The 57,671-nt window shown below is 60.5% G+C and carries 48 protein-coding genes and 1 pseudogene (2 of these 49 cut by a window edge); 33 read left to right on the forward strand and 16 right to left on the reverse strand.

Going from position 1 to position 57,671, the window contains the following annotated elements:
- The 5 genes in view from paaE to paaA are tightly spaced (at most 34 nt apart) and all read right to left on the reverse strand, a layout consistent with a single transcriptional unit that may run on beyond the window.
- Nucleotides 1–215: the 5' end (the start) of a 1,2-phenylacetyl-CoA epoxidase subunit PaaE gene (gene paaE, locus CAG47_RS20660; RefSeq protein ID WP_085726835.1), read on the reverse strand. The gene continues 862 nt to the left of window position 1, outside the view; only the first 215 of its 1,077 coding nucleotides appear in the window; its start codon is at nucleotides 213–215; its stop codon lies beyond the left edge, outside the window.
- A gap of 34 nt (nucleotides 216–249) precedes the next feature.
- A complete protein-coding gene (paaD, locus tag CAG47_RS20665; protein ID WP_085726837.1) occupies nucleotides 250–783 on the reverse strand; it encodes a 1,2-phenylacetyl-CoA epoxidase subunit PaaD in 534 nt (177 codons plus the stop codon).
- Complete coding sequence (gene paaC, locus CAG47_RS20670; protein WP_085726839.1) at nucleotides 770–1,531, reverse strand: 1,2-phenylacetyl-CoA epoxidase subunit PaaC; 762 nt, start codon at nucleotides 1,529–1,531, stop codon at nucleotides 770–772. Before paaC ends, paaD begins: the two co-directional genes overlap by 14 nt.
- Nucleotides 1,532–1,539: 8 nt before the next feature.
- Nucleotides 1,540–1,821, reverse strand: a complete 282-nt coding sequence (paaB, locus tag CAG47_RS20675) for a 1,2-phenylacetyl-CoA epoxidase subunit PaaB (protein ID WP_007943393.1) — start codon at nucleotides 1,819–1,821, stop codon at nucleotides 1,540–1,542.
- Between the two features lie 28 nt (nucleotides 1,822–1,849).
- Nucleotides 1,850–2,839 (reverse strand): 1,2-phenylacetyl-CoA epoxidase subunit PaaA, encoded by a 990-nt coding sequence (gene paaA / locus CAG47_RS20680; protein ID WP_085726841.1) that lies wholly within the window; start codon nucleotides 2,837–2,839, stop codon nucleotides 1,850–1,852.
- Between the two features lie 586 nt (nucleotides 2,840–3,425).
- Here paaA and CAG47_RS20690 point away from each other — a divergent pair.
- The 23 genes and pseudogenes from CAG47_RS20690 (at nucleotide 3,426) to CAG47_RS20800 (ending at nucleotide 33,889) form a co-directional block, all read left to right on the forward strand.
- Nucleotides 3,426–3,944: an Hcp family type VI secretion system effector gene (locus CAG47_RS20690; RefSeq protein WP_085726845.1), complete on the forward strand. Its 519-nt coding sequence runs from the start codon at nucleotides 3,426–3,428 to the stop codon at nucleotides 3,942–3,944.
- Between the two features lie 77 nt (nucleotides 3,945–4,021).
- Complete coding sequence (locus tag CAG47_RS20695; RefSeq protein WP_085726847.1) at nucleotides 4,022–6,040, forward strand: type VI secretion system tip protein VgrG; 2,019 nt, start codon at nucleotides 4,022–4,024, stop codon at nucleotides 6,038–6,040.
- Nucleotides 6,033–6,905, forward strand: coding sequence for a DUF4123 domain-containing protein (locus CAG47_RS20700; protein WP_085726849.1), 873 nt, complete (start codon nucleotides 6,033–6,035; stop codon nucleotides 6,903–6,905). Before CAG47_RS20695 ends, CAG47_RS20700 begins: the two co-directional genes overlap by 8 nt.
- Before the next feature lie 92 nt (nucleotides 6,906–6,997).
- Nucleotides 6,998–7,339, forward strand: a pseudogene (locus CAG47_RS29430) (toxin VasX); the annotation flags it as partial.
- A 30-nt stretch (nucleotides 7,340–7,369) separates the two neighbouring features.
- The gene (locus tag CAG47_RS20705) at nucleotides 7,370–10,354 is read left to right on the forward strand and encodes a hypothetical protein (protein ID WP_143515901.1); all 2,985 of its coding nucleotides are present in this window, start codon (nucleotides 7,370–7,372) and stop codon (nucleotides 10,352–10,354) included.
- On the forward strand, nucleotides 10,347–11,537 hold the full coding sequence (locus CAG47_RS20710; protein ID WP_256577493.1) for a DUF6708 domain-containing protein: 1,191 nt from the start codon (nucleotides 10,347–10,349) through the stop codon (nucleotides 11,535–11,537). Before CAG47_RS20705 ends, CAG47_RS20710 begins: the two co-directional genes overlap by 8 nt.
- A 123-nt stretch (nucleotides 11,538–11,660) precedes the next feature.
- Nucleotides 11,661–12,851, forward strand: coding sequence for a DUF6708 domain-containing protein (locus CAG47_RS20715; RefSeq protein WP_256577494.1), 1,191 nt, complete (start codon nucleotides 11,661–11,663; stop codon nucleotides 12,849–12,851).
- A gap of 551 nt (nucleotides 12,852–13,402) precedes the next feature.
- Complete coding sequence (gene tssA / locus CAG47_RS20725; protein ID WP_085726857.1) at nucleotides 13,403–14,959, forward strand: type VI secretion system protein TssA; 1,557 nt, start codon at nucleotides 13,403–13,405, stop codon at nucleotides 14,957–14,959.
- Nucleotides 14,960–14,992: 33 nt separating this feature from the next.
- Nucleotides 14,993–15,496 carry a type VI secretion system contractile sheath small subunit gene (gene tssB / locus CAG47_RS20730; protein WP_085726859.1) on the forward strand — a complete coding sequence of 168 codons (504 nt, stop codon included), beginning with the start codon at nucleotides 14,993–14,995 and terminating at the stop codon, nucleotides 15,494–15,496.
- A gap of 28 nt (nucleotides 15,497–15,524) precedes the next feature.
- Entirely contained in the window at nucleotides 15,525–17,000 is a 1,476-nt protein-coding gene (gene tssC / locus CAG47_RS20735; protein ID WP_085726862.1) for a type VI secretion system contractile sheath large subunit, read from the forward strand.
- Between the two features lie 14 nt (nucleotides 17,001–17,014).
- Nucleotides 17,015–17,425, forward strand: coding sequence for a type VI secretion system baseplate subunit TssE (gene tssE, locus CAG47_RS20740; RefSeq protein WP_085726864.1), 411 nt, complete (start codon nucleotides 17,015–17,017; stop codon nucleotides 17,423–17,425).
- An 18-nt stretch (nucleotides 17,426–17,443) separates the two neighbouring features.
- Nucleotides 17,444–19,231, forward strand: a complete 1,788-nt coding sequence (gene tssF / locus CAG47_RS20745) for a type VI secretion system baseplate subunit TssF (protein ID WP_085726866.1) — start codon at nucleotides 17,444–17,446, stop codon at nucleotides 19,229–19,231.
- Nucleotides 19,195–20,202, forward strand: coding sequence for a type VI secretion system baseplate subunit TssG (gene tssG, locus CAG47_RS20750; RefSeq protein ID WP_085726868.1), 1,008 nt, complete (start codon nucleotides 19,195–19,197; stop codon nucleotides 20,200–20,202). The genes tssF and tssG overlap by 37 nt, the downstream gene beginning before the upstream one ends.
- 13 nt (nucleotides 20,203–20,215) lie before the next feature.
- Complete coding sequence (tssH, locus tag CAG47_RS20755) at nucleotides 20,216–22,864, forward strand: type VI secretion system ATPase TssH (RefSeq protein WP_085726870.1); 2,649 nt, start codon at nucleotides 20,216–20,218, stop codon at nucleotides 22,862–22,864.
- A 10-nt stretch (nucleotides 22,865–22,874) separates the two neighbouring features.
- Nucleotides 22,875–24,392 (forward strand): sigma-54-dependent Fis family transcriptional regulator, encoded by a 1,518-nt coding sequence (locus CAG47_RS20760; RefSeq protein ID WP_085727014.1) that lies wholly within the window; start codon nucleotides 22,875–22,877, stop codon nucleotides 24,390–24,392.
- Between the two features lie 141 nt (nucleotides 24,393–24,533).
- On the forward strand, nucleotides 24,534–24,674 hold the full coding sequence (locus tag CAG47_RS20765) for a type VI secretion protein (protein WP_085726872.1): 141 nt from the start codon (nucleotides 24,534–24,536) through the stop codon (nucleotides 24,672–24,674).
- Nucleotides 24,675–24,691: 17 nt separating this feature from the next.
- The gene (tagH, locus tag CAG47_RS20770; protein ID WP_085726874.1) at nucleotides 24,692–25,885 is read left to right on the forward strand and encodes a type VI secretion system-associated FHA domain protein TagH; all 1,194 of its coding nucleotides are present in this window, start codon (nucleotides 24,692–24,694) and stop codon (nucleotides 25,883–25,885) included.
- 5 nt (nucleotides 25,886–25,890) lie between these two features.
- Nucleotides 25,891–26,391, forward strand: a complete 501-nt coding sequence (gene tssJ / locus CAG47_RS20775; RefSeq protein ID WP_085726876.1) for a type VI secretion system lipoprotein TssJ — start codon at nucleotides 25,891–25,893, stop codon at nucleotides 26,389–26,391.
- Nucleotides 26,392–26,393: 2 nt separating this feature from the next.
- Nucleotides 26,394–27,725 (forward strand): type VI secretion system baseplate subunit TssK, encoded by a 1,332-nt coding sequence (tssK, locus tag CAG47_RS20780; protein ID WP_085726877.1) that lies wholly within the window; start codon nucleotides 26,394–26,396, stop codon nucleotides 27,723–27,725.
- A gap of 17 nt (nucleotides 27,726–27,742) precedes the next feature.
- The gene (gene icmH / locus CAG47_RS20785) at nucleotides 27,743–28,609 is read left to right on the forward strand and encodes a type IVB secretion system protein IcmH/DotU (protein WP_085726879.1); all 867 of its coding nucleotides are present in this window, start codon (nucleotides 27,743–27,745) and stop codon (nucleotides 28,607–28,609) included.
- Nucleotides 28,609–32,127: a type VI secretion system membrane subunit TssM gene (tssM, locus tag CAG47_RS20790; RefSeq protein WP_085726883.1), complete on the forward strand. Its 3,519-nt coding sequence runs from the start codon at nucleotides 28,609–28,611 to the stop codon at nucleotides 32,125–32,127. Before icmH ends, tssM begins: the two co-directional genes overlap by 1 nt.
- Entirely contained in the window at nucleotides 32,127–32,855 is a 729-nt protein-coding gene (locus CAG47_RS20795) for a PP2C family serine/threonine-protein phosphatase (protein WP_085726885.1), read from the forward strand. The genes tssM and CAG47_RS20795 overlap by 1 nt, the downstream gene beginning before the upstream one ends.
- Entirely contained in the window at nucleotides 32,852–33,889 is a 1,038-nt protein-coding gene (locus tag CAG47_RS20800; RefSeq protein ID WP_085726887.1) for a serine/threonine-protein kinase, read from the forward strand. Before CAG47_RS20795 ends, CAG47_RS20800 begins: the two co-directional genes overlap by 4 nt.
- An 88-nt stretch (nucleotides 33,890–33,977) precedes the next feature.
- Here the strand turns inward: CAG47_RS20800 and paaK are convergent, their stop codons facing one another.
- The 6 genes from paaK to paaF all read right to left on the reverse strand — a co-directional run bounded on the left by paaK (nucleotide 33,978) and on the right by paaF (nucleotide 40,186).
- Entirely contained in the window at nucleotides 33,978–35,303 is a 1,326-nt protein-coding gene (paaK, locus tag CAG47_RS20805) for a phenylacetate--CoA ligase PaaK (RefSeq protein WP_085726889.1), read from the reverse strand.
- 99 nt (nucleotides 35,304–35,402) lie between these two features.
- Nucleotides 35,403–36,614 carry a 3-oxoadipyl-CoA thiolase gene (gene pcaF / locus CAG47_RS20810; RefSeq protein ID WP_085726891.1) on the reverse strand — a complete coding sequence of 404 codons (1,212 nt, stop codon included), beginning with the start codon at nucleotides 36,612–36,614 and terminating at the stop codon, nucleotides 35,403–35,405.
- Nucleotides 36,607–37,056, reverse strand: coding sequence for a hydroxyphenylacetyl-CoA thioesterase PaaI (gene paaI, locus CAG47_RS20815; RefSeq protein WP_085726893.1), 450 nt, complete (start codon nucleotides 37,054–37,056; stop codon nucleotides 36,607–36,609). Before paaI ends, pcaF begins: the two co-directional genes overlap by 8 nt.
- Nucleotides 37,043–38,566 carry a 3-hydroxyacyl-CoA dehydrogenase PaaH gene (gene paaH / locus CAG47_RS20820; RefSeq protein WP_085726894.1) on the reverse strand — a complete coding sequence of 508 codons (1,524 nt, stop codon included), beginning with the start codon at nucleotides 38,564–38,566 and terminating at the stop codon, nucleotides 37,043–37,045. Before paaH ends, paaI begins: the two co-directional genes overlap by 14 nt.
- A gap of 3 nt (nucleotides 38,567–38,569) precedes the next feature.
- A complete protein-coding gene (paaG, locus tag CAG47_RS20825; RefSeq protein ID WP_007972022.1) occupies nucleotides 38,570–39,361 on the reverse strand; it encodes a 2-(1,2-epoxy-1,2-dihydrophenyl)acetyl-CoA isomerase PaaG in 792 nt (263 codons plus the stop codon).
- Nucleotides 39,362–39,412: 51 nt separating this feature from the next.
- A complete protein-coding gene (gene paaF / locus CAG47_RS20830) occupies nucleotides 39,413–40,186 on the reverse strand; it encodes a 2,3-dehydroadipyl-CoA hydratase PaaF (protein ID WP_085726897.1) in 774 nt (257 codons plus the stop codon).
- Between the two features lie 348 nt (nucleotides 40,187–40,534).
- Here paaF and paaY point away from each other — a divergent pair, with 348 nt between their 5' ends.
- The 3 genes from paaY to feaR all read left to right on the forward strand — a co-directional run bounded on the left by paaY (nucleotide 40,535) and on the right by feaR (nucleotide 43,236).
- Nucleotides 40,535–41,131, forward strand: a complete 597-nt coding sequence (gene paaY, locus CAG47_RS20835; protein WP_085726899.1) for a phenylacetic acid degradation protein PaaY — start codon at nucleotides 40,535–40,537, stop codon at nucleotides 41,129–41,131.
- A 166-nt stretch (nucleotides 41,132–41,297) separates the two neighbouring features.
- The gene (gene paaX, locus CAG47_RS20840; protein WP_085726901.1) at nucleotides 41,298–42,221 is read left to right on the forward strand and encodes a phenylacetic acid degradation operon negative regulatory protein PaaX; all 924 of its coding nucleotides are present in this window, start codon (nucleotides 41,298–41,300) and stop codon (nucleotides 42,219–42,221) included.
- A 100-nt stretch (nucleotides 42,222–42,321) separates the two neighbouring features.
- Nucleotides 42,322–43,236 (forward strand): transcriptional regulator FeaR, encoded by a 915-nt coding sequence (feaR, locus tag CAG47_RS20845; protein ID WP_085726903.1) that lies wholly within the window; start codon nucleotides 42,322–42,324, stop codon nucleotides 43,234–43,236.
- A gap of 82 nt (nucleotides 43,237–43,318) precedes the next feature.
- Here the strand turns inward: feaR and tynA are convergent, their stop codons facing one another.
- On the reverse strand, nucleotides 43,319–45,607 hold the full coding sequence (gene tynA, locus CAG47_RS20850) for a primary-amine oxidase (RefSeq protein WP_085726905.1): 2,289 nt from the start codon (nucleotides 45,605–45,607) through the stop codon (nucleotides 43,319–43,321).
- Between the two features lie 162 nt (nucleotides 45,608–45,769).
- Entirely contained in the window at nucleotides 45,770–47,116 is a 1,347-nt protein-coding gene (locus tag CAG47_RS20855) for a PLP-dependent aminotransferase family protein (protein ID WP_085726907.1), read from the reverse strand.
- 138 nt (nucleotides 47,117–47,254) lie between these two features.
- Between CAG47_RS20855 and CAG47_RS20860 the strand changes: the two genes are divergently transcribed.
- The 6 genes from CAG47_RS20860 (at nucleotide 47,255) to CAG47_RS20885 (ending at nucleotide 53,332) form a co-directional block, all read left to right on the forward strand.
- Nucleotides 47,255–47,659 (forward strand): VOC family protein, encoded by a 405-nt coding sequence (locus CAG47_RS20860; RefSeq protein WP_085727016.1) that lies wholly within the window; start codon nucleotides 47,255–47,257, stop codon nucleotides 47,657–47,659.
- A 25-nt stretch (nucleotides 47,660–47,684) separates the two neighbouring features.
- The gene (locus tag CAG47_RS20865; protein ID WP_085726908.1) at nucleotides 47,685–48,314 is read left to right on the forward strand and encodes a LysE family translocator; all 630 of its coding nucleotides are present in this window, start codon (nucleotides 47,685–47,687) and stop codon (nucleotides 48,312–48,314) included.
- Between the two features lie 43 nt (nucleotides 48,315–48,357).
- Entirely contained in the window at nucleotides 48,358–49,203 is an 846-nt protein-coding gene (locus tag CAG47_RS20870) for a PhzF family phenazine biosynthesis protein (RefSeq protein WP_085727019.1), read from the forward strand.
- Between the two features lie 82 nt (nucleotides 49,204–49,285).
- Complete coding sequence (locus tag CAG47_RS20875; protein WP_085726911.1) at nucleotides 49,286–49,786, forward strand: sigma-70 family RNA polymerase sigma factor; 501 nt, start codon at nucleotides 49,286–49,288, stop codon at nucleotides 49,784–49,786.
- Nucleotides 49,787–49,826: 40 nt separating this feature from the next.
- Complete coding sequence (locus CAG47_RS20880) at nucleotides 49,827–50,810, forward strand: FecR family protein (protein WP_085726913.1); 984 nt, start codon at nucleotides 49,827–49,829, stop codon at nucleotides 50,808–50,810.
- A 98-nt stretch (nucleotides 50,811–50,908) separates the two neighbouring features.
- Nucleotides 50,909–53,332, forward strand: a complete 2,424-nt coding sequence (locus CAG47_RS20885) for a TonB-dependent receptor (protein ID WP_085726915.1) — start codon at nucleotides 50,909–50,911, stop codon at nucleotides 53,330–53,332.
- Nucleotides 53,333–53,472: 140 nt separating this feature from the next.
- On the opposite strand, the gene CAG47_RS20890 is transcribed toward CAG47_RS20885, so the two are convergent.
- Nucleotides 53,473–54,624: an MFS transporter gene (locus tag CAG47_RS20890; RefSeq protein ID WP_085726917.1), complete on the reverse strand. Its 1,152-nt coding sequence runs from the start codon at nucleotides 54,622–54,624 to the stop codon at nucleotides 53,473–53,475.
- A 165-nt stretch (nucleotides 54,625–54,789) separates the two neighbouring features.
- Here CAG47_RS20890 and CAG47_RS20895 point away from each other — a divergent pair, with 165 nt between their 5' ends.
- A complete protein-coding gene (locus CAG47_RS20895; protein ID WP_085726919.1) occupies nucleotides 54,790–55,782 on the forward strand; it encodes a hypothetical protein in 993 nt (330 codons plus the stop codon).
- A gap of 111 nt (nucleotides 55,783–55,893) precedes the next feature.
- Here the strand turns inward: CAG47_RS20895 and codA are convergent, their stop codons facing one another.
- The gene (gene codA, locus CAG47_RS20900; RefSeq protein ID WP_085726921.1) at nucleotides 55,894–57,138 is read right to left on the reverse strand and encodes a cytosine deaminase; all 1,245 of its coding nucleotides are present in this window, start codon (nucleotides 57,136–57,138) and stop codon (nucleotides 55,894–55,896) included.
- A gap of 183 nt (nucleotides 57,139–57,321) precedes the next feature.
- Nucleotides 57,322–57,671 carry the 3' portion of a 6-carboxytetrahydropterin synthase QueD gene (gene queD, locus CAG47_RS20905; RefSeq protein WP_046042818.1) on the reverse strand. 7 nt of this gene lie beyond the right edge of the window, so only the last 350 of its 357 coding nucleotides appear in the window; its start codon lies beyond the right edge, outside the window; the stop codon is at nucleotides 57,322–57,324.

Here is a 57,671-nt window from a genome sequence, read left to right on the forward strand (position 1 = left end):
ATGGCCACGCGCAGTTCGCCATCGTTGATGCCGGTGCAGATCGAGTAAGAGCGGCGCACTTCTTCGCCGTCCATTTGGGTACGCATCACCAGGTGCTGGCCCTGGGTGAAATGAAAGCTGTCTTGCAGGTCCTGCGGAATCTCGAAGGCGATGGACACCGCGTCACGGGTCTCGGCGCGCACGTCCTTGATGGTCAGGCTGTGAAATTTGCTCATTGTTGTTCTCCAGCTGGGACGGCCGATGCGCCGCTCAGATGCACTTGAAATAGTCGAACGGTTCCCGGCAATCGACGCAGCGATACAGGGCCTTGCACGCGGTGGAGCCGAACTCGCTGAGCACCTCGGTGTGGGCGCTGCCGCATTGCGGGCACAACACCTGCGGGCTTTCACCGAGCAGGCTGCGCTTGCTGGTGCTGCCCTCGGGCGGCGCAATGCCGTAGGCATGCAAGCGTTCGCGGCCGCTGTCGCTGATCCAGTCGGTGGTCCAGGCCGGGGTCAATTTGCGCTCAAGCTGCGGCGCCTTGAATCCGGCCAGTTCCAGGGCCTGGCGGATGTCGCTTTCGATCACTTCGGTGGCCGGGCAGCCGGAGTAGGTCGGCGTGACCACCACGTGAAGGTGCCCGGCCTGCCAGTCGAGGTCGCGGACGATACCGAGGTCGACCACGCTGACCACCGGCACTTCCGGGTCCATGACCTCTGCCAGAATCGCCCACGCGGCGGCCAGGTCGGTCGGTTGAGCCGGCCGGGCGCCGAGGTCGCTGGCGATCAGCTCACCAGGTTGCATCGGGGTATGCTCGTGGCAGGAACTGCATTTCGGCCAGCAGGATGCCCAGGTGTTCGGTGTGCAGGCCCTTGCGTGCATTGAGGTAGAAATAGCTCGGTGCGGCGGGCACGGGCAGGGTGGCGCTGGTGAAGATCTGCTCGACCCTGGCCTGCCACTGCGCGGCGACGCTGGCGATGTCCGGCGTGATGCCGGCTGCGCACAGACGCTGTTCGCTGTCGTCGGCAGCGATCAGCTCGACGGTGAAGCGCCAGACCTCGGGAATCGCCGCCAGCATGCGCCGATGGCTTTCCTCGGTGCCGTCGCCCAGGCGTTCGATCCACTCGCCGGAGCGGCGCAGGTGGTAGGTCACTTCCTTCACCGCCTTGGCGGCGATCCCGGCAATGCGTTCGTCGCTGGACTGGCTCAGGCCCTGCAGCACCGGCAAATGCCAGGCGTCATAGAGGAACTGCTTGAGCATGGTCACCGCGAAGTCGCCGTTGGGTTGCTCGACCAACAGCAGGTTGCGGTAGGCGCGCTCGTCGCGACGGAACGCCAGGTGGTCGGCATCGCGGCCGTCGTCCAGCAGTTCGGCGGCGTATTCCAGCCAGTTGCGTGCCTGGCCTACCAGGTCGAGGCCGACGTTCATCAGCGCCAGCTCTTCTTCCAGTGCCGGGGCCTTGCCGCACCACTGACACAGGCGCTGGCCCTGGATCAGGGCGCTGTCGCCGAGGCGCAACAGGTATTCGATCAGATCAGTCTTGTTGTCCATGGTCGACCTCACATGTGCCCGACTTCGGCCGGCAGCTCGTAGAAGCTGGCGTGGCGGTAAACCTTGTCGTCCGATGGATCGAACAGCGGGTCCTTTTCATCCGGCGACGAAGCGGTGATCAGCGCCGAAGGCACGACCCACAGGCTGACGCCTTCGCTGCGACGGGTGTAGAGCTCGCGGGCGTTCTCGATGGCCATGGTGGTATCAGCGGCATGCACGCTGCCGACATGCTTGTGGTTCAGACCGTGCTTGCTGCGCACGAAGACTTCGAAGAGGGTCCACTCGGACATTTCAATTACTCCACATCAGGTGGCCGGATCAGGCGGCGTTCTTGTTTTGTTTTTTGCGGGCGTGGGCGACGGCGGCTTCACGAACCCAGGCACCGTCTTCAATCGCCTTGCGGCGGGTGGCGACGCGTTCGGTGTTGCACGGGCCGTTGCCCTTGAGCACTTCGTAGAATTCGTTCCACTGGATTTCGCCGAAGTCGTAGTGGCCGCGCTCGGCGTTCCACTTCAGGTCCGGGTCGGGGCAGGTGCAGCCCAACAGCTCCAGTTGCGGGATGGTCTGGTCGATGAAGCGCTGGCGCAGTTCGTCGTTGCTCTGGCGCTTGATTTTCCAGGCCATGGATTGCGCACTGTTCGGCGAGTGTTCGTCGCTCGGGCCGAACATCATCAGCGACGGCCACCACAGGCGATTGATAGCGTCCTGGACCATGTCCTTTTGCGCCTGAGTACCGTGACGCATCATGGTCAGGAGGATTTCGTAGCCCTGGCGCTGGTGGAAACTCTCTTCCTTGCAGATGCGGATCATCGCCCGGGAGTAAGGGCCGTAGGAGGTGCGCTGCAGCACCACCTGATTGACGATCGCCGCGCCATCCACCAGCCAGCCCACCGCGCCCATGTCGGCCCAGTTCAGGGTCGGGTAGTTGAAGATGCTCGAATACTTGGCCTTGCCGCTGTGCAACCTGGCGATCTCTTCATCGCGGTCGGCGCCCAGGGTTTCCATGGCGCTGTACAGGTACAGACCGTGACCGGCCTCGTCCTGGATCTTGGCCATCAATTGCAGTTTGCGTTTGAGCGACGGCGCACGGGTGACCCAGTTGCCTTCGGGCAGCATGCCGACGATTTCGGAGTGGGCGTGCTGGGAAATCTGCCGGATCAGGGTTTGCCGATAAGCATCTGGCATCCAATTCTTGGCTTCTATCTTGATTTCTGAATCGATTTTTTCCTGGAAAGCGCGTTCCTGATCGGACATCTCCGACAGGTCCTTGATGCGCTTGACGCCTGTTTCTACTAGCTGTGCGTACATGTTGGGTCTCCCGCCTTGAATCTGTTCTGAGGCATGGAGAACTTTATAAGCGATACAGAAATTAATATCAAACATAAAATGACGTGTCGTATTTGTTTTTTGTATCGCTTTGGATGACGGGGCGCTGCGTTCCAATCTCCGGCCGGATAAACGTCTGCACCGAATCTTCGCCGGCAAGCCGGCGCCTGCAGGATGGGAGTCGCTGCGGGTGCCGTCTTCCCGGGTATCGGTAACGAGTCAGTTAAAGGCGACTTGATCGCCATGCAGGTTTGGGTGAAGGCCGATGGTCGGTATGTGCAAGAAGTTGCGCAGTTGTTTTCTGAAAAAACACCCTATGACGTCGCGCCAGGCCTCGGGGTTCAGGGGTTGCAGCCAAGTGCGCAAGAAGTTGCGCAGTGCTGCGCAAGAAGTTGCGCACTGCAGGCCTGTTTTCTGCGCAAAAAATGAAGCTCTGTTGCGTTGTCGATGCTAAGTAATTGTTATTTAAAGACATTTAATGTCTGGCACGAACCTTGACTGATGCCGGCTCAGGCTTGGCTGGCCGTTCAGCCTTACCAGTCCTCACGTTTCAGCAAGGAGAGCATCAATGGCTACACCCGCTTACATGTCCATCACCGGTACCAAACAGGGCCTGATCACCGCCGGTGCCTTCACCACGGATTCGGTGGGCAATACCTACCAGGAAGGTCATGAAGACCAGGTCATGGTTCAAGGTTTCCAGCACGAAGTGATCATCCCGCGTGACCCGCAATCGGGTCAGCCTACTGGTCAACGTGTGCATAAACCCGTGGTCATCACCAAGGTGTTCGACAAGGCTTCACCCCTGCTGCAGGCAGCTTTGACTACCGGTGAGACCCTCACAGAGGTCAAGATCCAGTGGTACCGCACCTCGTCCACCGGCACTCAGGAGCACTACTACACCACCACCCTGGAAGACGCGATCATCGTCGACATGAAGGATTACATGCACAACTGTCAGGACCCATCGAACGCGCATTTCACTCATCTGGAGGACGTGCACTTCAGCTATCGAAAAATCACCTGGACCCATGAAGTGTGCGGCACTTCGGGTTCCGATGACTGGCGTAAACCGGTCGCCGGCTAAACCTCACTGCATGGGACGGCATTGTGCCGCCCATGCGCTTGTTTGCTCCTTCTGATACCCGACACAAGGACAAGCCCATGTTCGCACCGGCCAATGTTGCGCATTTCGCCTTACTGATCCCCACGGTACGCAACGATTTCAAGGTACTGGCCTTCGAGGGCAGCGAGGCCATCAACCAGCTGTACGCAATAAAGGTCGAGCTGGTCAGCGAGTCTCCTGATTTCGAGCTGGAAAGCCTGCTCAGCCAACCTGCGTATCTTCAGTTTGGCTTCAACGGCGAAGGCATCCATGGCCGCATCGAGGACGTTGGCGTGGGTGAAGCGGGTAAACGCCTGACTCGTTACCATCTCACCCTGGTGCCGGCGCTGCACTATCTGCAGTTCAGCCATAACCGGCGGATTTTCCAGAACCTGACCGTGCCGCAGATCGTGGCTCAAGTGCTCAAGGGGCATGGCATTCTGGCGGATGCCTTCACCTTCAATGTCGGCACCAGTGCGGAGCGTGAATACTGCACTCAATACGATGAGAGCGATTATCAACTGATCCAGAGGTTGTGCAGCGAAGATGGGATTGCATGGCACTTTCAACATGGCCCTGATGGTCACCATCTGGTGTTCACCGAAGATCAGACCTGGTTTCCCATACTGGGTGAAACACCGTACTTGCAGGGCTCCGGCATGGTGGCGGAACACCCGGTCGTCAGCCAGTTCTCCGTGCGGTGCAGTACCCGGACCAGCACGACCACGCGTCGTGACCATGACTTCAAGCGACCAAACCGCTTGCTGGAACATCAGTCCACCGCCGATTTCCACCCCGAGCTCGAAGACTACGGCTATCCGGGGCGGTTCAGGACAGAAGAACTCGGCAAACAGCTGGCCTGCCAGGCATTGGAGCGCCACCGCAGCGACTACCGGTTGGCGGCGGGCAATAGTGACCAGCCCACCCTGCGCAGCGGCCATTTTCTCAAACTGACCGAGCATTCGCGTCAACCCTACAACGATTTGTGGCTGCTGCTTCGCGTGACACATGAGGGCAAGCAGCCAGGGATGCTTGAAGAGACGGTCAACAACGACGTCAAGCCCGAGGACGGGTTTACCCAGGGTTATCGCAACCGCTTCAGCGCGATACCCTGGGACGTGATCTACCGTCCTCCGCTGGTCACCCGCAACTGCGTGCTGGTCAGTCAGACCGCCCGTGTCACCGGCCCGTCCGCGGAAGAAATCCACTGCGATGAGCATGGGCGGGTCAGGGTCGCCTTCCATTGGGATCGCGCCGAACAAAACGGCGACAAGACCAGTTGTTGGCTGCGGGTCTCGTCGAGCTGGGCCGGAGAAGGGTTCGGCGCGGTGACCATTCCGCGCATCGGCATGGAAGTGGTGGTGACCTTTCTGGAGGGCAATCCCGACGATCCACTGATCACCGGGTGCGTTCCCAACACGGTCAATTCCGTGCCGTACCCGCTGCCGGCGAATAAAACCAGAACCGTGCTGCGCAGCCACAGTTCGCCCGCCAATGGCGGCTACAACGAACTGTCGATCGAAGACCGGGCAGGGCGGGAGCTGATCTACCTGCGCGCCCAGCGTGACATGGAGCAGAAGGTCGAAAACGACAGTCGGCTGGAGGTGGGTAACGTACGTCGGGAACTCATCAAGGGTAATAGCGTCGCGGTGCTCGAGGCGGAAGATCAGCGCACCGTCACCGCTGACCGCAAGGTCGAGCTAAAGGCCAATGATTACTTGCAGGTCGCCAACAGCAGCCACACCCATATCGGTCAAGCGCTGGTGGTCGAAGCGGGCCAGCAGGTGCACCTCAAGGCCGGGGCCAACCTGATTCTCGATGCAGGGGTCAGCATCACCTTGAAAGCTGCGGGGCAGCACATTGTGATCGGGCCGGGCGGCATCTTCAGTAGCACCGAGATTCAAATCGGTGGCGCGCCCGTGACCGGCATCGAGGCCTTATGGGCGCGACCTGCCGGGGTGACGGCGCTTCTGGCGCCCTTGATGCCCGAGGCGCAGCGCAACGCCTTGATGGCCAAAAAGCCGATCTGTGCCATTTGTGAAGCGTCCGAACAGCAGGGTGGACCCGCCAATGCTTGAGTTGCCGCCATTACCGGCTGATTTGCCCTGGGCGGTGCCCGCCTACCTGCTGCTGGACGGAGTCAGCGTACCGGACCTGCTGCCACAGCTGCGCCGCTGGGGGCGTCCGATCTATTGCCTGTATCTGAATACGCGCTGGCATGAACTGTCCGACATTTCACCTTGTCTGGTTGCGCTCGAGGGCAGCGGTGATCCGTTGCTGACCTGGTTTGGCGAACACGCAGCCCTCGAATGGGGCTACCTGCTGTTCAGCGCGGCCAATGTGCAAACGCTGCTGGAGCATTGGCGCCGCCTGCTCAGTGTCGAGCAGGCCGACGGTGTGGCCATCATGCCGCGCATTGCGGATCCAGCCGTCATGCATCAGCTGTTGCGTCTCGCAGAACAAGGCAACAGCGCACGCTGGTTCGGACCTGTCGCGCACGTCTGTCTGCCGGATGGGGTAGAGGGCGCATGGCACCAACACAGGCGCCTCGATCAGGCCCGCGCTGAACCCCAGAGCTACCGATTGACCGATCAGGAGCTTACAGCGTTGGGGGAGGTCGAGTTTCGCAATGTCGTCTCGGGCCTGAGTGAACACTTGCAAGAATGTTTCCCCAAGTTCATGGCCAATTTTTCAGTGTCCGAGTGTCGCCAGCATGCACAGGAACTGGCGAGTGAGGCCTACCGACAAGGCTTTTCTTCAGAATGGGAAATTACCGCTTACGCGAATGTTTTTGCTTTTCTGGCCGGGCAACCGGTCACCGAACATCCTGACATAGCTCAACTGTTGGCAGGGGAGGTCACGGGCACCCCATTAGCGCGCGTGGAACGTGCCGCCGAGCTGGCTGAAAGCCGTGCTGTTGATTCAGAAGGAGGTCTGCTGTGACTGCTCGACAACGACCCAAAGTCAGCCCCAACATCATTGCCAAGACAAAAAGCGCCAAGGACGCCCGCTCGCCCCTGGGCCTGTGTCCGCTGATGAACAAGAAGGTGCAATTGCTGCCACTGCGCTACGGGCTGGTCGAGCACCTCGATCCTGCTGGCGAACTGTCAATGCCGCTCAAGCTGAACAGCCAGCCCCTGGGTATTCGCTTGTTGCGCGATGGTTATCTGTACATCATCGACGACAAGACCGCTTATCTGCACGAATACCGTATTGAACAAGGGCAGATCACCCAGTTGCTCTGGAACAGCCAGGAGGTGTCTGGCGACAAACGAACCGAAGCAGTGGGCGCACCGCATCTGATCTTTGACCGCCAGCACACCTTGTATGCCAGCTACTCGGAAATACAGTGGACGGCGTACAAGTGTTCACAGGTGCTCAAGGACAAGGGTGAGCGCGAACGCCTGATGCAGCGCATCGATCTGGCAAATGTTTGCCCCACCCATGGGGGGACTCACCTGCTGAGCAAGTCACAGGCACAGAAGTGGCTGGCGGAGGTGGCGGAAAGCATGCCGAAAACCGATGCCCGGGGCGCTACCGGCCAGGCGCCGGCCAACCCGCTGCCTGAAGGCGCCAACCCGGAGGAAAGCCAACCCTATCACTGGGAGAATCCCGTGCTGTTTCAGGACACGGGGCTTGAAATACTCACCAGCAAAGTGCTCGGTCTCTATCAGGATGATTATCTGTTTCTGGTGTTGCGTGATGATTTTGGCGTCATGCGCGACCTCGCCAACGCCCAACTGAAGGTGTCCGACTGGATCGAGCACTGGAGTGCCGACGATCAGCGCCAGGTGCAGTACCTCACCGGCACTTACATCCAGTCCCTGTATGAGGTGAACGCGACTCGCCTGCAAGCCGAAAGCACAACGGATCCGGCGGTCAAAGCGCTGATGGACGACACCACCGGGCAGCAACAGTCGAAAATTTATGAGTACCTGAAGCTTCGTCGCGACCAGCCGGATCCGGGTGTCTATGGCAACGAGGCACACTGGCGCAAGGCCGCGCAAATCAATCCGCTTGCCCAGGCAATCGTCGACATGAAAGAGGCCATGGGGCAAGCGCTTTATCAACGGCATCAGGGCACCATCGGCAAGCTCAGTGCGCAAACCTGGGAAGCGCTGTTCGGTGAGGCGTTTGGTCAGCGTGGCATCGATCATCTGGTCGACAGGGCATCGATGGAGGCTTTTGTCAGCCAGCAACAAACATTGCTGAGCCATTGGCATAAACGGCTCTCGCACATCCGCGAGGATCGTTTGGGCATGATCATCGGTGGCCACTTCCACCGTGCCGCCTGGTATTACGACTTCCACCTCGACAAGCAGATCCAGCACCGCCTGGAAACCGAATTCGTCTGCGTTGCAGCCCTGTGCCCGGACAGGTCATCCGCCGAAAAACTGGCCGCCTACAGGAATGCCAATCTGCTGGTGGTGGTGCCAGGCCTTGAGACCCTGGATTTGACCGCGCAAATGGACGTGGCGAAAAAGCTCGCGGATTTGAGCAGCTTTACAATCAACGTGCTGGAAATCCAGAAAAGCTACGCCGAGATCAATCTGCTGACCAATCAGTTTCGTAGCCTGATGAACGAGCGGTTGCCTAACTACGCGTTGTTGAATACCCAGTTCAAGGGGATGCAGAGTTTGTTGGAGGGGGCCTATGTCCCAGCGAATCAATTGGAGGCTGCCGATCAGCTGGACAAGGCATACAAAGCTTTCACACAGGCACAGCATATTGATCCAAATGATTACATCCGTAACATCGGGCCGGCAGCGCGACTGCAGGTACTGCGTGAGTTCTCCAGGCAAGGCCTGACGTTACGCGGGGCCTCCGCGACGGAAATTGCAGAATTTAACCAGGCGCGCACGCAGTCGATGAACTTGCGCAGCCAATTGAAGGAAACCTACAAGCTGCGCAATCGCGAACTGTCGTTGCAATCCACCGGTTTTGCGCTGCCGGGCAGCGAAGCAGTGTACAACCAGCACATCGAACAATTGAAAAGCGCATTGATCCCGTGGGAAGAGAGGCTCAGCGGCGCCCTGACCGTCGGGAGTGACAGTCCGGCGCGAATCGGCACGGTGATCGATGGCCTGGATCCACAACTGCGCGCTGAAATGGGCAGGACAGCGCGTGACTTCAGGGCGACAGGGACGTTTAACAAACCACTGACGGGCGTCCTGCAATCGAAGGCCGACGGGATTGCGTTTGCGCTGTTTGTGATTCAGGGGCAGAAGTTTGTTGAGGCGCTTACGAGCGTTCTGACAAAAGATAATCGGTCTTTGAATGAAGGGTTAGCTTTCATTGAGTCATTCATTGGAATGTCGGCAGCGGGTTTCGCGACAGTACAAGGTCTTTCAATAACTATCTTACAGCCACATATCGAGCAAATGAGAAGTGCTTCAGGCAAGCTCAACACGATGAGTCGTCTGGGGTATTGGACCGGCGTTGCTGGACTTGGGGCGTTCGCTTTTGCCGGCATCGCTGCATTGTTCGACTTGGTCAAACACACCCATCAATGGGGCAAAGCCTTCGCTGAAGGCGACTACAAAAAGTTAAGTGCCACAACGATGCAGATGACCGGCGATGGCGTAGTGCTCGGCACCAGTGTCTGGGCGACGAAGCACATCGGCGCCATTGTCAGGAATATCGTCAAGTTGCCGACCGAGCTGCGTGCCCTGGCGTGGGCCGAGGCCAGCCCGAGGCTGTTGAGCATCGGTGCCAGGGCCAACCTGATAGGTCTGATCGGCACGGCGCTGCAGTTGATGGGGCAAGGCCTGTACAACTACTTCAACCTGGACGACTTGCAAAAATGGATGATGACCAGTGCCTGGGGCAACGCAACCACGCAGCGCGCACTGCAGGAGGAGTGGAGTGAACTTGCGAGGGTTGTGCAGAAGCCGACCTGTGAACTGATTCGCGACGACAGGCAAACCTACCTGAGGCTGACGCTGCCCGGCGTCAGTACCCAGGAAATGGACCGTCGTCAGTTGCAGCTTCAGGCCTGGCAGCGCGGCCGCGACAATTCCATCTACCGCCCTTACAGCGCTCAATTGCCGCCGGTGCGCTGGATGGAGTGCTCCGCTATCTGGGCCACAAGGTTCATGGTCGCCAGTGAAGGCCCTCAGGCATTGACCCTGCACTGGCCGATCGGCGATCTCCTGCAAACCACCGATTTTGCCCTGGCCTTCACCATCGCCTATCAACTGGAGGCTGAGCGCGAACCGCTCCATCAAACCTGTTTTGTTCTGCGTGACCTGCGCATCAGTTACATACGTGGCGTGCGTGTCATGACAAAAGGCACCTTCACGCTCGAGTCGGTTGAGGCCATGCCGGCGGGGACCGGCAAGGCTCCATTTTTTTTGTTCACAAGAGAAGATTTGGCGGCGATCGATGTTTAAGAAACTGTTCAAGCGTAAGGATAAAGCGCCTGCCACCGAGCCCGCCCCGGACATCCGCAGCCAACGACCCCGAGCCGGTGAGATTCGGGCCAGGGGGCTGAACGAAACGCTGTTTTTGTCACCCTTGCCGGTATACACGGGCCAGGCCCAAACATCTCGGCGTAACTTTTCGGAGATGAATGATACCTATCTGGAGTTGGGCGGAAATAATTTGGGAATGGTTGAGCAAGGGAAAATATTGGCTGCAGGAATATGGATGGCGTTGTTTACGGCTTTTGTACCTTCGAGTCTTTTAATTCTTTGCGGTGTGATTTTTTATCCGGAAAATTTCAAAACTCCGTTAAAGGATCTCTCTACTTTCTTACAAGCTTCTATTAGTGCGGCTGGGTTATTCATTGTTCCGCTGGGGGCCTACGTCTACGGCATGCTATCCAGCGTTTACGAATCCGCAAAAACCTACCCGATACGCTTTAACCGCCAACGCCGCGAAGTCTGCTTCGTCGATGCCAAAACCCATCGTATCCTGATCGTGCCCTGGGAAAGTGTGGTGGCCTGGGTTTCCAACACCCAGGGTGTCACCAGCTACGGCGCGACACGCCAGTACACCTTTGGCATGGGCCTGGAGGATGAGGAGCAGGACAAGGTGCAGTTTCTGCTCATGCCGCAAGCCAGTGACGCCCATGCCCTGGGGATGTGGGCGTCGATCCGCAACTACATGGAAGAAGGGCAACTGGTGGATACGCCCAACCCGCTGCTCGCCATCCTGGGCCTGACGCCCACTGGCGATCAACTCAAGCCGTACGAGGGGCTGCACACCTTTGAAATCGAGCGGGAAAATGCACGCCGTAGATGCCATATGAATGACCGAGGAGCCGACCTTTCTCCCGAAGAGCGTGAGGCGTGTGGTTTCCCCAAGCGCAGCCCCTGGCCCCTGCGGTTCTGGTACATGCGCCGCGTGCTGGTGTTCTGGAAAATGCCTTACCTGATCGCCGAGTGGGGCCATCGCAAGGGCCGCCCGACGTTGCCGCAACAAGTCCAGGACTGGTCACAGCCGCTGCCGCCCGAGCAGTGGGCAAAACCTAGCCCTGCATTGGTCAAGGCCAACCAGATCGTCCAGAACGCCATGGATAAACAGGGCGCGACCTTTGTCGAAGCCTGCAAGGCGGCGGGGCTGCATGGATGATCGGCGACCTTCCGCGTGTCATGACCAAGCGCACCTTAAAGCTCGAGTCGGTTGAGGCTATGCCAGCGGGGACCGGCAAGGCTCCATTTTTTTCGTTCACAAGAGAAGATTTGGCGGCGGACGATGTTTAACAAACTGTTCAAGCGCAAGAATGAAACAGCAGCCCCTGAGCACAGACCAGACATTCGCAGCCAAACCCCCCGAGCTGGTGAGATTCGAGTCAGGGGGCTGAACGAAACGCTGTTTTTGTCACCCTTGCCGGTATACACGGGCCAGGCTCAATCCTCTCGGCGTAACTTTTCCGAGATGAATGATACGTATCTGGAGTTGGGCGGAAATAATTGGGGGATGGTTGAGCAGGGAAAGATATTTGCAGCAGGAATTTGGATGCCAATTTTTTTGGCATTCATTATGCCGAGCTTGGTAATCATGAGCGGGGCGATATTTTACCCAGAAAATTTTAGCGATCCTTGGCATAGTTTGTTTGAGTTTTTAAAAGTCAGCACTAGCATTTCGCTTCTCTTTATCTTTCCTCTCGGCGCCTACTTCTACGGCATGGTGTCCAGCGTTTACGAATCCGCAAAATCCTACCCGATACGCTTCAACCGCCAACGCCGCGAAGTCTGCTTCGTCGATGCCAAAACCCATCGTATCCTGATCGTGCCCTGGGAAAGTGTGGTGGCCTGGGTTTCCAACACCCAGGGTGTCACCAGCTACGGCGCGACACGCCAGTACACCTTTGGCATGGGCCTGGAGGATGAGGAGCAGGACAAGGTGCAGTTTCTGCTCATGCCGCAAGCCAGTGACGCCCATGCCCTGGGGATGTGGGCGTCGATCCGCAACTACATGGAAGAAGGGCAACTGGTGGATACGCCCAACCCGCTGCTGGCGATCCTGGGCCTGACTCCCACTGGTGATCAACTCAAGCCGTATGAGGGGCTGCACACCTTTGAAATCGAGCGGGAAAATGCGCGCGGTAGATGCCATATGAATGACCGAGGAGCCGACCTTTCTCCCGAAGAGCGTGAGGAGTATGGCTACCCCAAGCGCAGTCCCTGGCCCCTGCGGTTCTGGTACATGCGCCGCGTGCTGGTGTTCTGGAAAATGCCTTACCTGATCGCCGAGTGGGGCCATCGCAAGGGCCGCCCGACGTTGCCGCAACAAGTCCAGGACTGGTCACAGCCGCTGCCGCCCGAGCAGTGGGCAAAACCTAGCCCTGCATTGGTCAAGGCCAACCAGATCGTCCAGAACGCCATGGATAAACAGGGCGCGACCTTTGTCGAGGCCTGCAAGGCGGCGGGCCTGCATGGATGAGTGCATCGCTGGTTCTGATAGGCAAAGACAATTCTTGATGGTTCCGGGCTGGCTGCTACCTGCGCAAAGCCCCTCTATCGCCTGACGGTAGTCTCGTCAGTCCGGATTCTAGATACGCTGGCCCTGTTGAGTCGTTGCGCCTTCATGGCTCGGGTCGCGGCTCCGGGAATGTTAACTCGAGGGGTAACGCAATACTCGCGATAGGCTTTTAGGGCGTTTCCTTCGTCGCCTGTTGACTCTTCCTACATCAATCCATGTCACAAACGCCAATACTTGGCGTCCTCTTTCTGGGCCATCGGCTCAGTCCCGGTGGCTGCGTATTCAGTGCCATTTTTGGACCGCAGAAGCCAAACGAAAACTTCATGGATGGAATCAACTTGCAGGGAGTTCACCTTGGTATGAAGCCTGTCCGGCAGATCCTGATCAACGGGGCAGATCATCTCTGCGCCACTCAGGGCAGGGCGCTGGCGCGATCACTCTGCAGCGACTGTCTGCGTACGCCGCCCGGTGGTTTTTCTGCACCTGAATTCAGGTTAATGGAACAGCCATAGATGTCCTACTCAAGCAAGTTATCGGCTCACTATCTTGAACTCGCGAAGTTGCCCGTTGGCGAGCAGCATTTCGCGGGTGAGGACGTTCGTTTTTCGAGCGAGTTCGAGACACTGGAACACGAGCTGTCCAAAGCCCGGTCAATGCATGAAAGCGGGCAGATCGACTGGCTGAAAGTACAAGAGGTTGGTGAGGCTCTGCTGCGCAATCAATCCAAGGATCTACGGGTTGCGAGCTGGGTGACGTGGGCGTTGTATCAGCGTGAGTCCTTTGCCGGCCTGCTGGCTGGTTGCGGTCTGTTACATCACCTGTGTGAACATCACTGGTCGCAGATACACCCCGCCAAATCGCGAACCCGTGCGGCGGCTGTCGGCTGGCTGGTGCTTCGTCTTGAACAGGTGCTTACTGAAAGTGTCCCGATCAAAGAGCAGCTACCGCTGTTCAGACGGCTGGTGGAACACCTTGAGGGCCTCGACGCTGCCTGCACCGAACACCTGGGGGGCGATGCGCCGCTGCTGTTACCGATCACTCGCCGCTTGAGAACCATGGTTCAGCGCGCCGCTGACAACCGGCCCGAGCCTGGTGTGGTGGGCGTCGCGGTGGCTCAGGTCAAACAGGCTGCCGCTCAGCTGTTCACGCCGGGCGCACCGATCGACAACGAAAAAGAAGCCCACAAGGCCCTGCGCAATCAGCAAGAGGGTGCGCGGCCATTGTGTGCGTGGTGGCTCAAGCAGAAGGCCACCGACCTGCGTGCCCTGCGCCTCAATCGCACGCTCCTGTGGTTGTCCATCGACGCTGTCCCTGAGCGTAATGCCGAGCAAATCACCGTACTGCGCGGTTTACCGGCGGACAAGCTCAAGGCCTTTCAGGACCAATACGACCAGGCCAAGTACGCCGATCTGTTGGTAGAGCTGGAGGCGAGCCTGGCGAAGGCGCCATTCTGGTTCGATGGCCAGCGGATGGTCTGGGACTGCCTTCAGGGCTTGAACGCCGAGATGGCGATGCGCGAAGTGGAAATCCATTTCGCGCTGTTGATTCAGCGACTGCCTGGCATCGTCGAATTGCGTTTCCACGATGGCGCTCCGTTTGCCGACCCGGCCACTCGGGCATGGATTGCCGCCAACGTCATGCCGCACCTGCAAACCGCCAGCGCGCCGCGCAAAGTCGAAGTCGCCGACACTCAACCCGCCTGGGAGTCGGCTCTGGAAGAAGTCCTGCCGATTCTGCGCAAGGATGGCCTGAAGGTCGCCGTTCAGTTCCTCAAGCAGGGCCTGCAAGGCGCACAGGGCGGGCGTGCTCGATTCTTCTGGCAGTTCGCCCTCGCACGGCTGTGCTTCTTGGCCAGGAAATACGAACTGGCCAAGACCCAGCTCGAAATCCTCGACCAGACATTGCAGGACTCGGGCCATAACGCCTGGGAGCCTGATCTTGCGCTGCAAGTGCTGCAGTTGCTGCATAGCTGCTGCGAGTCGTTACCGCAGAACCATGTCGTACGTGAACGCAAGGAAGAGATTTATCGCAGGTTGTGCCACCTCGATCTCGAAGTGGTACTCGAATAGGCCCTCCGGGCTACAACAGTAAGGAGAAAAACCATGGCCAAAGAAGGCTCGGTCGCCCCCAAGGAACGCATCAACGTCACTTTCAAACCTGCCACCGGTGGTGCACGGGAAGAGATCGAGCTGCCGTTGAAACTACTGGCGATAGGTGACTACACCCTCAGCAAGGACGAACGAAAGGTCGAGGATCGCAAGCCGATCAGCATTGACAAGACAACCTTCGACGACGTGCTGGCCAAGCAAGAGCTGAGCCTGGCACTGAGTGTGCCGAACCGTCTCCAGGACAATGGTGAGACGCAAGCACTGGCCGTGAAACTGCAGGTCAAGTCGATGAAAGACTTCAACCCGGCCTCGCTGGTCGAGCAAGTCCCCGAGTTGAAAAAGCTTATGGAGTTGCGCAACGCGCTGGTGGCCCTGAAAGGCCCGCTGGGTAACGCGCCGGCGTTTCGCAAAGCCATCGAAGGCGCGCTCGCCGACGACGAATCCCGCGCTCGCGTACTGGGTGAGCTGGGCCTGAACGCCGCCGCCCAGGACGCCTGAGTCCCCATCAGCCAAGGAAGCCAAGATCATGAGCACAAGTGCAGCACAGCAAAAGAACAAAGAGCACGGCGAATACAGCATTCTCGACAGTATCATCGCCGAAACCCGCCTGACGCCGGACAACGAAGCCTACGGCATCGCCAAGCGCGGGGTGTCGGCATTTATCGAAGAGCTGCTCAAGCCGCAGAACAGCGGTGAACCGGTCAAGAAAGCCATGGTTGACCGCATGATCGCCGAGATCGATGCCAAGCTCAGCCATCAGATGGACGAAATCCTCCACCACCCGGACTTCCAGTCCCTGGAATCATCGTGGCGTGGTCTGCAGTTGCTGGTTGAACGCACCAACTTCCGCGAAAACATCAAGATTGAAATCCTCAACGTTTCCAGGCAAGACCTTCTGGACGACTTCGAAGACTCGCCAGAAGTGATGCAGGCCGGCCTGTATAAGCACGTTTACACCGCTGAATACGGTCAGTTCGGTGGTCAGCCGGTGGGCGCGATCATCGCTAACTACTTCATGTCACCCAGCTCGCCGGACATAAAACTGATGCAGTACGTGTCCAGTGTTGCCAGCATGTCCCACGCGCCATTCATCGCCGCGGCCGGTCCGCAATTTTTCGGCCTGGAAAGTTTCACCGGTCTGGTGAGCCTCAAGGATCTGAAGGATCACTTCGACGGCCCGCAATTCGCCAAATGGCAGAGTTTCCGCCAGTCGGAAGACGCCCGTTATGTGGGTTTGACCGTGCCGCGCTTCCTGCTGCGCAACCCGTACGACCCGGAAGAAAACCCGGTTAAATCGTTCGTTTACAAAGAAACCGTCGCCAATAGCCATGAACACTACCTTTGGGGCAACACGGCGTTTGCGTTCGGCACCAGGTTGACTGATAGCTTCGCCAAATTCCGTTGGTGCCCGAACATCATCGGCCCGCAAAGCGGTGGCGCAGTGGAAGACCTGCCGCTGCACCACTTCGCGAGCATGGGTGAAATCGAAACCAAGATCCCAACCGAAGTCCTGGTTTCCGACCGTCGCGAATACGAACTGGCCGAGGAAGGCTTTATCTCCCTGACCATGCGCAAAGGCTCGGACAACGCTGCGTTCTTCTCTGCCAGCTCGGTACAAAAGCCAAAGTTCTATGGCAACGGTGCAGAAGGCAAGACGGCCGAGCTGAACTACAAGCTGGGCACCCAATTGCCGTACATGATGATCGTCAACCGCCTGGCTCACTACCTGAAGGTGTTGCAGCGCGAACAACTCGGCTCGTGGAAAGAGCGTACCGACCTCGAACTGGAACTGAACAACTGGATTCGCCAATACGTGGCCGACCAGGAAAACCCAAGTGCCGAAGTCCGTGGCCGACGTCCACTGCGGGCTGCCCAGATCATCGTCAGCGATGTGGAAGGCGAGCCCGGCTGGTACCGCGTCAACCTGAACGTGCGCCCGCACTTCAAGTACATGGGGGCCGATTTCACCCTTTCGCTGGTTGGCAAACTGGACAAAGAGTAAGCGGAGTCTCACTCATGACTGGATACGGCAGCCTTTTCGAGCGCCTGGGGGGCGACGCGGACAAACGCGTCGACTGGAGCCGTGAGGACTCATGCGTAGCGTCCGTGGCTGCCCATCTGGCCAAGATGCTCAGCACCCGTGCGGGCAGTGTGCAAACACTGTCCGATTACGGGCTACCCGATCTTAATGACATGCGTTTGAGCCTGCATGACGCCCTGAGCCAGGCCCGTTTGGCCATCGAGAAATTCATCGATGCCTACGAGCCACGCCTGAGCAATGTGCATGTCATGCCCCTGCCACGTGACCACGATCAGCTTCGTCTGTCCTTCAGTATCGAAGCCCTGCTGGAGATCGATGGTCTCAAGCGCCAGGTCAGTTTCGCCGCGAGCCTGGATGGCGGTGGACAAGTCAAAGTCAGTCCATAAAAAATCAGGTAACCGACCGTGTCCTTTAACCATTACTACCAAAGCGAACTCACCGCACTTCGCCAGTCAGGTCGCCGATTCGCTGAGCGTAACCCCGCGTTGGCGCCTTTCCTGGGTCAGGCCGGGCGCGATCCGGACGTGGAGCGATTGCTTGAAGGCTTTGCATTTCTGACCGGTCGTCTGCGTCAGAAGCTCGACGACGAATTACCTGAACTTAGCCACTCGCTGATGCAGTTGCTGTGGCCGAATTACATGCGGCCGCTGCCGGCGTTGAGCATTTTGCAGTTCGACCCGCTCAAGCATTGCGGGCCGGCACTGATGGTCAGGCGCGATACGCCGGTGGAGAGTCAGCCGGTCGATGGCGTGAGTTGCCGTTTCCGCACGTGCTACCCGACCGAAGTCCAGGCGCTGGACCTCACCGAGCTGACGTATTCGGTGAAAGGCGACGGTTCGCTATTGAGTCTGCGCCTTGAGATGAGTGCCGACGGTGACTTCGACGAACTGAAGTTGAGTCGTTTGCGTCTGCATTTCGCGGGTGAGCGTTACATCAGCCAGATGCTGTATCTCTGTCTGTTGCGCAACCTGGATGGTATCGAACTGCTGCCACTGGATGGCGCCGGCAAGCCGATCGATGACGCCAACGGCAAGTCGATGGCGTTCAAGTTACCCGGCGAGCGGGTGCAGCCCGTGGGCTTTGCCGAAGAGGAGGCGTTGATTCCGTACCCGCTGAACACCTTCCGCGGCTACCGTTATCTGCAGGAATACTTCGCTTTCCAGGACAAGTTCCTGTTCGTCGACGTCAAGGGTCTGGACCTGCTGGGGACGCTGCCAGAAGCCACTCTCAAGCAGATGCGCGGCCTTGAGTTGCGTTTCGACATTCGCAAGAGCGGCAACATGCGCATGCGTCCGACCCTGGACAACGTGAAGCTGTATTGCACGCCGATCGTTAATTTGTTCAAGCACGATGCAGTGCCGATACGCCTCGATGGAAAGCAGGACGAATACCTGTTGCTGCCCGCCAAGCATGACCCGAAAAACTGCGGTGTGTTTTGCGTGGAAACCGTCATTGGCTGGAAGACCGGTGGCCGGGGTAACGAGAAGTACGTGCCGTTCGAATCCTTCGAGCACGACTCGAGTTTCGATGTTCCCGACAGCCGTCCGCACTACAGCATTCGCCAGCGACCGTCCCTGCTGCACGACGGTCTCGACACCTACCTGAGTTTCGGCATCCGCCACACCGAAGCCTTTGAAACGATGTCGATCGAGTTGACGTGCACCAACCAGAACCTGCCGAGCAGGCTCAAGGTCGGTGACATTTGCATTACCTGCGAGAAAACGCCGGAGTTCCTCAGCTTTCGCAACATCACCCCGGTCACGTCGAGTTTTGCGCCGCCGGTGAACCGCGACTTCCTCTGGAAGCTGATCAGCAACATGTCGCTCAATTATCTTTCCCTGGCCGACGTCAATGCATTGAAGGTGATTCTCGAAACCTACGACTTGCCGCGCTATTACGACCAGCAGGCGCAGAAGGTCAGCAAACGCCTGCTCGGTGGGCTCAAATCGATCACGCATCACCACGTCGATCGTTTGCATCGTGGTCTACCGGTACGCGGGCTGTGCACTGAGCTGACCATTGATCCCGAGGGCTATGTCGGCGAAGGCGACCTGTTCGTGTTTGCTTCGGTCCTTAACGAGTTTTTCGCGCTTTACGCCAGCCTCAACTCCTATCACGAGCTGCGGGTAAAAAGTACACAGGGGGAGGTGTACCAATGGACACCACGTATGGACCTGCAGCCCCTGCTTTAAGCGGGCTGACCCGAGTAATACGCGAGTACTCGCTGTTTCAGGCCGTGTTGCTGGTGATCGACCGTCTGCGCGTGGCACATCCGCACCTGAGCGAAGCCGATCTGTACGACCAGCTGGAATTCCAGGCCAACCCGAGCCTGGGTTTCCCTGGCAGTGACGTCGATTGCGTAGAGTTTTTCGAAGAGCATGGTCAGATGCGCGCGCGCATGCGGTTGAACCTGATCGGTCTGGTCGGTTCCAGTTCGCCGCTGCCGGCGTTCTATTGCGAGCAAGCCTTGGGCGACAGCGAGGAGGGCAACCTGACCCGCAACTTCCTGGACCTGTTTCACCACCGCCTGCAACGGTTGATGCTGCCGATCTGGCGCAAGTACCGCTACCGCGCGAGCTTCGAGAGCGGAGCCGTCGATCCTTTTTCTGCGCAATTGTTTGCCTTGATCGGCCTGGGTGGCGAAGAAATCCGCAAGGCCGGGGAACTCAATTGGAAACGCCTGCTGCCGTACCTCGGTTTGCTCAGCTTGCGTGCGCACTCGGCGGCGTTGATTGAAGCGGTGCTGCGTTACTACTTCAAGCACGCACAACTGACCATCGAGCAGTGCATCGAGCGCCGTGTGGAAATTCTCGACGAGCAGCGCAATCGATTGGGCCGTGCCAACAGTCGACTGGGAGAAGACCTGGTGCTGGGCGATCACGTGCGTGATCGCAGTGGAAAATTTCGCATTCACATTCAAGAACTCCACTGGCAGCGCTTTCACGAATTCCTGCCGATCGGTGTCGGCTACCAGCCGCTGTGCGCGCTGGTCCGGTTCACCCTGCGTGACCCGCTCGATTACGACATTCGCCTGGTGCTGCGCCAGGAGGAAATCCCTGAACTGCGCATCGCTGAGCAGAACCCCTGTCGCCTGGGATGGACCAGTTGGCTGGGCTGCGAAGCAGCGGACGGTGTGGTGATTCTGGGCAGCAAAATTCATTAAGGACAGATGACCCATGTTCAACGTAGACCTGCAACAACTTATCCAGGCGCTGGACGCCCAGTCTCGTCGTGATCTGGAAAGTTCAGCCGAGCGTTGTGTCGCCCGTGGCGGTAGCAAAATCCTCGTCGAAGATTTTTTGCTGGGCCTGCTGGAAAGTCCGCAAGGCCTGCTCGCACGTGTGCTGCAGGACGCCGAAGTGGATGCCGGTGAACTGAGAGCCCTATTGCAATCGAAGGTCGAACACAGCGCCTCACGCAACCCCGTGTTCGCCCCGGAACTGGTGCAATGGTTGCAGGATGCTTTACTGGTGGCCAACCTCGAACTGGGCCAGACCCAAGTCGAACACACCGCGTTGATTCTTGCGCTATTGCGCAACCCGATGCGTTACGCCGGCAGCCGCTACCAGCCATTGCTGGCCAAACTGAATATCGAGCGCCTCAAAGAGTTCGCCCTGGCGCACAAAGAGCAGCCGGCTACCGGAAAATCTTCCGCGCCGGGTGAGTCGCTGCTGGAGCGTTTCACCCACAACCTGACCCAACAGGCCCGCGACGGCAAACTCGACCCGGTGCTGTGCCGTGATGGCGCGATCCGGCAGATGGTCGACATCCTCGCTCGTCGCCGCAAGAACAACCCGATCGTGGTCGGTGACGCTGGTGTCGGTAAAACCGCCATCGTCGAAGGCCTGGCCTCGCGCATTGTCGCTGGAGAAGTGCCGCATGTCTTGAAAGGCGTGGAGTTGCTGTCGCTGGACATGGGGCTGTTGCAGGCGGGTGCCAGCGTGAAAGGTGAATTCGAACGTCGCCTCAAGGGCGTGGTCGACGAAGTCAAGGCATCGCCCAAACCGATCATCCTGTTCATCGACGAAGCCCACGCGTTGATCGGCGCGGGCGGCAATGCTGGCGGTTCCGATGCGGCAAACTTGCTGAAGCCGGCCCTGGCCCGTGGCGAGCTGCGCACGATCGCCGCCACCACCTGGGCGGAGTACAAGAAGTACTTCGAGAAAGACCCGGCGCTGGCCCGACGTTTCCAACCCGTGCAACTGCATGAACCGACCGTCGGCGAAGCCGTGACCATCCTGCGTGGCCTGGCTGCGGTGTACGAGAAGAGCCACGGCATCTACCTGCGCGATGACGCGGTGGTCTGCGCCGCCGAATTGTCTGCCCGTTACCTGACAGGTCGTCAATTACCGGATAAAGCTGTTGATGTGCTCGACACGGCCTGCGCCCGCGTTCGCATCAGCCTGGCCGCCGCCCCGCAAAGCCTGGAGTGCCTGCGCGGCGAACTGGCTGAGGGTGGCCGTCAGCGCAAGGCTTTGCACCGTGATGCCGGAGCAGGCCTGCCGATCGACCTTGAAGCGCTGGAGGCGTTGGAAAATCGCCTCGACAAAGCCGAAAGCGAAATGATCGTGCTGGAAGCCCTGTGGACTGAACAGAAAATACTGGCCGAGCGCCTGCTGGACTTGCGTCAGCAACTGGCCAAGGCCCGTGAAGCGGCGCTCGTCGGGCAGACCGTAGCGGCTGGGGAAGCCGCTTCGAGCGCTGTCATCGAAACGCTGCCAGAGGACGAGTCGCAAAGCGTCCGGACCCTGGAAATTGCACTCAACGAGACTCACCAGGCGTTGACCGAACTGCAAGTCAAAGAGCGTCTGGTGAGCTTTGAAGTCTGCCCGCGTCTGGTCGCCGAAGTGATCAGCGCCTGGACCGGCGTGCCGCTGGCGCAACTGGCCCGCGAGCACAATGCAAAGGTCGCGAGCTTTGCCAGTGACCTGCGCACGCGTATCCGTGGCCAGGAACAGGCCATTACCGCCCTGGATCGCTCGATGCGCGCCACCGCAGTCGGCCTGAACAAACCGGATGCACCGGTGGGGGTGTTCCTGCTGGTCGGCCCGAGCGGTGTCGGCAAAACCGAAACCGCACTGGCCCTGGCTGATTTGCTCTATGGCGGTGAGCGTTTCATCACCACTATCAACATGTCCGAGTTTCAGGAGAAACACACCGTCTCACGCTTGATCGGTGCGCCACCCGGCTACGTCGGCTACGGCGAGGGCGGCATGCTCACCGAGGCCGTGCGTCAGAAACCGTACTCCGTCGTCTTGTTCGATGAAGTCGAGAAGGCCGACCCGGACGTGCTCGACCTGTTCTACCAGATCTTCGACAAAGGTGTGGCCAACGACGGTGAGGGGCGCGAGATCGATTTTCGCAATACGCTGATCCTGATGACATCGAACCTGGGCAGCGATCGCATCAGCGAGCTTTGCGAAAATGGCGCGCAGCCAACCGCCGAAGCGCTCGAAGAAAGCATCCACCCCATCCTCGGCAAGCACTTCAAACCGGCGCTGCTGGCGCGCATGCGCGTGGTGCCTTACTACCCGGTCGGCGGCCCGGTGCTGCGCGAGTTGATCGAAATCAAACTGGGTCGTCTGGGCGAACGCCTGAATCGCCGCCGCCTCGAATTCACCTATTGCCAGAACCTCGTCGACCATCTGGCCGACCGTTGCACGCAAAGCGACAGCGGTGCGCGGCTGATCGACCATTTACTCGACCTGCACGTGTTGCCGATGTTGGCCGACCACCTGCTCGCCGCGATGGCAGCCGGTGAAAGTCTCAAGTGTATGCATGTCACGCTCGATGGTTACGGCAACGTGATCTGCGAGTTCGCCTGAGATGGGTGTGATGTTTACTCAGGTGCCGCAACCGCTGGTCTATGCCGAAGCCTTGCTGGCGCAGTTCGCCAACCTGTCTCGGGCAGCGGACGTTGCTGCGCTGCTGGTCGGTTTCGTGCGAGGGGCGGCTGAACTCAGCGGTTGCGAATTGGCGCAGATATACCTGCTGGATGCGACTCACACCTGTCTGGGAATGAACGTCGAGTGCCTGAACGGAATTCTGCAACCCCGACGGGTGGAGAGCCTGCTGGCCGATTACAACGCTGAACAACTGCTGCAATTCGCCCTGTGCCAGAACCGCGTGGTGAGCCTCGGCGAGTTGAGCGGCAGCCTGCACGACACCAGTTTCCTGCCACCGCAGGCGCCGCCTTGGCAGTCGCTGTTGTGCGTGCCGCTGGTCAATCAACGCAAGGCTGTCGAAGGCTTGCTGTTGTGCGCCAGCCACCGGCACATCGACCTTCAAGGGTTCGCCGACTCTCTCGGACAACTGGGTTCGTTCGTGCTTGGCCAATTGCACTTGCTGCAACGTCTGCGTCAGTCACCCCGCGATGCACGGCCAGCGCCGGTGAGTGTGCCGAGCGTCAGCGGTTATGGCTTGATCGGTAACAGCAAGGCCATGCGCCAGACCTGTTCGCTGATCAGCAAGGTCCTGCACAGCCCTTACACGGTGCTGTTGCGCGGCGAAACCGGCACTGGAAAGGAAGTGGTCGCGCGGGCGATTCACGATGGCGGTCCGCGCCGTACCCAGGCGTTCATCGTGCAAAACTGCGCAGCGTTTCCCGAAAGCCTGCTGGAAAGCGAGCTGTTCGGCTACCACAAAGGCGCATTCACCGGTGCAGACCGAGACCGCGCCGGGCTGTTCGAGGCGGCCAATGGCGGCACCTTGTTGCTCGATGAAATCGGTGACATGCCATTGTCGCTGCAAGCCAAGTTGTTGCGGGTATTGCAGGAAGGCGAGATCCGGCCACTGGGCTCCAATAACACCCGCAAGATCGACGTGCGCATCATCGCCGCGACCCATCGTGATTTGTCGGCGTTGGTCAGTGAGGGCAAGTTTCGCGAGGATCTGTACTACCGCCTCGCGCAATTCCCGATTGAATTGCCAGCTCTGCGTCAGCGCGAAGGCGATGTTCTCGACCTGGCGCGGCACTTCGCTGAAATGGCCTGCTCGTTCTTGCAGCGTGATGCAGTGCATTGGTCCGACGCGGCGCTGGATCACCTCTGCAGCTATGCCTTTCCCGGCAACGTGCGTGAGCTCAAAGGCCTGGTCGAACGGGCGGTGTTGCTGTGCGAAGGCGGCGAGTTGCTGGCCGAGCATTTTTCCCTGCCCATGGATGCCATGGCTCAGGACAGCAACCTGAACCTGCGCGAACGCCTCGAGCGGGTCGAACGCAGTCTGCTGCTCGATTGTCTGCGCAAAAACAACGGCAACCAGACCCTGGCCGCCCGCGAGCTCGGACTGCCACGCCGCACGCTGCTGTACCGCCTAGGGCGCTTGAACATCAACCTGGGTGATTTCGATGGCTAAGTCCATTTTCGATCGGCGAAAGCCTCAGGTGGGGGTGGCCCAATGTCCAGGACTGGAGGGCCTGAATTCACCTTATCCGCTTCTGAATGCGACACCCAGACGGGTCGTCGCCTTGCCTTGTCTACCGTTGGAGACTCTCTGATGCCTGTTCGTTACCGGCCAGCCGTAGTGCTGACCCTCGTCCTTCTATGCGGCCTTGGCGGCTGTAGCGGTAATTACAAATACAACGACAACACCTATCGCCCATTGGGTGATCCGCAGGCGGTCAATCGCGGCAAGTGACCGCAAGGAGTATCACCATGGAACTGGTTTTCGAACTGCTCGACCCCAAGCAGTTCATGCCCACGGGTTTATGCCGTAAAACGTTCACGCAGGACGGTGGTTTAATCGGTCGGAATGAGAAATGCGACTGGATTATTCCGGATCCCGATCGTCATTTGTCCAATTATCATGTGGAGGTCAGCTACTGCGAAGGTACGTTTTTTCTCACTGACACCAGCCGCAACGGTGTTCAGGACGGCGCAAGCGGCGCATACCTGCGCAAGGGCGAAGCGGTGCGTATCGAACATGGCAGCACCTACATGTTGGGGGACGTCGAAATTCGTGCACGGCTGGTACCTGCCTCGGCGACCTTCGACAGTGAGGTCGGCCGACCGCAAGCCGCGGGAAGCATTATTCCCGACGACGCCTTTTTCGAACTCGACCCGCTTGATGCCCTCTTGCAGCAAGAGCGCGGTCGCTCGGAAGTCGAGGAACTGATTTCACCGAGCACCATCCTCGAACCCCGCCAGCACGCTGATTACGCGCGCATCGACATGGAGAACCTGATAGTTCCGGAGCTGATCACTCCGCTTGCCGAACCCGCTCCGGCCGCGGTCTCGAAAGCGGTTGAATGTCAGAGCGAAGGATTCTGGGAGCATTTCAGCGCTGCACTGGGCGTGGATCTCAAAGACCTCGACGACGATGCCCGTGAGGCGCTGGCGTTGAGCGCGGCACGTTTGCTCAAGCAATGCGTCGGTGGCTTGCAGCAGAGCCTGCGCACCCGCAGTGAACTGAAAAACGAACTGCGTCTGGCCCAGACCACTGTACAAGGTGCCTGCAAAAACCCGCTGAAATTTGCCGCGGATACGAGTGACGCGCTGGGCATTCTGTTGCAGCCGGTCAAACCGGGCCAACTGCCGGCGGAGCAGGCGGTCTCCCGTGCGTTTCGCGATTTGCAGGCGCATCAGGTTGCGCTGTTGGCCGCCAGCCGCGCCGCCGTTCGCGGCACGCTGGAGCACTTCTCGCCGGAACAATTGACGCTGCGTTTCGAGCGTGACCACAAACCTCTGCTCGCCACCTCCGGCAGTCGCTGGAGAGCTTACGGCCGATATCACCAGACCCTGCGTCAGGACGATGACTGGAGCGAGCGCCTGCTGGCCCGCGACTTCGCCCAGGCCTACGAAGAACAGATCCGCCTGATTTCCACTCTATACACCGACCTCCAGGGATGATGCGCATGCCTCGCTGCTCGACCGCTTTTCTCAAGACGCTGACGGCGCTCGTGGCCTTTGGGCTGTTGGTCGGTTGTTCATCGCTGTCGCCGTATTCGAAAGTGACCAAGCTCAATCTGAAACTGACCACCAGCGATCAGTTGAACCCGGACCTCAATGGGCGGCCCTCGCCGATTGTCGTGCGCCTGTTCGAGCTCAAGCACCCGGTGACCTTCGAAAACGCCGACTTTTTCAGCCTGTATGAACGTGCCCGGGAAACCCTGGCCCCTGACCTGATCGCCGGCGAGGAGCTTGAACTGCGTCCGGGCGAAACCGTTGAGCTGAAACTCAGCGTGAAAGCAGGCAGCCGCTATGTGGGGGTGCTGGCCGCCTACCGAGACCTGCCGGAAACCAGGTGGCGCTACACCGTGCAAGTCACTCCCATGGAAGTCACCGCAGCTAATCTGACGCTCGATCAGGCCGGCATTCGCAATGGCCTCGAAGTGCTCGCCAGGGCGGATGACTGATCATGAATATCCATAAAGTCATTTGGCAGGAAGGCATGCTGCTGCGTCCGCAGCACTTCCAGCACAACGATCGTTACGTTGATCACCAGATGAAGACCCGCACCCGGTTGTTGGGCAGTTACACCTGGGGCTTCCTGAGTCTGGACATCGACTTGCAGTACCTCAACATGGGCAAACTGGTGATCAGCCAGGCCTCGGGGATTCTGCCGGACGGCAGCCTGTTCGAACTGGGCGGCAACACCGAACCGCTGGCGCTGGATGTGCCGTCGAACACCGGTAACACGCCGATCTACCTGGCGCTGCCGCTGGTCACCGGTAATCACATCGAGTCGCGCCGGCCGGAGCAATCCGATGTGCTGGCGCGCTACATTGCGTACGAAGTCGATGTCGCCGACTCCAATGCCGGCGACGACTCCGCCAGCCAGGTACGTTGTGGGCGCGCGGACTTCAAGCTTTTGCTCGGCGAGCAGCAGGATGAACAGGCCTACGTGAAGCTGAAAGTCTGCGAAGTGCTCGACACCACGCCCGACGGTGTGATCAGTCTCAACCCGGATTTTGTGCCGACCTACCTTCAGGCGCATTCCTCCATCTACCTGCTGTCGTGCCTGAAAGAAGTGATCAGCATGCTCGGTCACCGCGGGGACACCATCGCCGATCGTATCCGTTCCAACGGCAAGGTTGGCGGCGCGGAAGTCGGCGACTTCATGATGTTGCAACTGATCAACCGTACTGAACTGTTGCTGCGTCACTGCCTGGGGCTGGAACAGGTCCACCCCCAAGAGCTGTACCGCATACTGCTGACCCTGCTCGGCGATCTGGCGACGTTTTCCAGCGACAGCAAACGCCCCCGTCTGGACAGCCATTACCAGCACAGTGATCAGGGCGCGAGTTTTCGCAAACTGATGGACGCTATCCGTCAGGTGTTGTCGATGGTGTTGGAGCAGCACGCCATCGAGCTGATTCTGCAGGAGCGTCAATACGGCATCATCGTGTCGCCCTTGCACGACCACACATTGCTCGGTTCGGCTTCGTTCGTGCTGGCGGTCAGCGCCAACTGCGACAGCGAAGAACTGCGCCACCGTTTGCCGGCGCACCTCAAAGTCGCTCCGGTGGAAGGTATCCGACAGTTGGTGAACCTGCATCTGCCGGGCATCAAGGTCAGGCCGTTGCCGGTGGCTCCACGGCAGATAGCCTTCCACTCCAACAAAACCTATTTCATCCTCGAATTCAGTCCCGAAGACCTGGCACAACTGGAGCGTTCCGGCGGTTTCGCATTCCATGTGTCCGGCGATTTTTCCGGACTTGAACTGAAATTCTGGGCCATCAGGAACTGACTGACAGGAGTAAGAACATGGAGCATCCACAGGACAATAAGACCGTCTTGCTCGACCGAAAGGGACGTGGCCCGGCGCAAAGCCGATTGACCGACTCAACAGCGCCACCGAGATTTGAGCAACTTGAAGAGCGCATGATCTACGCCGCGAGTTCGCGTCCTGCCGAAGCGTTCAATATCAGTCTGAACTCGCTGGTGGCCGCCGCCTCGGAGTTGTTGTCGGAAGTGGTGCGGCTCAGGCACAGCAACACCAGCGAAGATCTGCAAGCGCTCAACCAGCGACTGACTGCCGGTATCAAACGGTTTAAAGAGCGCATGTTGCACAGCGGTGCCGAAAAAAGCGACGTATCGGCCGCGAGCTACGTGTTGTGCACCGTGATCGATGAAGCCGTCGTGACCACCTCGTGGGGTAGCGAAAGCCAGTGGTCGCAGATGAGCCTGCTCAGCAGCGTCCATAAGGAAACCTTTGGCGGCGAGAAGTTCTTCAAGGTTCTGGACTCCCTGTCGGCAAACCCGGTCAAGCATCTGCCGATGCTGGAACTGATGTACCTGTGCCTATCCCTCGGTTTTGAAGGGAAGTACCGCGTACAGGCACGCGGAATGCTCGAGCTCGAGGGCATCCGCGACGCCTTGTACCGGCAGATCCGCCATTTGCGCGGCGACGTGCCGCGTGAGTTGTCGCCGCATTGGGAAGGTCTGAATGATCAGCGCCGCAGCCTGGTGCGTATCGTGCCGGCGTGGATGGTGGTGCTGTTTACCTTCGTCTGCCTGGTGGTGATGTATTCGGGTTTCGCCTGGGTACTGGGCGAGCAACGCGACATCGTTCTGCAACCCTACCAGCCTCTTGATCCAGCCGCAGTCGCAGCCGTAAACAGGGACGCGTGATGAAAATTTTTTTCAAGAAACTCGGCGCATTCTTGCGCAAGACCTGGGTCTGGAGCCTGCTGGCGGTGCTGTTTGTTGCGCTGCTGGTGTGGTTCATCGGCCCCCTGCTGGCGGTGGATGACTACAGGTTCTGGGAAGGCTCGACCTCCCGCTTGCTGACCATCAGTGTGTTGTGCCTGGTCTGGGGCCTGACGATGGTCTTCGTCAGCTGGCGCGCCGACGTGCGTAAAAAGTCCTTGCAAGAAACCGACGACGGCCAACAGCAGATCCGTCGTGCGGATCTGATTGACAAGGAGCAAAAAGAGCTCACCGCGCGTTTCAAGGAAGCCTTGAAAACCTTGAAGACGTCGAGCCTGTATCGCGGTCGCAGCGAACGTTGGCGCGATGACTTGCCGTGGTACTTGCTGATCGGCCCACAAGCCAGTGGCAAGACCAGTCTGCTGGATTTCTCGGGCCTTGAGTTCCCGATCAACAGGATTGACCGCAAGCGGACCTTCGATACCCCCAGCGCTCGTCATTGTGACTGGTATTTTGCTGACCACGCTGTGCTCATCGACACGCCCGGGCGTTACATGACCCAGTCGGAAGCCGAAGTCGACGGCAGCGGCTGGAGCGCCTTGCTCGACTTGCTGCGCAAGCGTCGTCGCAATCGTCCCTTGAACGGCGTTCTGGTGACCATCCCGGTGCAAACCCTGCTGTGCTCCAACTCGCAAGACCTCCAGACCCTGGCGGGCAAGGTGCGCGCGCGTCTGCAGGATGTACATCAACAACTGCACGTCGATGTCCCGGTTTACCTGGTGTTGAGCAAGGCCGATCATGTGCCGGGTTTCGATGGGTTCTTCGATCAACTGACCCGCGAAGAAAGCGATCAGGTGTTCGGCACCAGTTTCCGTGAAGAGCAAAACGGCACCGATATTGCCGTGTTGCGCACCGAGTTCGAGGCGCTGCTGCGTCGCTTGAACAGCCAGGTGATCATGCGTATGCACCAGGAGCGCGATACACAGCGCCGTGGCGTCATCTTCGATTTCCCGCATCAATTGGAGCAGGTTGGCGAGCGCTTGTGCCAGTTTGTCGAGTTGGCATTTAGCGGCAACCGCTACCAGCGTGTCAGCCAGTTGCGCGGTTTCTATCTGACCAGTGCGCTGACCCCGTCAATGGACCCGGCTGCGGCTGCTGGCGGCGCCAACGAAGGCGCGAAGAGCGCCATGCGACCGACCGTCAGCATTGGCCGTTCTCGGTTCATACATCATTTGCTCAGCCGGGTGATTTTTCCCGAGGCCGAGTTGGCCGGCCTGGACAAGCGCGAGCGCAACCGCATTTATTGGGGACAAAGTTCTCTGTACGTGGGTGCGCTGTCGATATTGACGCTGCTCGGCATGCTCTGGGCGGGTGGTTTTTCGGCCAACTACGAGCGTCTGGAAAACCTGCGCAACCTCGCCCAAAGCTGGAAGCAACAACACTCGGCACTGATCGCCGGTGATGATTCCATGGCCGTGCTCAAGGCCCTCGACAGCCGCTATGCGGCGACCCAGGTTTTCCCGAAAAAAGGTGACCTGTCGTACCTCGAGCGTGGCGGCCTGTACCAAGGCAGGGACGTCGCACCGGTGGTCAATGGCGCTTACGAGCGTGAGCTCGAAACGCAACTGCTGCCCAGGGTCGCGGTGCTGCTCGAAGGGCAGATCCGCGCCAACATGCAAGATCGCGAACGGCTGCTCAACAGCCTGCGCGCATACCTGATGCTGAACATGAAAGATCGTCGCGATGCCACGTGGATCAAGGATTGGGTGGCCACTGACTGGTCTGGGCGTTACGCCGGCAACACAGCGGTGCAGGACGGTTTGAACAGCCACTTCAAGCGTTTGCTGCAGCAGCCATTCATCTACCCGCTGAACGAGCAACTGGTGGCTCAGGCGCGTCAGGTATTGCGCGGCGAATCGCTGGCCAACGTGGTTTACCGGATGCTGCGCGAGCAGGCTCGCTACTTGCCGGAGTACCGTCTGAGTCAACACTTGGGGCCGCAGGGCTCGTTGTTTGTCGGCACCGATTACCTGATCCCGGGCTTCTACACGCGACAGGGTTATCAGCAGTTTTTCTCGGTTCAGGGATCTGCTCTGGTCACCGACATCCTGCGTGACAACTGGGTACTGGGTGAAGGTTCAGGCATCAGCAGCATGGACATGCGTCGCTTGATGGTTGAATTGGAGCAACTGTATTTCCGTGACTATGCCAACTTCTGGAGCGAGGCGGTCGGCCAATTGGCACTGCCATCGATCAACGACGTGGGCGAGGCCGCCGAGCAACTGGCGGGCCTGACCTCGGCCAACTCGCCGATGCTGCAACTGCTGGTGCAAGTGCGCGAGAACACCCGTTTTCCGCTAATCGCCGAGAGCGCCGACGACGCCACTGCGATGGCCGAAAAACTGGCGCAGAAGGGCGGTCAACTCGGCAAACGGGTGACGGCTGTAGCGGGCAAGGCCACGGATTTGGCGAAGAACCTGCCGGATTCCTCAAGGAAATCCCTGCGTTATCGCTTCGAACCATTACACCGTCTGCTGGATGACAATAACGGCCCGGCTGCTGATTTGGTCCCGGCGCTGACGGCGCTCAACGACCTGCAAATGCAACTGGCAAGCCTGGCACGTGCCAGTGCGCCGGAGCAGGCTGCATTTGAAATGGCCAAGAGTCGCATGAGCGGCCATCGTGATGCGCTGAGCAACTTGCGCAATGCTTCACGCCGTCTTCCGAGACCGGTCAGCGTGTGGTTAAACGAGCGGGCTGAGGACACCTGGCGTCTGGTGCTCAACGAATCCTACCGATATCTGAACCAGCGCTATCAGAATGAGCTTTACAGCTTTTATGGCAAGGCAATCAACCAGCGTTATCCATTCAGCGCCCACAGCACCAGTGACGTGGCAATCAGCGACTTCCGCGAGTTCTTCAAGGGCCAGGGCATCAATGATCGTTTCTTCGAGACGTACATGCGTCCGTTCGTGAGCGGTGATCCGGGCAACTTCCGACTACGCATCATCGACGGCCAAAGCCTGCCGGTGTCCAGGGTCTACCTCGATCAAATGGCGGCGGCACAAGTGATTCGCCAGAGCTTCTTCTCGATCAATCCGGCCGAACCGCAAGTGCAATTCAAACTGGAACCGTACACCCTCGACCCAGCGGTTAGCCGTTCTGAATTCAAGTTTGGCGACAAGACCATTGAGTACCGCCATGGTCCGATTGTGCCAGTGTCGTTCAGATGGCCAGCCGATGCCGAGGACGGCCGCACCAGTCTGGTGCTGGACAAAATGGCGGGCCGCCCGATCGGCATCGAGAAAAACACCGGCCCATGGTCGTTGTTCCGTCTATTCGACCTGATGCAGACAGAGCACATGAGCGGTCGCGACGTGTTGGTGCTGAAAGCCGAAGTAGGCGGTCTGCGTGCCAACTACCTGCTGACCAGCCAGCGTACGCCGAACCCGTTCGACATGGATGTGCTACGCACTTTCCGTATGCCGGTGCAGCTCTGATGCCCGTTCCCAACCCCTGGCGCAGCGCCGCGCGTACCGATGTCGGCAAAGTGCGGGAGCGCAACGAAGATGCTTTCCTGGACTGTCCACAACAGGGGTTGTGGGTGGTCGCTGACGGCATGGGCGGTTATCAGGGGGGCGATATCGCCAGCCAGTTGATCGTCGCCAGCCTCGCGGAATTGCCGGCGTTGTTCGATTTCGACGAGCGCCTCAATGGCATCCGCCAGTGCCTGCACTGGCTCAACCGCCGCTTGGGGCAGGAGTTGACCGTCACCACCGAGCGCCATGACAGCATCATGGGCAGCACCGTGGTGGCGCTGTTGGTGAAAGGCAATCGCGCGGCCTGCATCTGGGCCGGTGACAGCCGTTGCTACCTGTGGCGCGGCCAGCGTTTATATCAACTGTCCAGGGACCATTCGCTGCAACAGCAACTCATCGATGAACAAAACATGAGTGTCGAGGACGCCAAGGCTCACCCTGAAGCCCATGCCCTGACGCGTGCGGTCGGGGCAGCCGAGCAGTTGACCCTGGACGTGCTTGAACTCGAGGTCTATCCCGACGACGCGTTTTTGTTGTGCAGCGATGGTTTGTATCACGGGCTGACCAGTGATGTCCTGGGTAACGCCCTGAGCCTGGCCACGCCGCGTGCTGCGCTGCAGTGTCTATTCGACGGCGCTTTGCGTGGTTCGGCGCGGGACAACCTGACGGCCGTGGTGATCCGCCAATGACTCAACTCATGTTGCCGCTCGATGATCTGCTGGAGAGCGAAGCGCAAGCCAGTGACATGACTTACCTTGCGACTGGCACGCCTCTACACGCAAATCCGCATCACGCCGAGCCGGCAACGGTGCCGACCAAGGCAAGCGTTGGCGAAATGCCTGAGGTGCTGGCGGGTCGTTACCGTATCGAACGTCTACTCGGCGCCGGTGGCATGGGCACGGTCTACCGTGCTCGGGATTTGCTCAGTGAACAGTTTGGCGATCCCAACCCTCACATCGCACTGAAAATCCTCAGCGAAGAATTTGCCGAGACGCCAGACGCCAGCGCCTTGCTTTACAGCGAGTTCGCACTGACCCGACGCCTGCGCCATAACAACGTGTTGCGTTTACACACCTTTGAAGTCGACATCGACCACCAGCATGCCTTCATCACCATGGAGCTCATGCGTGGGCTGACCCTGGACAAACTGCTCTGTGAGCGACCCTTGGGGCTGCCGTGGAATGAACTGCGCGATATCACTCTGCCGTTGCTCGATGCGCTGGCCTATGCCCACGCTTGCGGCGTGCTGCACGGTGATATCAAACCAAGCAACGTGATGCTCTGCGAAGATGGCGTGCGTCTGTTCGATTTCGGACTGGGTATGGCCGAAGAGGGCATCCTGCCCGGTCTGCCGCGCCTGAGCCGCGAGCGCTTCAACGCCTGCACTCCCGGCTACGCTGCCCCGGAACTGCTCGAGAGACAGCCGTTGACCGCCCGCGCCGACGTTTATGGCGTGGCCTGCATCATCTACGAATTGGCGAGCGGCAAACACCCGTTCCGCCGCTTACCCTCGACTGAGGCTCGCGATGAGCGTCTGGATCGAGTCTTGCAAGCACCCAGGAGTCTCCCGAAAAGCTGCTGGCCTGCTTTGCGAATGGCACTGGCTTTCGACCCGACGGCACGCGTCACCACAGTTTCCGATCTTTACCGGGTCCTGGGAGGACCGACGTCATGGCTTGAACATTGGCGGTATCGGCGCAATAAGCAGCCAGGCGGTTTTTGAAAGAGCGGTGCGGGCTTGCAAACGGACCAGCTCGGCTGGCAAAAGCCAAAAAAAACCCCGCATAAGCGGGGCTCAAAAGGTGCAGCAGTCATGCTTTGGGGCGGTTGTCCACCACGTGGGAAGCCTTACCCTCGGAACGCTTGATCGAGTGGAACGGTTGCAGAATGATCCGCGTGCTGATCCCGATGTAGGTCTTGATGTGCTTGCTCAGCTCGCCGCATACGGCTTTTTGCTGGTCATCGCTCAGGTGCTGGTGCTCGGCCTTGAGCTCGACATGCACGTCGACGCTGTCCAGGTTGCCATTGCGATACAAATGGATCTCGTAGCACTCGGCAAGTTGTTTGACTTTCAGGACCTGCTCCTCGATCTGCGTCGGAAACACGTTGACCCCACGGATGATCAGCATGTCGTCGCTGCGGCCGGTGATTTTGTCGATCCGTCGCATCGGCCGCGCGGTGCCTGGCAGCAGGCGCGTGAGGTCGCGGGTGCGGTAGCGGATCATCGGCAGGGCTTCTTTGCTGAGCGAGGTGAACACCAGTTCGCCCATCTGCCCGTCCGGCAGCACTTCTCCGGTCACTGGATCGATGATTTCCGGGTAGAAGTGGTCTTCCCAGATGGTCGGGCCGTCCTTGGTTTCGGCACATTCCATGGCGACACCTGGCCCCATGATTTCCGAGAGGCCATAGATGTCCAGGGCGGTGATGCCCATGCGTGCCTCGATGGCGCTGCGCAGTTCGGCGGTCCAGGGTTCGGCGCCGAAGATGCCCAGGCGCAGGGCCAGTTTGTGCGGGTCGATGCCCTGGCGCTCGATTTCATCGGCGATGTTGAGCATATAGGACGGCGTGACCATGATGATGTCCGGCTGGAAATCCTTGATCAGTTGCACTTGTTTTTCGGTCTGGCCGCCAGACATCGGGATGACGGTGCAACCCAGGCGTTCGGCGCCGTAGTGCGCGCCCAGGCCGCCGGTGAACAGGCCGTAGCCGTAGGAGATGTGCACCTTGTCGCCACGACGGCCACCGGCGGCGCGGATCGAGCGGGCGACGACGTTGGCCCAGGTGTCGATATCGTTCTGGGTGTAGCCGACCACCGTCGGTTTGCCGGTGGTGCCGCTGGACGCGTGCAGGCGCACGATGTCGTTCATCGGCACGGCGAACATGCCGTAGGGGTAGTTGTCCCGCAGGTCGGACTTGGTGGTGAAGGGGAATTTCGCCAGGTCGTCCAGGGATTTGATGTCGTCGGGGTGCACGCCCAGTGCATCGAAGCGCTGACGGTACAGCGGCACGTTGTTGTAGGCGTGGGTCAGGCTCCAGCGCAGGCGCTCCAGCTGATGCTGGCGCAGCTCGTCGATGCTGGCGGTTTCCAGCGGGTCCAGCACAGGGTTCAGCACGGCTTGGGCTATTGGCATGTTCATGTGTTCACTCGAATTGTTTTTGTGTTCAAGCCCCTGCATGCAGGGGCTTTGAGTGCATGCCCCAAGGATAGCGCTCGGCACCTTGGGAATCGCGATTCTTTAGTGGGATAGACGCTCGATGATCAGCGCGATGCCCTGGCCGACGCCGATGCACATGGTGCACAGGGCGTAGCGGCCGTTACGTTCCTCCAGCTCATGCAGGGCGGTGGTGACCAGGCGTGCGCCACTCATGCCCAGGGGATGGCCCAGGGCTATGGCGCCGCCGTTGGGGTTGACCCGTGGGTCGGTGTCGCTCAGGCCCAGTTCGCGCAATACCGCCAGGCCCTGGGCAGCGAAAGCTTCGTTGAGCTCGATCACGTCCATGTCGGCCAGGTTCAGGTTGGCCACTTCCAGTACCTTGCGGGTCGCTGGTACCGGGCCGATGCCCATGATCCGCGGTTCGACGCCGGCAGTGGCCATCGCCACGACCCGGCCGCGGGCGGTCAGGCCATGGCGTTTGGCGGCTTCGGGACTTGCCAGCAGCAGGGCGCAGGCGCCGTCGTTGACGCCCGAGGCGTTGCCGGCGGTGACGCTGCCACCTTCGCGGAACGGCGTGCCGAGTTTCGCCAGCTGTTCAAGGGTGGTGTCGCCGCGTGGGTGCTCGTCGTGCTCGACCACTTTGGCCGGGCCTTTGCGCTGGGGGATTTCCACCGCGACGATTTCCTTGGCCAGGCGTCCGCTGGCCTGGGCCGCCGCGGCGCGTTGTTGACTGCGCAGGGCGAAGGCGTCCTGGTCGGCCCGGGAAATGTTGAACTGTTCGGCGACGTTCTCCGCCGTTTCCGGCATGGAATCAATGCCATAGGCCTTTTTCATCAGCGGATTGACGAAGCGCCAGCCGATGGTGGTGTCGAAGATCTCGGCCGCACGGGAAAACGCCTGCTCCGCCTTGCCCATTACCAGTGGCGCGCGGGACATGGATTCGACGCCACCGACCAGCATCAGTCCGGTTTCGCCACTGCGAATCGCCCGGGCGGCGGTGCCGATGGCATCCAGCCCGGAGCCGCACAGGCGATTGAGGGTGGTGCCGGGCACGCTGACCGGCAAGCCGGCCAGCAGCGCCGACATGCGCGCGACGTTGCGGTTGTCTTCGCCGGCCTGGTTGGCACAGCCGTAGATCACGTCGTCGACCGTGTTCCAGTCCACTTGCGGGTGGCGACGCAGCAGTTCGCGCAGCGGCACCGCGCCGAGGTCGTCGGCGCGCACGCCGCTCAGCACGCCGGCGTAGCGGCCAATCGGGGTGCGGACTGCGTCGATGATCAGGGCGTCATTCATTCGGGGTCTCCTGCGTCAGCACCGGGCCGCGCACTTTGTAGGATTTGCCATGGAACAGGGCGATCAACTGGCCCTGTTGGTTTTCAATGCGTACGTCGTAGTTGCCGGTGCGACCGGAACGGCTCTGCTCGATGCAGTCGGCGTTCAGCGTGTCGCCCAGGCGCGCCGGGGCGACGTAGTCGATGCTGCAACCGATGGCCACAGTGGCCTCGTTGTAGCTGTTGCAGGCAAAGGCGAAGGCCGAGTCGGCGAGGGCGAACAGGTAGCCGCCGTGGCACGTGCCGTGGCCCTGGACCATGTCGGCGCGCACGGTCATGCCGACGCGAGCGCTGCCGGGGCCGGCGGACAGCAGGCGCATGCCCATGGCCTGGCTGGCGTTGTCACGCTGGAACAGGGCTTGCGCGCAGTCGCTGGCGAGGTTCATCGCTTCATGGTTCGTCATGGAAATTTCTCCCTTCAGCCACTCGGCGGCGCAGCAACAGCGACGGCCGGTAGCGTTCTTCGCCGTAGCTGGCTTGCAGGTTTTCCAGCGTTTCAAGAATGTGCGGCAGGCCAATGGCATCGGCCCAGGCCAGCGGGCCTTGCGGGTAGTTGACCCCGGCACGCATGGCCAGGTCGATGTCGGCGGCCGAGGCCACGCCTTGCAGCAGGGCGTCGGCGGCTTCGTTGGCGAGCATCGCCACGGTGCGCAGTACGGCGAGGGCCGGGCTGTCGCTGAGCAGGCTGATCTTGAGACCGGCCCGTTGCAGCAGGGCAACGCCTTGTTCAAGTGCCTGCGGGTCGATACCGGCCGCGTAACTGATCGCGATGCGCTGGGCTTTGCCGTAATCGAACGCCAGATCCAGCAGGATCAGGTTGCGCAGCCCATCCTCTTTGGCACGCTGGCAGGCCATGCGCCCGTCGCTCAAGGCCAGCACGGCGTCACCGACCCGCAGCAAACCCCGGCCGTCACGCTGGATGACCTCGACGCCTTGCTCATGCAAGCGAGCAATCAAGTCTCGGGCGATGCCCAGATCGCCTTCGACGACACAAGTGTCTACGGTTGCATCGCTGCTGATTTGAGCGGCTTGCGGTCGCTCCGCGCCTTCGGCGTAGCTGTAGAAACCCTGACCGCTCTTGCGTCCCAGACGCCCGCCGTCCACCAGTTCTTTCTGGATCAGCGACGGCAGGAAGCGGGTGTCCTGGTAGTAGGCGTCGAACACCGAACAGGTCACGGCATAGTTGACGTCGTGGCCGATCAAATCGGTCAGCTCGAACGCGCCCATGGCGAACCCGCCGGCTTCGCGCATCAGCGCATCCAGGGTCGGGCAATCGGCAGCGCCTTCCTGCAACAACCGCAGGTTTTCCGCGTACAGCGGCCGGGCCACGCGGTTGACGATAAAGCCCGGCGTGGAGCGGGTGTGCACGGGTTTTTTGCCCCAGGCCCTGGCCGTGTCGTACAGGCATTCGGCGAGCGCCGGATCGCTGGCCAGCCCGGAGACGATTTCCACCAGCGCCATCACCGGCGCCGGGTTGAAGAAATGCAGGCCGAGCAGGCGCTGCGGCCGTTGCAGTTGCGCGGCGATGCTGGTGATCGACAGCGACGAGGTGTTGCTGGCCAGGATGCAGTGTTCACCGCAGATGTCTTCCAGCTGGCGAAACAGGGCGCGCTTGACCTCGAGGTTCTCGACGATGGCCTCGATGATCAGGTCGCAATCGGCCAGGGCTTCGATGGCTTCCACCGCTTGCAGGCGGGCAACGGTGGCGCTGCGGGATTCGGCGGACAGCTTGCCGTTCTCGACGCGCTTGCCCAGTTGCCGGTCGATGCCTTCGATGGCCCGGGCGGCAGCGCCAGGGCGATTGTCCAGCAGCAGTACCGGATGACCGGCCTGTGCCGCGACCTGAGCAATCCCTGCGCCCATTGCGCCGGCGCCGATCACCGCGATGCGTTCAGTTTTGTTCAGTGCAGTCATGACTCAGCGCCCCTTGAAGCTTGGGGTGCGTTTTTCCATGAAGGCGCCGACGCCTTCGCGGTAATCCTCGCTGCGCCCGGCCAGGCGCTGCAGGTCGCGCTCCAGCTCGAGCTGTTCGTCGAAGCTGTTGCTCAGGCTGGCATTGAGGCTGCGCTTGATCAGGGCCAGGCCGTAGGTCGGCTGAGTGGCGAGGTGCCGGGCCAGTTTCAGGGCTTCGTCGCGCAAATCGGCGTCGTCGACACACTGGTAAATCAAGCCCCATTGCTCGGCCTGTTCTGCGCTCAGGCGATTGCCGAGCAAGGCCAAAGCCTTGGCGCGGGCCATGCCGACCAGGCGCGGCAGGGTCCAGGTACCACCGGAATCGGGGATCAGGCCGATCTTGCAGAACGCCTGGATGAAGCTTGCCGAACGGGCTGCCAGCACCAGGTCACAGGCCAGTGGGATGTTGGCGCCGGCACCGGCGGCAACGCCGTTGACCGCGCAGATCACCGGCAGCGGCAGGTCGCGCAACTGGCGGATCAGTGGGTTGTAGAACTTCTCGATGGACTCGCCCAGGTCCGGTACGGCGCTGCCTGGCGCGACATTGCGGTCGCTCAGATCCTGCCCGGCGCAGAAACCACGGCCTTCGCCGGTCAGCAGCAACACGCGCACGTCCGGGTTTTGTCGCACTTGCTTGAGTGCTTCCTTCACTTCGCCATGCATCTGGGTGTTGAAGCTGTTGAGCTGGTCCGGACGGTTGAGGCTGAGCAGGGCGACGCCAGCATCGATGGAAAACAGGATGTGTTCGAAGTTCATGGTCTTGGCGTTCTCTTGGCAGTCGTTCGAATTCGGATTTCAGTGGTCGCTTTATTGCCCGGTGAAAGTCGGGCTGCGCTTTTCCTGGAAGGCGGCAATGCCTTCATCGCGGTCGCGGGTGCCGGCCAGCACGGTGAAGGCATGGCGCTCGAAGCGCAGGCCGCTGGCCAGGTCGGTGTCCATGGCCTTGAGCAGCGCCTCCTTGGCCAGGCGCACCGCCAGCGGCGCCTTGGCGGCAATGCCGCGGGCGATGTGCAGGGCGCGCTCGACGGTGAATTCCGGCTGGGTCACTTCGCTGACCAGGCCGGCGCGTTGGGCCTGGCGGGCGTCGATCGGCTCGCCGGTGAGCACCATCTGCATGGCCATGGATTTACCGACGGCGCGCAGCAGGCGTTGAGTGCCACCGGCGCCGGGCATGATTCCGAGGTTGATTTCCGGCTGGCCGAAGCGGGCGTCTTCACCGGCAATGATGATGTCGGCGTGCATTGCCAGTTCGCAGCCACCGCCGAGGGCGAAGCCGTTGACGGCGGCGATCAGCGGCTTGCTGAAGCGGGTGATGGCTTGCCAGGAGGCCTGGCGCGGGTCATCGAGGATGCCGACCAGGTTGCGTTCGGCCATTTCCTTGATGTCGGCGCCGGCGGCGAAGGCCTTGCGGCTGCCGGTGAGGACCACGGCGCGGGTGTCCGGGTCGGCTTGCGCGGCATTCAGTTCATCGGCCAGCTCGCCCAGTAACCCGGTGGTCAAGGCGTTCAGGGCTTGCGGGCGCTGCAGGGTAATCAGGCGAACGCCAGGCTCGATCAGTTCGACGGTCAGGGTCAGAGGCATGGCGGATGCCCTCACGGTGCTGGCTCGGCGTGGTGCCGGCTCGTTATTGGATCGGCCGCAGGGGCCGGTTTTGCCCAAGTATAGCTATAACGTGATACGCAAACGCAATACAAAAATAGATTTAATGTGTCCTTTTTGTGGTGTTTTTGATTTTGATCTCCCCTGGATCATAGGTGCGTATTGAGGGTTTTCCCCAGTGTTTGCTGGGTTTTATCCGATTTTTTGCGGCCTGTTTACATTCGTCGGAAAGCGCTGTTTCAAGTGATACGCTTTTTAGTCTTTGTGCTTGTAAAAGTGATGTGATACAAAATAAGTCATTATTTGCATCGCTTTGTGAAGGACGCTTCCATGACCTGCTACAGCCTCGATGGCCTGACTCCGGTGGTTGACCCCAGTGCTTATGTGCACCCGTCCGCCGTATTGATCGGTGACGTGATCATCGGCCCCCATTGCTATGTCGGTCCGCTGGCCAGCCTGCGCGGGGACTTCGGGCGGATCGTGCTGGAGGAGGGCGCCAATGTGCAGGACACCTGCGTGATGCACGGCTTCCCCGACAGCGACACGGTGGTCGAGCGCAACGGCCACATCGGCCACGGCGCAGTACTGCACGGCTGCCGGATCGGTGCCGACGCCTTGGTGGGCATGAACGCGGTGGTGATGGACAACGCCCGGATCGGTCCGCGGTCATTCGTTTCGGCGGCGGCGTTCGTCAAGGCCGGCTTCGAATGCCCGGAGCAGTCGCTGGTCATGGGCGCACCGGCCAGCATCAAGCGCAGCCTCAGCGATCAGGAAGTGGCGTGGAAGCAGGCGGGCACGCGTGAGTACCAGGCATTGGCCAAGCGTTGCCTCACGCAGATGCGGGTGTGCGAACCACTGAGCGAACCGGAAGCCGATCGCCCGCGCCTCAGCGACAGGGGGTTGCGGCCAAAAGGCACGATTTTGTGAACACTACCTTCCCCTGTGGGAGCGAGCCTGCTCGCGAAAGCGGCGGGTCAGTCACCACAGATGTTGGTTGTCAGACCGATTCGCGAGCAGGCTCGCTCCCACAAGGGGATGCGATTAACTCGCAGACATTCGGTATATTCCTTTTCTTTTTTTGCACGGAACGCCCATGTCGTCCCTGACTCCCTTGAACCATCTGATTACCCGCTTCCAGGAGCAGACGCCGATCCGCGCCAGCTCCTTGATCATCACGTTGTACGGGGATGCCATCGAACCCCATGGCGGCACCGTGTGGCTGGGCAGCCTGATTCAATTGCTCGAACCGATCGGCATCAACGAGCGGCTGATCCGCACCTCGATTTTTCGCCTGACCAAGGAAGGCTGGCTGACCGCCGAGAAAGTCGGTCGTCGTAGCTATTACAGCCTGACCGGCACCGGTCGCCGCCGTTTCGACAAGGCCTTCAAGCGGGTCTACAGCACCACGATGCCGGCCTGGGACGGTTCCTGGTGCCTGGTTTTGCTCTCGCAATTGACCCAGGACAAACGCAAACAGGTGCGCGAGGAACTGGAGTGGCAAGGCTTCGGCGCGATTTCGCCGGCGGTGCTGGCCTGTCCGCGCAGCGACCGCTCCGATGTCAACGCGACCCTGCTCGACCTCGGCGTCCAGGAAGACACCATCGTCTTCGAAACCACGGCCCAGGACGTTCTGGCCTCCAAGGCCCTGCGCCTGCAAGTGCGCGAGAGCTGGAACATCGAGGAACTGGCCGCGCACTACAGCGAGTTCATCCAGTTGTTCCGGCCGCTGTGGCAAGCCCTGCGCGAGCAGGAAAACCTGCAACCGGCCGACTGCTTCCTGGCGCGGGTGCTGTTGATTCACGAGTACCGCAAGCTGCTGCTGCGCGACCCGCAACTGCCGGACGAGTTGCTGCCCGGCGATTGGGAGGGCCGCGCCGCCCGCCAGTTGTGCCGCAACATTTACCGTTTGATTTATGCCAAGGCCGAAGAATGGCTGAACGCTGCCCTGGAAACGGCCGACGGCCCGTTGCCGGATGTCGGTGAAAGCTTCTATCGGCGTTTCGGCGGACTGAAATAGCACGTCATTGTTCAGGGACTGGTGCGGTTCAGGAGACTCGAAGCATCCGATGTCGTGCGGATTGACGTAGACAATAAAAAAAACCTGCGTGAGGCCTGACATGATTTCTACAACAGCACAGCGCCATGATGGGTTCGACCAGTGGATCCATCAGATCAACCAGATCTGTGGCGCCTTCAACGCACAACCCCTGGGCGGCGAATTTGCCGGGCGCATCCGCGAATACCAGAACGATGCGCTCAAGCTCAGCTTTGTCGACGCGTGCCAGGCGCGTTTGTACCGTACGCCCCATGAGGTGGCGGCAGGCGAGGGCGGCAAGTATTTCGCGGTGTTCCAGCTCGACGGCACGGCGGGCATGGCCCAGGGTGACAGCAAGGTCTTGCTGTCCCCTGGTGACATCACGCTGATCGATGCCTCGCGGCCCAGCGATTTCACCTATGGCGAAAACTCCCGGCAGTTGTCGTTGATCCTGCCGTATCAACTGGTCGAACAAACCCTGCGTTTCAATCAGGTCAAGTGCGGCCACCGGATTGCCGCCACTTCGCCCATCGCCATGCTCTCGCACCGGTTGATCCTCGAGGCTACCCGTCAGCAGCACCTGACCCGACAGGAAAGCGAAGCGACCCTGGAGGCGATCGTCAGCCTGCTGCGCCCGGCGATCAGCCAGGTCGAGGATGGTGAAGACGCCCATGAGCGCATCTTCCGCAAGACCCTCGCTTGCATCGACGAACACATTCGCTCCGAAGACCTGTGCCCGGAATGGCTGGCACGGGAAGTCGGCATGTCCACCCGGGGCCTGTACCGGATGTTTGCCAAGAAGGGCCTGGTGGTGGCGCGCTACATCAAGAACCGCCGCCTGGACCTGTGCGCCGAATCCCTGCGCCGCTCAGGCCGGGAGGAGAAGTTGTCGGTGCTGGGGTATTCGTGGGGGTTTTCCGATTCGAGCTATTTCTCGACGGCATTCAAGTCGCGCTTCGGCATTGCGCCGGGGGAGTATCGCAAGCGGCATGCTTGATGAGTTTTCATGAACACCGGAAGCCCTGTAGGAGCGGGTGCCCGCTTGCGGCATGCTCGCTCCTACAGGTTTTGTGTGTGCCTTATTTCGGTGCGTTGAGGTTCAACGTTGGCGTTTCATCGAAGAAGTTCCACGGCTTCAACAGCACGTGCACCCATTCGGTCGGCATGATCGGCCATTCCTCGGCGCGGGCGATGTGGGTGGTGCCGGTGGTCAGCCAGACCACATTGTCGGTGTTCTCGATGGATTGGTTGTCCTGGGTGAATTGTCCCAGGCCCGAGTCCTTGTCCGAGCGGTTCGGGTACTTGCCTTCCGGGTACTTTTCCTCGGGGTTGTATTGGGTCACCCACAATTGCTTGTCCATGAAACTCAGGCGGTGGTAGAGCCATTCGTCCTTGCCGAAGTTGGCGCCCTTGGCCACCGGGTGCGTGCCGCCGGCATAAGGAATCAGTTGGTAGGAAACCGGGTTGCCGACCTTGTTTTCCTTGCTGAAGTTGCTCAGCAGGCGCACGGTCGACGGGTCGAATTTCTGCGCCGCCTGTTGCTCGGTACCGACCACTTTGGTTTCGGTCTGCATGGTGCTGGTGCGCGGGCCGCCACGGTCGTTGGGCAGCACCACCGGGTTCACTTCCACCAGTGAGTTCTGCTCGCCGTCCACGTCCATGTCGAGGCGGAAGTTGTAGATGTGCTGGTGCGTGGTGCCGACGATGTTGTGATCGAGCAGGGTGCCGTAGCGGGTGTCTTCCTTGGCGGTGTCTTCGTGCATGGTTTTCGATTTCACGCCCTTGACCGCTTCGATACCGGTGGCGCCGGCATCGATGCCGATGGTGCCGTTCTGCTGGAAGACCCAGTCGACGATGTAGTCGTAGTTGCCCACGGTGCTGATCCAGCGCACCACCAGTTCACGACGCTCGGTGCTGAGGTTGGGCTGGCCCATTTCCTGGTGTTTGTATTCCGGCCCGGCGTAGCGCTCGAACACCGCCATGGCGCGCGGGATAGAAGTGGGTGCACCGGTGTAGTCGGCGATGGTGGCGTCCAGCAGCACGGCGTTTTGCGGGGCGTCTTTGCCACGGGCAATCGGTGAAGTCAGGGTCCCCATGCCGTAGTCGCCGGAGTCGAGGTAGGCCTTGAAGTACCAGCCGACATCCGGGTCGCCGTAAGGCACGATCATGCCGCCCAGCGAGCCTTCGTACATGATTTTGCGTTTCTTGCCCTTGTCGTCGTAGGTGACGGTGGACAGGATCGGGCCGACCCGCGAATCGAGGCGAACGTGGAAGTCCCAGTTCTGCCAGTGAATGCTGTTGCCGCTGATGGTGTAGTTCTTGCCCTCGGGCTCGGTGATCTCCAGCGGTTTGACAGAGGCGCCCTGGCGTCCGCGAGCGTCATACGGCGTCGGCTTCATCGGCACCGGAATGAGCGCATCGTCTTCGATCTTGATCAGTTTCTTCTGTTCCAGGTCGACAATCGCCACCAGGCCTTCGATCGGGTGCGCCCAGTAGTTGCCGTCGTCGGTGTTGAGGTAGCTGACGATTTTCAGCAGGCGCTTGTCTTGCGCCAGGCCGTCCTTGCCGTCGAAGTAACCGACGGTCAGCGGCGTGGCCACGACCTTCTTCACGTCATTGATGCCACGCTTGGCCAGGGCCTGGGCGTATTCCGGGCTGGCCTCGACGGCCGACTGCACCGTGGCGAAATCGTCCAGCAGCACCATGCCGTGGGCGCCTTCGATCGGCTTCCAGGACTTGAGCACCCTGGCGTCGAGATCGACCAGGGCTTCGATCACGTGCTTGCCGTCGAGCACCACGATCGAGGCCTCACGGGGCTGGGCGACTTTCTGCCCGGTAAGCGCGAAGTTCCACACCTGATCCTTTGGCGGCTGCTTGACCGAGACTTCGGTGAAACGGAAACCGGGCTTGTAGTTTTCCGATTGCTTGACGATGTCCACGGCCGTGGTGATTTCCGCCGCGCTCAGGGGGTTGAGCGGGTTGGGGCGGGTCTCGACGACGAAGGTCTTGTCCAGCCCGGACTGGAACACCTGGTTGATGAAGTCGGTGGACATGAACGCGGTGTGGTCCTTGAACACCACCGGTACCGTCAACTCGATACGCTTGCCGTTGAGCATCGCCACTTTGCTGTTGGGCTTGACCTTGAGATAGACCCCGTCCTTGGCAATGGTGAACAGGTTGGCGTAGTCGTCCCATTTTACCGTGGCGCCAAATTCCTCAAGACCGGCCTGCAGCGGCACCATGTCGGCGTGACCGCCGTGGGCCTGGGCCGTGTTCGCCCAGAAAGGCAGGCCGAGGGTGCTCAGGGTGATGGCCAGGGCCAGGCGGGCAAGCGGGGTTCTTTTGGGCGATGCTTTGGAGCTGAACATGTGTGAATTCCTGGGGAAAAGCCGGATACGGGCATTCCTGCACTCTGTTACATCTCGTCAATGGATGCTTTTGAATGCCTGCCAGATTTCTTTGGTTGCGTGCCGCCATTGAGCTTTGCTGACGAAATGCACAATGGCAAGCGAACGAAGTGCCCGGTGGCATCAAGATCGCTGCCGCAGCAACACTGCCAGGAGTGCCAGTGCGTTGGACAGGTCCTGGAAGGAGGGGCTGCCGAGGCAAAGTCGGATTCCGCTCGCCTGATCTTCCCGGTTTACCATCATGGATTCGGGCGGGGTCAATTTAATACCGTTCGCCGCAGCGGCGGATATGAAGCGATCGGCGTCGTCGCGCTGCATCGGTAGCCAGATGTTGTAGGCGTCGGGATGCGTGACAAGTTCGCTGGTTCCGAGAAGGGAAACGGCCAGGCTTGAACGCCGCCGCGCCTCATGGCGCAGATCCCGCTGGATCGAGGTGATCACGCCGCTGCTCAGCCAGTCCTCGACCACCGCGCACGACAGTGCCGACGGGGCCATCGGCAGGTCCTGCAGAAGCGCTTGCGCTGCGTCGCTCACTGCGGCCGGCAGTGCCAGCATGCCAATCTGCAACCCTGGGCCGAGCGACTTGGAGAGCCCGTTCACATGAAACGAGCGTTCAGGAGCCAATGCTGCCAGGGGGGGCAAACCAGGCGCGGACGCGGCATAAACGCCGTCCTCGATGATCCATGCACCTTCCTGGCGGCAAATATCCACAATGCACTGCCTGCGCTGTGCAGACAGGGTGGCGGTCGTGGGATTGTGCAGCGTCGGCGTGAGATAGACCGCCTTGCTGCCGATCGATGCGGCGTCACCGAGCGCCTGTGCAAGCGCTTGCGGCACCATCCCTTCGGCATCGATTTCGACACCTTGCATCCGATACCCCTTGCGCCGGGCCAGTGCGATGGCACCGGGATAGGTGATCCGTTCGGTCAGAATCAGCCCCTGGGGGCCGCAGGCGAGATCGAAGGCCAATGACAGCGCCTGGCGCGCGCCGCTGGTCAGCACCAGATGTGACGGGTCGACCATCAGACCCAGCGCTTCGAGCCAGCGGGCCAGAACACGACGGTGTTCCAGATGCCCGCCGGGCGGAGCATAAAGATTGAAATGGTCCGCATCGATCTTGCGCGCTATCCCCGTCAATGTCCGCGCCAGAACACGCGCGTTGAGCGTGGCCGGCGGCACGTTGGACGAGAGGTCGATTTGCCGGCCGTTGTGTGCCTGGTGGATCGCCACGAACGTTCCCCGGCCCTTGACGCTGCGTGTCAGGCCGCGCCGCTCGAGCACCGCATAGGCCTTCGTCACTGTGCCCAGACCGATCCCCAGTTTCCACGCAAGATCGCGATGGGCAGGCAGGCGATCGCCTCCCCTCAATCGCCCCTCGATGATGTCGTCGGCGAGAGCAAGCACCAGCCGTTCGGCGGCATTTGCCTCGATATTGGCAAGACGTGGAGTCCAGGGTGATTGCAGGAGCACCTTCGTAACCTCGATTAAAGTGTCACGTGACACTATTTAAATAAACATCAAGTGTAACATCGGTTAGGATGGCGCCGAATGAAATCCACACATTGCAAGAGGCGTCCGAACGCGATGTTCGGGCTCAGGGAGAGCAGGATGTTCAGCCATGTAACCGTCGGAACCCTTGATCTTGAGCGGGCAGGTCCCTTCTATGACGCCGTGCTCGCGCCTCTGGGGCTCAAGCGCCGGGTCGTCACACCCGATGGCGGGCCGGCAGCGCTTTGCTGGCAGACCGCACAAGCACCGTTGCCGCGTTTTTATGTCTACAACCCCTTCAACGGCGAACCGGCGACAGTCGGCAACGGCGGCATGGTGGCCTTTCAGGCTCCATCAAAAGAGGCGGTTCACTCAGCCTATGCCGGCGGTCTTGCCCACGGTGGCAGGGATGAAGGCGCCCCCGGGCCACGGCCTCACTACGGGGACGGCTACTACGGCGCCTATCTGCGCGATCCCGACGGCAACAAGGTTCACATCGTTCATCGTGGAGACATCCGGCAATAGTGCTGGAGAACCGGAGAAAGCCCGAATGATCGCCAGTCAGCTTGCACTCATCTACGGCACCTACCTCATCGCCACCGCCAGTCCAGGGCCGAGCAACATGGCAATCATGGCAACGGCGATGCGCGACGGCCGATTGCCCGCTCTCGTTTTGGTGGCCGGGGTCATCACGGGTTCACTGTTCTGGGCGATCCTGGCGGCGACGGGCATTTCCGCTGTCCTGAGCACCTATGCCCAGGCGCTGTTCGCCATCAAGATCTTTGGTGGTGCCTATCTGTTGTATCTGGCGTTTCGCGCGGGCAAGTCCGCCCTGAAGCCTGTCTCCGACTTCACGACGCCGGACGCCGGGAGGGCAACGCCGCGCTATCGGTCGATCTACCGCCAGGGCATTCTCATGCATGTCACAAACCCGAAGGCCATCCTGTCCTGGATAGCGATCATGTCGCTGGGGTTTCGAGAGGACGCTCCCGTCGGCTGGTTGCCGGCGATCATCGGTGGTTGCGCCGTCCTCGGTGTCATTGTGTTCGGTGGTTATGCCGTGCTCTTCTCGACCGCCGCCATGATTGCCTTGTATGCCAGAGTGCGGCGCTGGTTCGAAGTCATGCTCTCGGCAGTGTTCGCGCTCGCGGGGCTCAAACTACTCGTATCGCAGAGCTGACATGCTGCCATCAGACATTGATCCGAACTGTGAGTGCGATGCCATGAACCTTGCCATCCATATGGTTGACGTCTTCGGCGCCGGCCGGCTTTCCGGCAATCCGCTGGCAGTCGTCATCGGTGCCGACACCTGGGCGACGGATGAAATGCAGCGGTTGACGCGCTGGTTCAACCTCTCCGAGACCGCGTTTCTCCTGGAACCCACGCATCCGGAGGCAGACTACCGGGTCAGGATTTTCACGCTGGACAGGGAGATGCCCTTTGCCGGTCACCCGACGCTCGGAAGCTGTCATGCGTGGCTCTCCACCGGCCGCGCGCCGAAGAACGAAGCGCAGATCATCCAGGAATGTGCAGCCGGGCTGGTTCCGGTCCGGCGCGAGCGCGGGCGGCTTTCTTTCGCAGCTCCGCCACTGATCCGCTTCGGTGCACCGACACAGGACGAATTGGACGAAGCGAGGCGACTGCTGGGGATCGACGCTCGCGATGTCATCGATGCCGCCTGGATCGACAACGGGCCTGGGTGGCTGGGGATCAGGCTGGCCTCGGCGCAGAAAGTGCTTTGCCTCGATCCGATTCGCAACTGGCCCGGCCGGATCGATGTTGGCGTGATTGGCCCCCATGCAAAAGGAGGCGACGCCGCATTCGAGGTTCGCGCCTTCTTCAGCAACCATCTGGGTGCCATCGTCGAAGACCCCGTCACCGGAAGCCTCAATGCCTCGCTGGCTCAGTGGCTGTTCGCGGCGGGCGTGGTTGAAGATAACTATGTCTCCGCCCAGGGGACGCGTCTGGGCCGCCATGGCCGCATCCATTTGACCCGCGATGAATCCGCCCGGATCTGGGTCGGCGGCGAAACGCGTACGCATGTCGAAGGCCGGTTGCAGAACCTTTGAAAAAAACCGGGGCGCCGCAAACCGTTGCTTCAAGTTAATACGAAGCATTACTATTCACGCCCCGTCCCCACAGCACACCGCAATGACCCTCAAGTTGCCCCGCAGACACGGCTTTTTCGAGCATTACGAAGAGTTGGTTGGCACCTGGACCCGTCGCCTGAGAAACCGTCAGCAGGCCGAGGACCTGGCCCACGATACCTTCGTGCGGGTGCTCGAGTCCGATTCGGCGGCGGTGCAGCAGCCTCGGGCGTATTTGCACCAGACCGCGCGCAACATTGCCGTGGATGGTTATCGGCGCGAGGACCGGCGGGGCGCCATGGAGTCAGAGGCGATTGATCTCAGTGAGTCGCCCACCGGCGACCCGGAGCATTTCATGCACGCGATCCAGTTGGCCGATTCCATCGAACAGGCCCTCACTGAACTGCCGGTCAACTGCCGCAAGGTGTTTGTCTGGCAGAAAATCGAGGGCCTGACCCAGGCAGAAATCGCCGAACGCCTGGGTCTGTCCAGGAATATGGTGGAAAAGTATATGATCCGCACGCTTCGGCATCTGCGCGATCGCCTGGACGGGCTGCAATCATGACTGCCCCTGCCTTCTCGTCCCCGGCCAAACAGGAACTTCCATGATGGATACTCGTGATTGTGCGTGCGGGCAAACAGCGGTTCGCGATGAGGCGGCGCAGTGGTTTGTGCGTTTGCAGGAGCCAGTTGCGGATGTTGACGTGCAGCGCCGGTTCCAGCTCTGGCTGGACCAGCACCCCCAGCACCGAAGCGAATTCGAAGTACTCCAGGGCTTGTGGAGCGCCGCCGACCTGGTGCCGGCGGCGCGGTTGCGGGCCTTGTGCGAAACCCCGCCAGCCCTGAAAAAACCTCGTCCCGCGCTGCGTTATGCGGTGGCCGCCAGCGTGTTTGCGGTAGCGCTCAGCCTGGGCCTGTTCAGCGCCCTGAATCACCCGGCGCCTTATACCGCCGAGTTTTCGACGGCCTTGAATGAGCGCCGCCATGTGGCGTTGCCGGATGGCTCGGCGGTCGATCTGGACAGCCGCAGCCGGATTCAGGTGCGCTTTGAAAAGGGTCAACGCAACGTCGAGTTGACCGCGGGCGAAGCGATGTTCAGCGTCGAGCACGACACCAGCCGGCCTTTCGTGGTCGCGGCGGGCAGTGGCAAGGTCACGGTCACCGGCACCCGTTTCGATGTGCGTCGCGGCGCCAGCGAAACCCGGGTGGTGGTGGAGCAGGGCACCGTCAGGGTCCAGGGGCGCGACGCGGTTGACAACGATTTCATCAATCTGACCGCAGGCCTGGGCACCCATGTCGATGCCCAAGGCAAAGTTGCCGCCGCCTACGCCGTCAACCCGGCGGAAATGACCGCCTGGCGCAGCGGCAAACTGGTGTTCGACAACGCCAGCCTGGCCGACGTCGCCGAGCAGGTCTCACGGTATCGGGAGAAACCGTTGAAGGTCGGCAACGCGGCGGTGGGCAACCTGCGCCTGACCAGCGTGTTCAAGTCCGACAACACCGATGCGCTGCTCAAGGCCTTGCCGAACATCCTGCCGGTGGCCGTGCGCACCCTTGGCGACGGCAGTCAGGAAATTATTTCAAAATAAAATTCAGGTTTTTTTCGAGTTCATCGTCTTCCTGTTCAACTGCAACTGGTTTGCATTAACAAACGCACACTCTTGCGCTCCACAGGACTACGTTCGACGTGAAAAACACCCCCGCTAAAAACAACAAACTCCCCTGGTTGCCGCTGGCCCTTGCGCTGGCGGTCAACGTTGCGCTGCCCCAGGCCCAGGCGGCCGAGGGCATCCGCATCCCGGCGCAACCTTTGGGGCAGGCCCTGAGTCAGTTGGGCCAGCAAACCTCGCTCCAGGTGTTCTTCAGCCCTGAACTGGTCGCAGGCAAACAGGCGCCGGCGGTGGATGGCAACTTTTCTCCGGAAGACGCACTGCGCCAGTTGCTGCAAGGCAGCGGCCTGCAATACCAGATCGATGAAGGTTCGGTGACGTTGATGCCAGCGCCGACTTCGGCGGCCAATGGGCCATTGGAACTGGGCGTGACTGACATCAAGGTCGTCGGCGACTGGCTCGACGATGCCGATGCCACCCTGGTGCAGAATCATCCCGGCGCCCGTACCGTGGTCCGCCGTGAAGCCATGGTCGAACAGGGCGCGATGAACGTCGGTGAAGTGTTGAAACGCGTGCCGGGCGTACAAGTGCAGGACGCCAACGGCACCGGCGGCAGTGACATTTCCCTCAACGTCGGCGTGCGCGGCCTGACCTCGCGCCTGTCGCCGCGCTCCACCGTGCTGATCGACGGCATCCCGGCAGCCTTCGCTCCCTATGGCCAGCCGCAGTTGTCCATGGCGCCGATCTCCTCCGGCAACCTCGACAGCATCGACGTGGTGCGCGGTGCCGGCTCCGTACGCTACGGACCACAAAACGTCGGCGGTGTGATCAACTTCGTGACCCGCGCCATCCCGGAAAAAGCCTCCGCTGAAATCGGCACCACCCTGGAAACGTCGCAGCACGGTGGCTGGAAGCACATCGACACCGCGTTCATGGGCGGCACTGCCGACAACGGCATTGGCGTGGCGCTGTTGTACTCCGGCGTGAACGGCAACGGTTACCGTGAAAGCAACAACGGCAACGACATCGACGACGTGATCCTCAAGACCCATTGGGCGCCAACCGATGTCGACGATTTCAGCCTCAACTTTCACTACTACGACGCCAAGGCCGACATGCCCGGCGGCCTGACCCAGGCGCAGTACGATGCCGACCCGTTCCAGTCCGTGCGTGACTTCGACAACTTCAGCGGCCGGCGCAAGGACGTGTCGTTCAAGTGGGCGCGGCAGATCGACGATCGCACCCAGGCTGAAGTGCTGACCTACTACACCGACAGTTTTCGTGGCAGCACCATCGCTTCGCGGGACCTGACGACACTCAACTCGTATCCGCGCAGCTACTACACCTACGGTATCGAACCACGGGTGTCCCATGTCTTCGATGTGGGGCCGACCACCCAGGAAGTCAGCGTTGGCTATCGCTACCTGAAAGAAGCCATGCACGAAGAGGCCAGCCGTGTGGCGCTGGTCAACAATGAGCCCGTCGTGCGTCCGGGGGCGGACGGCCATGTCTATCAGGACCGCACCGGTGGGACCGAGGCCAATTCGGTGTACGTCGACAACAAGATCGACGTTGGCAACTGGACGGTCACCCCAGGCATTCGCTTCGAGCACATCAGCACCGACTGGCACGACCGCCCGGTGGTCGATAACGCCGGCAAACGGGTGCCGGAGAAAAGGCGCAGCATCGAAAGCAATGAGCCGCTGCCGGCCCTGAGCGTGATGTATCACATGTCCGAAGCCTGGAAACTGTTCGCCAACTACGAAACTTCCTTCGGCGCGCTGCAGTATTTCCAGTTGGGACAGGGCGGTATCGGTAATGAGCCCGCCAACGGCCTGGAGCCGGAAAAGGCCAAGACCTACGAAATCGGTACACGCTACAACGATGACGTGTGGGGCGGTGAGGTGACGCTGTTCTACATCGACTTCGACGACGAACTGCAATACATCAGCAACGACGTGGGCTGGACCAACCTCGGTGCGACCAAGCACCAGGGTATCGAAACGTCGGTGCACTACGATCTGGCGGCGCTGGACCCACGCCTTGACGGCCTGACCGCCAACGCTGGCTTCACTTACACCCGCGCCACTTACGAAGGTGATATCCCGGGCTTCAAGGGCCGTGACCTGCCGTTCTACTCCCGTCAGGTGGCCACTGCCGGCCTGCGTTACGACATCGATCGCTGGACCTGGAACCTCGATGCGTTTGCCCAATCCAAGCAGCGTTCGCCGGGCACCGGTGTGAACGCCGATGGCAGCTTCAACGGCAACTACATCACCGAAGGCACCGCCGACGGCCAGTTCGGTGACATTCCGGGTTACGTGACCTGGAACGTGCGTAGCGGCTATGACTTCGGTCCGCAGGTGTCGAACCTGAAACTGGGTGCGGGGGTGAAAAACATCTTCGACAAGCAGTACTTCACCCGTTCCAGCGACAACAACTCGGGCATGTACGTCGGCGCGCCGCGCACGTTCTTTGTACAGGCCAGTGTCGGGTTCTAACCCATCTGTGGCGAGGGGGCTTGCCCCCGTTGGACCGCAGAGCGGTCCCAAATCCGGCGACTTGAGTTCTACAGATAGAACGCGTCAGCCGAATTGCGACTGCTGCGCAGCCGAACGGGGGCAAGCCCCCTCGCCACAATTCAGACTTTCAACACCTTGCCGCCAATCGCCACCGCCACCAGCAGAACTGCCATCAAGGCAAAGGCAAAACTCAAGCTGCTGCCATGGGCGATGAAGCCGATCACGGCGGGGCCTGCCAGGATGCCCGCATAGCCCAGGGTGGTAATGGCCGGAACCGCGATGCTCTCGGGCATGACCGTCTGCTTGCCGACTGCGGTGTACAGCACCGGCACGATGTTCGAGCAACCGGCGCCCAACAGTGCATAACCCACCAGTGCTGCCTCCCAGCTCGATGCGAACGTCGCCAGGAACAAACCGGCGGCGGCCGTCAGCCCGCCGAACACAATCACTCGTGTCGCGCCCAGTCGTCGCACGATTTTGTCACCGGTCAACCGCCCGGCCGTCATGGTCAAGGCAAACGCCGCATAGCCGAGCCCCGCATACGCTGTGTCGATGCCACGTTCCTGGGCCAGGAACACTGCGCTCCAGTCCAGCGCCGCGCCTTCGGCGAGGAACACGATAAAGCACATGCCGCCGATGAACAGGACGATGCCATGGGGCACCGCGAACGCCGGTCCCGAACCCTCGCTGCCGTAGGGCAACAGGTGCGGTACGGCCTTGGCCAGCGCGATCAGCAGCAGCACGATCACCACCAGCGTGGCCCCCAGCGGTGAGATCCCCAGGCCAAGCAAGCCGCTGACACCGGCCGCGCCGACAATCCCGCCCAGGCTGAACAGGCCATGGAACCCGGACATCATGTTTTTGCCACTGGCGCGCTCGACGATCACCGCTTGCAGGTTGACCGTCGAATCCACGGTGCCGAGGCCGGCGCCGAACATGAACAACGCGCCGATCAGGGCCGGCATCGACGACACCGTCGCCAGCAGCGGCAGGGCGGCGCAGATCAGCAGGGTCCCGCCGGTCGCCACCCGCCGGCAGCCGAAACGTGTGGCCAGGATCCCGGCCAACGGCATCGCCAGTATCGAACCCACCCCCAGGCACAGCAGCAACAGTCCCAGGGTGCCTTCATCCAGCCCGGCCCGAGCCTTGGCATAGGGCACCAGTGGCGCCCACGCGGCGATGCCGAACCCGGCTATGAAAAAGGCGATGCGCGTGGACATCTGTTCCAGGCGGCCGGGAACGAAGGTGGTTTGGTTGTTGAGGCTGGTCATATCAATCCCTGGCAGAAAACGTCACGTCCTCAACGGACAGTGATCGACCGGCGAGGGTTCGATCAGTACCCGGAAAGTTTCGCTATTAAACAAGGCGACATCGTTGCACAGCGCCAGTGTTTTTCGCGATATGTTGAGCCATTCCAATGACACGCGGAGGGCGCCATGGCGCAGAGGTACGATGCAAGGGGCAATATTTACATCGTGGTAGCGCCCGAGGAACTGCGCCGCCAGGGTATCGATCTGCCCGATCACGCCAGCCACGCGGCTCAAACACGTCAGGCATGGGCCGTGGCGGCCATTGATGCATGCTGCAACTGGGCGCCTGGCACACAACCGGTTGGGGCCAAGGAACATCGCAGCGACGGTTTGCTGGTCGGGCCTTTCCAGTCGTCGCCACCCTTTGACCTGTTGATCGTCAACACCGACGGCACCCTGGCCGAGCGCAGCGGCAACGGGCTGACGATCTTCTCCCAGGCATTGAGCGATCAAGGGCTATTGCCGCGGGACGAAGCCTGTCTGCTCAGGGTTCATCACGACAAGGCCGATACGCCTTCGCCGGGTCAGACTTCAGTGAAAGCCGCAGAGGTCGATGGCATGCATGGTTTCTGGCTCGATCTGGGGCGGCCGGGATTCGGGCCGGCAGCGGTCAGTGCCCACGGGGTCGAGGCTGTGGAGTTCAACGGTCGTGAACTGAGCCGCGTTGAACCCTTGGCGGCGCTCAATGGTGCGTGGTCGCGCAGTCAGTTTGCGAGGGTTGGCAATCCCCATTGTGTGACGCTGGTGGAAAATGCCGAGAGTCTGCCGGGCAACGAGCAGATGCGTGAACCGGCGCTGGGTGACGGGTTGATGCGGATTGCCTACGCCATGCCGGTCGGCGCAGGCAAACCTTGTCCGGCGGGGATCAATCTGCAATGGGCGATGCGCTTGTCCGAAGGGCATATTGCCGCGCGGGTGTTCGAGCGGGGCGAAGGGCCGACGGCATCTTCGGGGACCAGCGCCAGTGCCGTGGCCAGTGCGGCGTGGCGGGTCGGTTGGGTGACTGCTGGTGAGGTGAAGGTGACGATGCCGGGTGGCACGGCGCCGATCTTGCTGGAAGAGGAGCAGGGGGAGCTGAGTCGGGTCAGCCTGTTTGGTACGGCTCGGATGATCGATTGACTTCAAAATAGCCTTCGCGAGCAGGCTCGCTCCCACAGGTTTTGTGAACGACATAAAACCACTGTGGGAGCGAGCCTGCTCGCGAAGAGGCCAGACCAGTCAATACCACACTCAGCTCAGATCACTGAACTCCACCACCGGCATCGTCCGCTTCATCAACACTTCGCCATTGCGCACCGAGTACAGCGGCAACCCCTGGCTGCGGATCACCTCGTAGTCACTTTCCGCCGACAGAATCAGCAGATTCGCCGGCCGTCCGCGCTCCAGGCCATAGCGCTCGCCGAGGTTCATGGCTCTGGCGCTATTGTCCGTCACCAGATCCAGCGCGCTTTGCAGGTTGCGATAACCGAGCATGTGGCAGATGTGCAGCCCGGCTTCGAGCACCCGCAGAATATTGCCATTGCCCAGCGGGTACCACGGATCGACGATCGAATCCTGGCCGAAGCACACGTTCATACCTGCTTCCAGCAACTCGTTGACCCGGGTCACGCCCCGGCGTTTCGGGAAGTTGTCGAAGCGCCCTTGCAGGTGGATGCTTTCGGTGGGACAGGAGACAAAGCTGATGCCGGAGTGACCGAGCAGGCGAAACAGTTTGGCGCAGTAAGCGTTGTCGTAAGAGCCCATGGCGGTGGTATGGCTGGCCGTGACCCGCGAGCCCATGCCACGGCTGCGTGCCTCTTCGGCGAGCACTTCAAGGAAACGCGATTGCGGGTCGTCGGTTTCGTCGCAATGCACGTCCACCAGGCAACCGCTGCGTTCGGCCAGGTCCATCAGGAACTTCACCGAGCTGACGCCTTGATCGCGGGTGTACTCGAAATGCGGAATGCCACCGACCACGTCGGCGCCCATGCGGATGGCTTCTTCCATCAATTCGCGACCATTGTGGTACGACTCGATGCCTTCCTGAGGGAACGCGACGATTTGCAGATCGACCAGGTGCCGGCTTTCCTCGCGCACTTCGAGCATGGCCTTGAGCGCGGTCAGTTCCGGGTCGGTGACGTCGACGTGGGTGCGTACATGCTGAATGCCGTGGGCGGCGAGGGCCTGGATGGTCTTCCTGGCCCGGGCCTTGGTGTCTTCCTGGGTGATGGTCGCCTTGCGCTCGCCCCAGCACTCGATGCCTTCGAACAACGTGCCGCTCATGTTCCAGCGCGGCTCGCCAGCGGTCAGGGTCGCGTCGAGGTGGATGTGCGGCTCGACAAAGGGCGGTACCACCAGGTTGCCGCCGGCATCGAGATCGCCAGGGCCCAGGGTCGGGGCCTCGATCTGGCGGGCGATGCTGCTGATCAGGCCGTTTTCCAGGTTCAACTCATGCAGGCCTTCCTGGTTGCGCAGACGGGCATTGATGATGTGCATCGGGGCAGATCCTTTTGGCGAGTCGTGTAGGCAATATCCTTACGTTAGCTCGCCTGTGGCGGTCCCCGCCAGTGACATTGATCGCTGTAGAACCAATGTGTGCGGGCCTGCTCGCGAAAGCGGCGGCACAGTCAAATGCCGCTTTCGCGAGCAGGCTCGCACAGGATATTTGTGTTGCCTGACTTATTCGCCGCGATAGATGCAACCGCTGGTGCACGTCTCATGGATACGGATTGCACTGAGCTCCGGCAGCAGGGGCTTCAATTCCTGCCAGATAAACTTGGCCAACACTTCGCTGGTCGGGTTTTCCAGGCCGGGAATGTCGTTCAGGTAGTTGTGATCCAGACGCTCGTACAGCGGTTTGAAGATCGCCTTGATTTCCGAGAAGTCGCGGATCCAGCCGGTGTGCGGGTCGAGATCGCCGCTCAGGTGGATCGCCACTTTGAACGAGTGGCCGTGCAGGCGCCCGCACTTGTGGCCGTCCGGTACGTGGGGCAGGCGGTGGGCGGATTCGAAAGTAAATTCCTTGAAGA

This window comes from Pseudomonas sp. R37(2017) (assembly GCF_002113375.1).
GTDB lineage: Bacteria > Pseudomonadota > Gammaproteobacteria > Pseudomonadales > Pseudomonadaceae > Aquipseudomonas.

Excerpts from the sequence above, each read along its gene's own strand:
- CAG47_RS20880 (WP_085726913.1), top strand. The coding sequence starts at position 49,827 with ATGATGGATACTCGTGATTGTGCGTGCGGGCAAACAGCGGTTCGCGAT.
- paaB (WP_007943393.1), bottom strand. The coding sequence starts at position 1,821 with ATGTCCGAGTGGACCCTCTTCGAAGTCTTCGTGCGCAGCAAGCACGGT.
- pcaF (WP_085726891.1), bottom strand. The coding sequence starts at position 36,614 with ATGAATGACGCCCTGATCATCGACGCAGTCCGCACCCCGATTGGCCGC.
- CAG47_RS20795 (WP_085726885.1), top strand. The coding sequence starts at position 32,127 with ATGCCCGTTCCCAACCCCTGGCGCAGCGCCGCGCGTACCGATGTCGGC.
- paaF (WP_085726897.1), bottom strand. The coding sequence starts at position 40,186 with ATGCCTCTGACCCTGACCGTCGAACTGATCGAGCCTGGCGTTCGCCTG.
- CAG47_RS20695 (WP_085726847.1), top strand. The coding sequence starts at position 4,022 with ATGTTCGCACCGGCCAATGTTGCGCATTTCGCCTTACTGATCCCCACG.
- tagH (WP_085726874.1), top strand. The coding sequence starts at position 24,692 with ATGGAACTGGTTTTCGAACTGCTCGACCCCAAGCAGTTCATGCCCACG.
- CAG47_RS20875 (WP_085726911.1), top strand. The coding sequence starts at position 49,286 with ATGACCCTCAAGTTGCCCCGCAGACACGGCTTTTTCGAGCATTACGAA.
- paaH (WP_085726894.1), bottom strand. The coding sequence starts at position 38,566 with ATGACTGCACTGAACAAAACTGAACGCATCGCGGTGATCGGCGCCGGC.
- paaA (WP_085726841.1), bottom strand. The coding sequence starts at position 2,839 with ATGTACGCACAGCTAGTAGAAACAGGCGTCAAGCGCATCAAGGACCTG.
- codA (WP_085726921.1), bottom strand. The coding sequence starts at position 57,138 with ATGCACATCATCAATGCCCGTCTGCGCAACCAGGAAGGCCTGCATGAG.
- tssH (WP_085726870.1), top strand. The coding sequence starts at position 20,216 with ATGTTCAACGTAGACCTGCAACAACTTATCCAGGCGCTGGACGCCCAG.
- CAG47_RS20690 (WP_085726845.1), top strand. The coding sequence starts at position 3,426 with ATGGCTACACCCGCTTACATGTCCATCACCGGTACCAAACAGGGCCTG.
- paaX (WP_085726901.1), top strand. The coding sequence starts at position 41,298 with ATGTCGTCCCTGACTCCCTTGAACCATCTGATTACCCGCTTCCAGGAG.
- tynA (WP_085726905.1), bottom strand. The coding sequence starts at position 45,607 with ATGTTCAGCTCCAAAGCATCGCCCAAAAGAACCCCGCTTGCCCGCCTG.
- paaC (WP_085726839.1), bottom strand. The coding sequence starts at position 1,531 with ATGGACAACAAGACTGATCTGATCGAATACCTGTTGCGCCTCGGCGAC.
- CAG47_RS20890 (WP_085726917.1), bottom strand. The coding sequence starts at position 54,624 with ATGACCAGCCTCAACAACCAAACCACCTTCGTTCCCGGCCGCCTGGAA.
- tssK (WP_085726877.1), top strand. The coding sequence starts at position 26,394 with ATGAATATCCATAAAGTCATTTGGCAGGAAGGCATGCTGCTGCGTCCG.
- CAG47_RS20710 (WP_256577493.1), top strand. The coding sequence starts at position 10,347 with ATGTTTAAGAAACTGTTCAAGCGTAAGGATAAAGCGCCTGCCACCGAG.
- tssE (WP_085726864.1), top strand. The coding sequence starts at position 17,015 with ATGACTGGATACGGCAGCCTTTTCGAGCGCCTGGGGGGCGACGCGGAC.
- CAG47_RS20715 (WP_256577494.1), top strand. The coding sequence starts at position 11,661 with ATGTTTAACAAACTGTTCAAGCGCAAGAATGAAACAGCAGCCCCTGAG.
- CAG47_RS20760 (WP_085727014.1), top strand. The coding sequence starts at position 22,875 with ATGTTTACTCAGGTGCCGCAACCGCTGGTCTATGCCGAAGCCTTGCTG.
- paaI (WP_085726893.1), bottom strand. The coding sequence starts at position 37,056 with ATGACGAACCATGAAGCGATGAACCTCGCCAGCGACTGCGCGCAAGCC.
- CAG47_RS20865 (WP_085726908.1), top strand. The coding sequence starts at position 47,685 with ATGATCGCCAGTCAGCTTGCACTCATCTACGGCACCTACCTCATCGCC.
- paaG (WP_007972022.1), bottom strand. The coding sequence starts at position 39,361 with ATGAACTTCGAACACATCCTGTTTTCCATCGATGCTGGCGTCGCCCTG.
- CAG47_RS20800 (WP_085726887.1), top strand. The coding sequence starts at position 32,852 with ATGACTCAACTCATGTTGCCGCTCGATGATCTGCTGGAGAGCGAAGCG.
- paaD (WP_085726837.1), bottom strand. The coding sequence starts at position 783 with ATGCAACCTGGTGAGCTGATCGCCAGCGACCTCGGCGCCCGGCCGGCT.
- tssM (WP_085726883.1), top strand. The coding sequence starts at position 28,609 with ATGAAAATTTTTTTCAAGAAACTCGGCGCATTCTTGCGCAAGACCTGG.
- icmH (WP_085726879.1), top strand. The coding sequence starts at position 27,743 with ATGGAGCATCCACAGGACAATAAGACCGTCTTGCTCGACCGAAAGGGA.
- tssJ (WP_085726876.1), top strand. The coding sequence starts at position 25,891 with ATGCCTCGCTGCTCGACCGCTTTTCTCAAGACGCTGACGGCGCTCGTG.
- tssA (WP_085726857.1), top strand. The coding sequence starts at position 13,403 with ATGTCCTACTCAAGCAAGTTATCGGCTCACTATCTTGAACTCGCGAAG.
- tssG (WP_085726868.1), top strand. The coding sequence starts at position 19,195 with ATGGACACCACGTATGGACCTGCAGCCCCTGCTTTAAGCGGGCTGACC.
- tssB (WP_085726859.1), top strand. The coding sequence starts at position 14,993 with ATGGCCAAAGAAGGCTCGGTCGCCCCCAAGGAACGCATCAACGTCACT.
- CAG47_RS20705 (WP_143515901.1), top strand. The coding sequence starts at position 7,370 with ATGCAGCGCATCGATCTGGCAAATGTTTGCCCCACCCATGGGGGGACT.
- paaY (WP_085726899.1), top strand. The coding sequence starts at position 40,535 with ATGACCTGCTACAGCCTCGATGGCCTGACTCCGGTGGTTGACCCCAGT.
- CAG47_RS20870 (WP_085727019.1), top strand. The coding sequence starts at position 48,358 with ATGAACCTTGCCATCCATATGGTTGACGTCTTCGGCGCCGGCCGGCTT.
- tssC (WP_085726862.1), top strand. The coding sequence starts at position 15,525 with ATGAGCACAAGTGCAGCACAGCAAAAGAACAAAGAGCACGGCGAATAC.
- CAG47_RS20765 (WP_085726872.1), top strand. The coding sequence starts at position 24,534 with ATGCCTGTTCGTTACCGGCCAGCCGTAGTGCTGACCCTCGTCCTTCTA.
- CAG47_RS20860 (WP_085727016.1), top strand. The coding sequence starts at position 47,255 with ATGTTCAGCCATGTAACCGTCGGAACCCTTGATCTTGAGCGGGCAGGT.
- CAG47_RS20700 (WP_085726849.1), top strand. The coding sequence starts at position 6,033 with ATGCTTGAGTTGCCGCCATTACCGGCTGATTTGCCCTGGGCGGTGCCC.
- paaK (WP_085726889.1), bottom strand. The coding sequence starts at position 35,303 with ATGAACATGCCAATAGCCCAAGCCGTGCTGAACCCTGTGCTGGACCCG.
- CAG47_RS20895 (WP_085726919.1), top strand. The coding sequence starts at position 54,790 with ATGGCGCAGAGGTACGATGCAAGGGGCAATATTTACATCGTGGTAGCG.
- feaR (WP_085726903.1), top strand. The coding sequence starts at position 42,322 with ATGATTTCTACAACAGCACAGCGCCATGATGGGTTCGACCAGTGGATC.